At 70.0% G+C, this 57,671-nt stretch carries 43 protein-coding genes, 1 other RNA gene and 1 pseudogene (1 of these 45 running past the window's edge); 10 read left to right on the forward strand and 35 right to left on the reverse strand.

What is annotated here, in order from left to right:
- Positions 1 to 383, reverse strand: a pseudogene (locus VGD32_RS04875) (DNA polymerase III subunit gamma/tau); the annotation flags it as partial.
- 133 nt (positions 384 to 516) lie between these two features.
- Here VGD32_RS04875 and VGD32_RS04880 point away from each other — a divergent pair.
- The gene (locus VGD32_RS04880) at positions 517 to 1,122 is read left to right on the forward strand and encodes a hypothetical protein (protein WP_331030780.1); all 606 of its coding nucleotides are present in this window, start codon (positions 517 to 519) and stop codon (positions 1,120 to 1,122) included.
- 28 nt (positions 1,123 to 1,150) lie between these two features.
- Here VGD32_RS04880 and ffs read toward each other — a convergent pair.
- An RNA gene (gene ffs / locus VGD32_RS04885) (signal recognition particle sRNA small type) lies at positions 1,151 to 1,244 on the reverse strand.
- A gap of 57 nt (positions 1,245 to 1,301) precedes the next feature.
- Here ffs and nudC point away from each other — a divergent pair.
- On the forward strand, positions 1,302 to 2,231 hold the full coding sequence (gene nudC, locus VGD32_RS04890; RefSeq protein ID WP_331030781.1) for an NAD(+) diphosphatase: 930 nt from the start codon (positions 1,302 to 1,304) through the stop codon (positions 2,229 to 2,231).
- 65 nt (positions 2,232 to 2,296) lie between these two features.
- On the opposite strand, the gene VGD32_RS04895 is transcribed toward nudC, so the two are convergent.
- Positions 2,297 to 3,037, reverse strand: a complete 741-nt coding sequence (locus VGD32_RS04895; RefSeq protein ID WP_331030782.1) for a 3-deoxy-manno-octulosonate cytidylyltransferase — start codon at positions 3,035 to 3,037, stop codon at positions 2,297 to 2,299.
- Positions 3,038 to 3,217: 180 nt separating this feature from the next.
- Here VGD32_RS04895 and VGD32_RS04900 point away from each other — a divergent pair, with 180 nt between their 5' ends.
- The gene (locus tag VGD32_RS04900; protein ID WP_331030783.1) at positions 3,218 to 3,934 is read left to right on the forward strand and encodes a cytochrome c family protein; all 717 of its coding nucleotides are present in this window, start codon (positions 3,218 to 3,220) and stop codon (positions 3,932 to 3,934) included.
- A gap of 65 nt (positions 3,935 to 3,999) precedes the next feature.
- Here the strand turns inward: VGD32_RS04900 and VGD32_RS04905 are convergent, their stop codons facing one another.
- Positions 4,000 to 5,253 (reverse strand): ammonium transporter, encoded by a 1,254-nt coding sequence (locus tag VGD32_RS04905; protein WP_331030784.1) that lies wholly within the window; start codon positions 5,251 to 5,253, stop codon positions 4,000 to 4,002.
- A 315-nt stretch (positions 5,254 to 5,568) separates the two neighbouring features.
- On the opposite strand from VGD32_RS04905, the gene VGD32_RS04910 reads away from it, so the two are divergent.
- A complete protein-coding gene (locus VGD32_RS04910) occupies positions 5,569 to 8,391 on the forward strand; it encodes a pitrilysin family protein (RefSeq protein WP_331030785.1) in 2,823 nt (940 codons plus the stop codon).
- A 57-nt stretch (positions 8,392 to 8,448) separates the two neighbouring features.
- Here the strand turns inward: VGD32_RS04910 and VGD32_RS04915 are convergent, their stop codons facing one another.
- The 5 genes from VGD32_RS04915 to VGD32_RS04935 all read right to left on the reverse strand — a co-directional run bounded on the left by VGD32_RS04915 (position 8,449) and on the right by VGD32_RS04935 (position 16,514).
- Positions 8,449 to 9,468: an NAD-dependent epimerase/dehydratase family protein gene (locus VGD32_RS04915; protein ID WP_331030786.1), complete on the reverse strand. Its 1,020-nt coding sequence runs from the start codon at positions 9,466 to 9,468 to the stop codon at positions 8,449 to 8,451.
- A 38-nt stretch (positions 9,469 to 9,506) separates the two neighbouring features.
- Positions 9,507 to 11,948, reverse strand: a complete 2,442-nt coding sequence (locus tag VGD32_RS04920) for a glucan 1,4-alpha-glucosidase (RefSeq protein ID WP_331030787.1) — start codon at positions 11,946 to 11,948, stop codon at positions 9,507 to 9,509.
- An 8-nt stretch (positions 11,949 to 11,956) separates the two neighbouring features.
- Positions 11,957 to 12,910, reverse strand: coding sequence for an alpha/beta hydrolase (locus VGD32_RS04925; protein ID WP_331030788.1), 954 nt, complete (start codon positions 12,908 to 12,910; stop codon positions 11,957 to 11,959).
- On the reverse strand, positions 12,907 to 14,361 hold the full coding sequence (locus tag VGD32_RS04930; RefSeq protein ID WP_331030821.1) for an MFS transporter: 1,455 nt from the start codon (positions 14,359 to 14,361) through the stop codon (positions 12,907 to 12,909). The genes VGD32_RS04925 and VGD32_RS04930 overlap by 4 nt, the downstream gene beginning before the upstream one ends.
- Before the next feature lie 74 nt (positions 14,362 to 14,435).
- The gene (locus VGD32_RS04935) at positions 14,436 to 16,514 is read right to left on the reverse strand and encodes a glycoside hydrolase family 97 protein (RefSeq protein ID WP_331030789.1); all 2,079 of its coding nucleotides are present in this window, start codon (positions 16,512 to 16,514) and stop codon (positions 14,436 to 14,438) included.
- 74 nt (positions 16,515 to 16,588) lie between these two features.
- Between VGD32_RS04935 and VGD32_RS04940 the strand changes: the two genes are divergently transcribed.
- Positions 16,589 to 17,635 carry a LacI family DNA-binding transcriptional regulator gene (locus VGD32_RS04940; RefSeq protein ID WP_331030822.1) on the forward strand — a complete coding sequence of 349 codons (1,047 nt, stop codon included), beginning with the start codon at positions 16,589 to 16,591 and terminating at the stop codon, positions 17,633 to 17,635.
- A 2-nt stretch (positions 17,636 to 17,637) separates the two neighbouring features.
- Here the strand turns inward: VGD32_RS04940 and VGD32_RS04945 are convergent, their stop codons facing one another.
- Both VGD32_RS04945 and VGD32_RS04950 read right to left on the reverse strand, forming a co-directional pair.
- Positions 17,638 to 19,269, reverse strand: coding sequence for an alpha-glucosidase family protein (locus tag VGD32_RS04945; protein ID WP_331030790.1), 1,632 nt, complete (start codon positions 19,267 to 19,269; stop codon positions 17,638 to 17,640).
- A gap of 2 nt (positions 19,270 to 19,271) precedes the next feature.
- On the reverse strand, positions 19,272 to 21,092 hold the full coding sequence (locus VGD32_RS04950; protein WP_414644344.1) for an alpha-amylase family glycosyl hydrolase: 1,821 nt from the start codon (positions 21,090 to 21,092) through the stop codon (positions 19,272 to 19,274).
- A gap of 291 nt (positions 21,093 to 21,383) precedes the next feature.
- On the opposite strand from VGD32_RS04950, the gene VGD32_RS04955 reads away from it, so the two are divergent.
- The 3 genes from VGD32_RS04955 (at position 21,384) to VGD32_RS04965 (ending at position 26,342) form a co-directional block, all read left to right on the forward strand.
- Positions 21,384 to 24,170 carry a TonB-dependent receptor gene (locus tag VGD32_RS04955; protein WP_331030792.1) on the forward strand — a complete coding sequence of 929 codons (2,787 nt, stop codon included), beginning with the start codon at positions 21,384 to 21,386 and terminating at the stop codon, positions 24,168 to 24,170.
- Positions 24,171 to 24,361: 191 nt separating this feature from the next.
- Positions 24,362 to 25,651, forward strand: coding sequence for a sugar MFS transporter (locus tag VGD32_RS04960; RefSeq protein ID WP_331030793.1), 1,290 nt, complete (start codon positions 24,362 to 24,364; stop codon positions 25,649 to 25,651).
- 100 nt (positions 25,652 to 25,751) lie between these two features.
- The gene (locus tag VGD32_RS04965) at positions 25,752 to 26,342 is read left to right on the forward strand and encodes a hypothetical protein (protein ID WP_331030794.1); all 591 of its coding nucleotides are present in this window, start codon (positions 25,752 to 25,754) and stop codon (positions 26,340 to 26,342) included.
- Here VGD32_RS04965 and VGD32_RS04970 read toward each other — a convergent pair.
- The 5 genes from VGD32_RS04970 to VGD32_RS04990 form a co-directional block, all read right to left on the reverse strand.
- Positions 26,339 to 27,850 (reverse strand): tryptophan halogenase family protein, encoded by a 1,512-nt coding sequence (locus VGD32_RS04970; protein ID WP_331030795.1) that lies wholly within the window; start codon positions 27,848 to 27,850, stop codon positions 26,339 to 26,341. The two genes, VGD32_RS04965 and VGD32_RS04970, sit on opposite strands and share 4 nt — an antisense overlap.
- Complete coding sequence (locus VGD32_RS04975; RefSeq protein WP_331030796.1) at positions 27,850 to 29,205, reverse strand: O-antigen ligase family protein; 1,356 nt, start codon at positions 29,203 to 29,205, stop codon at positions 27,850 to 27,852. The genes VGD32_RS04970 and VGD32_RS04975 overlap by 1 nt, the downstream gene beginning before the upstream one ends.
- A gap of 45 nt (positions 29,206 to 29,250) precedes the next feature.
- Positions 29,251 to 29,475: a hypothetical protein gene (locus VGD32_RS04980; RefSeq protein ID WP_331030797.1), complete on the reverse strand. Its 225-nt coding sequence runs from the start codon at positions 29,473 to 29,475 to the stop codon at positions 29,251 to 29,253.
- Between the two features lie 132 nt (positions 29,476 to 29,607).
- A complete protein-coding gene (locus tag VGD32_RS04985; RefSeq protein ID WP_331030798.1) occupies positions 29,608 to 30,882 on the reverse strand; it encodes a hypothetical protein in 1,275 nt (424 codons plus the stop codon).
- On the reverse strand, positions 30,879 to 33,149 hold the full coding sequence (locus tag VGD32_RS04990) for a polysaccharide biosynthesis tyrosine autokinase (protein WP_331030799.1): 2,271 nt from the start codon (positions 33,147 to 33,149) through the stop codon (positions 30,879 to 30,881). The genes VGD32_RS04985 and VGD32_RS04990 overlap by 4 nt, the downstream gene beginning before the upstream one ends.
- Positions 33,150 to 33,540: 391 nt before the next feature.
- Between VGD32_RS04990 and VGD32_RS04995 the strand changes: the two genes are divergently transcribed.
- On the forward strand, positions 33,541 to 33,945 hold the full coding sequence (locus VGD32_RS04995) for a hypothetical protein (RefSeq protein WP_331030800.1): 405 nt from the start codon (positions 33,541 to 33,543) through the stop codon (positions 33,943 to 33,945).
- Here the strand turns inward: VGD32_RS04995 and VGD32_RS05000 are convergent.
- From VGD32_RS05000 to VGD32_RS05015, 4 genes are all read right to left on the reverse strand, one after another.
- A complete protein-coding gene (locus VGD32_RS05000; RefSeq protein WP_331030801.1) occupies positions 33,935 to 34,951 on the reverse strand; it encodes a M48 family metallopeptidase in 1,017 nt (338 codons plus the stop codon). The two genes, VGD32_RS04995 and VGD32_RS05000, sit on opposite strands and share 11 nt — an antisense overlap.
- Before the next feature lie 10 nt (positions 34,952 to 34,961).
- A complete protein-coding gene (locus VGD32_RS05005) occupies positions 34,962 to 35,660 on the reverse strand; it encodes a polysaccharide biosynthesis/export family protein (RefSeq protein WP_331030802.1) in 699 nt (232 codons plus the stop codon).
- Between the two features lie 20 nt (positions 35,661 to 35,680).
- Positions 35,681 to 36,475, reverse strand: coding sequence for a tyrosine-protein phosphatase (locus VGD32_RS05010; protein WP_331030803.1), 795 nt, complete (start codon positions 36,473 to 36,475; stop codon positions 35,681 to 35,683).
- A 116-nt stretch (positions 36,476 to 36,591) separates the two neighbouring features.
- Entirely contained in the window at positions 36,592 to 38,793 is a 2,202-nt protein-coding gene (locus VGD32_RS05015) for an AGE family epimerase/isomerase (protein WP_331030804.1), read from the reverse strand.
- A 452-nt stretch (positions 38,794 to 39,245) separates the two neighbouring features.
- On the opposite strand from VGD32_RS05015, the gene VGD32_RS05020 reads away from it, so the two are divergent.
- Positions 39,246 to 41,144, forward strand: coding sequence for a nucleoside-diphosphate sugar epimerase/dehydratase (locus VGD32_RS05020; protein ID WP_331030805.1), 1,899 nt, complete (start codon positions 39,246 to 39,248; stop codon positions 41,142 to 41,144).
- A gap of 30 nt (positions 41,145 to 41,174) precedes the next feature.
- Here VGD32_RS05020 and VGD32_RS05025 read toward each other — a convergent pair whose 3' ends face one another.
- The 15 genes from VGD32_RS05025 to VGD32_RS05095 form a co-directional block, all read right to left on the reverse strand.
- A complete protein-coding gene (locus VGD32_RS05025; protein ID WP_331030806.1) occupies positions 41,175 to 41,735 on the reverse strand; it encodes a sugar transferase in 561 nt (186 codons plus the stop codon).
- A gap of 4 nt (positions 41,736 to 41,739) precedes the next feature.
- Positions 41,740 to 43,215: an aminotransferase class I/II-fold pyridoxal phosphate-dependent enzyme gene (locus tag VGD32_RS05030; protein ID WP_331030807.1), complete on the reverse strand. Its 1,476-nt coding sequence runs from the start codon at positions 43,213 to 43,215 to the stop codon at positions 41,740 to 41,742.
- Positions 43,212 to 43,832 (reverse strand): acetyltransferase, encoded by a 621-nt coding sequence (locus tag VGD32_RS05035; RefSeq protein WP_331030808.1) that lies wholly within the window; start codon positions 43,830 to 43,832, stop codon positions 43,212 to 43,214. Before VGD32_RS05035 ends, VGD32_RS05030 begins: the two co-directional genes overlap by 4 nt.
- 1 nt (position 43,833) lies before the next feature.
- Positions 43,834 to 44,964, reverse strand: a complete 1,131-nt coding sequence (neuC, locus tag VGD32_RS05040) for a UDP-N-acetylglucosamine 2-epimerase (protein WP_331030809.1) — start codon at positions 44,962 to 44,964, stop codon at positions 43,834 to 43,836.
- A 2-nt stretch (positions 44,965 to 44,966) separates the two neighbouring features.
- Positions 44,967 to 46,013 carry an N-acetylneuraminate synthase gene (neuB, locus tag VGD32_RS05045; protein WP_331030810.1) on the reverse strand — a complete coding sequence of 349 codons (1,047 nt, stop codon included), beginning with the start codon at positions 46,011 to 46,013 and terminating at the stop codon, positions 44,967 to 44,969.
- 57 nt (positions 46,014 to 46,070) lie between these two features.
- Positions 46,071 to 46,997: an NAD-dependent epimerase/dehydratase family protein gene (locus tag VGD32_RS05050; RefSeq protein ID WP_331030811.1), complete on the reverse strand. Its 927-nt coding sequence runs from the start codon at positions 46,995 to 46,997 to the stop codon at positions 46,071 to 46,073.
- A complete protein-coding gene (locus VGD32_RS05055) occupies positions 46,987 to 48,990 on the reverse strand; it encodes an acyltransferase family protein (protein ID WP_331030812.1) in 2,004 nt (667 codons plus the stop codon). Before VGD32_RS05055 ends, VGD32_RS05050 begins: the two co-directional genes overlap by 11 nt.
- Complete coding sequence (locus VGD32_RS05060; protein WP_331030813.1) at positions 48,990 to 50,321, reverse strand: oligosaccharide repeat unit polymerase; 1,332 nt, start codon at positions 50,319 to 50,321, stop codon at positions 48,990 to 48,992. The genes VGD32_RS05055 and VGD32_RS05060 overlap by 1 nt, the downstream gene beginning before the upstream one ends.
- 40 nt (positions 50,322 to 50,361) lie before the next feature.
- Complete coding sequence (locus VGD32_RS05065; protein WP_331030814.1) at positions 50,362 to 51,474, reverse strand: hypothetical protein; 1,113 nt, start codon at positions 51,472 to 51,474, stop codon at positions 50,362 to 50,364.
- 243 nt (positions 51,475 to 51,717) lie between these two features.
- Positions 51,718 to 53,157 (reverse strand): hypothetical protein, encoded by a 1,440-nt coding sequence (locus VGD32_RS05070; protein ID WP_331030815.1) that lies wholly within the window; start codon positions 53,155 to 53,157, stop codon positions 51,718 to 51,720.
- Positions 53,154 to 54,392 carry a hypothetical protein gene (locus tag VGD32_RS05075; RefSeq protein WP_331030816.1) on the reverse strand — a complete coding sequence of 413 codons (1,239 nt, stop codon included), beginning with the start codon at positions 54,390 to 54,392 and terminating at the stop codon, positions 53,154 to 53,156. Before VGD32_RS05075 ends, VGD32_RS05070 begins: the two co-directional genes overlap by 4 nt.
- Complete coding sequence (locus tag VGD32_RS05080; protein ID WP_331030817.1) at positions 54,389 to 55,189, reverse strand: SDR family oxidoreductase; 801 nt, start codon at positions 55,187 to 55,189, stop codon at positions 54,389 to 54,391. Before VGD32_RS05080 ends, VGD32_RS05075 begins: the two co-directional genes overlap by 4 nt.
- Positions 55,189 to 56,601, reverse strand: coding sequence for a glutamate-1-semialdehyde 2,1-aminomutase (locus VGD32_RS05085; RefSeq protein WP_331030818.1), 1,413 nt, complete (start codon positions 56,599 to 56,601; stop codon positions 55,189 to 55,191). The genes VGD32_RS05080 and VGD32_RS05085 overlap by 1 nt, the downstream gene beginning before the upstream one ends.
- A 13-nt stretch (positions 56,602 to 56,614) precedes the next feature.
- The gene (locus VGD32_RS05090) at positions 56,615 to 57,280 is read right to left on the reverse strand and encodes a hypothetical protein (RefSeq protein WP_331030819.1); all 666 of its coding nucleotides are present in this window, start codon (positions 57,278 to 57,280) and stop codon (positions 56,615 to 56,617) included.
- Positions 57,277 to 57,671 carry part of the coding region annotated (locus tag VGD32_RS05095) for a sterol desaturase family protein (RefSeq protein ID WP_331030820.1) on the reverse strand (this coding region is incomplete at its 5' end). Its footprint extends 18 nt past the window's final position, so 395 of the 413 annotated nt are shown. The genes VGD32_RS05095 and VGD32_RS05090, both read right to left, overlap by 4 nt.

The following is a 57,671-nucleotide window of genomic DNA, read 5'->3' on the forward strand; positions in this document are numbered from 1 at the left end:
CCGGTGAGCATGAAGGCGTGGGCGATGCGGCCGGTGGCGAAGGCGTTGGTCAGGGTGCGGACCATGGCCTCCTGGCCGATCAGGTCCTCGAAGGTGCGCGGCCGGTATTTGCGGGCCAGGACGGTGTAGGCCTCGCCGTCGGAGCCGGTCCCGGGGGCGTCCGCAGCGGGGCCGTCGTCGGCGGCGGGCGTCTTCTTCGGGGCCTTGGGGGCGGGCGTTTCGGCCACGGGCGCGGGTTCGGGCGCGGAGGCCGCCTCCGCCTCGCGCATGCCGGCCGGCTCAGGGGCGCCGAACATGTCGTCGGTGTTGGGATCGCGCTCCTCGACGTCAGGCGCGTCCTCCTCCCACGGAGGCCCTTCGAGACTCGGTTCCACGTCGCTCATGGACCCGTCTTAGCGCGAGAGGGCGCGCCCGCGCACCCCCTGCCGCGAGACGGCGGTGGATCACTCCGTTGCAGCGGATGCGGGGACCTGTCAGGGTTGCATGACGCCCCCGGAGGGCGCGGGGGAGTTGCTCATGTCTCGACTGACCTTGGCCGGCGCGGCCTGCGCCGCGTGGCTCGCGGCTTCGCCGGTGGCGGCCGAGCCGTTCCAGAACTTCATCGACATGTGCCTCGACACCGATGCGGACCGGCAGGCGGCCATCGCCGTGGCCAAGGCGGCGGGATGGCATCCGATGACGCCGGACGTGCTGGACATGGACCCGGCGGAACTGCAGGAGCCCACCCTGCATCTGAGCGTCGATCCGGCCCAGATGAGCGACAAGGGTCCGCCGGCCGACGTCGAAATGCTGGTCACCGGCTGGGCCGGCCAGGAGTGGGATATCGGCGTTGACGGGGTCCGGATGGACGCCTGCGCGATCGGCACTCCCTTCGGCGACGCAGCGGAGCTGGAGGCGCGGCTGGAACAGCGGCTGGGGGTGCCTTCGGTCGAAATGGACGGCCAGCGCGCCTGGGCCTTCACGCGGGAAGGGGAGCAGTTCCGGTCCCAGGCCGACTTCTTCAAGCTGGAGGACGACGAGGCCCTGCGAATCCTCGCCGGGGGCAAGCTCTATATGGCGGTGGTCCTGCCGGAAGACGATGTGGTGGTGATCATGCTGGCCACCTTCCGCCCCGGCGAGTAGCCGGGCGGCGCCGCTCATCGGACAGGGGAGAGGTGGAGACCGCGACCCGAAGGGGAATTCGTTGTGGCTGCTGCCTTCCGGCCCTGACCAGGTTGGCGAAGCCTTCGCCCGCGATCTCCGCGACGGGATATGACGATTCCGGCTCGCCGATGCAAGCGGCGTCTTGCTAGAGAGCCGTCATGCCTCTCGCCGCCCTGAACACCTTCGCCGGCAATCCGCTCGACCGGGCGGGCGACCGCAGGAACGAACCGGACTGGCTGGCGGAGCAGGGGGCGAACCCCGAGGCGCTGGCGCTGGTGCTGTGGGAGGGCCGGCCGCTGCTGGAGGCGGGGGGCGAGCCGCGGCTGGCCTGGCTGCCGATGGCGCAGGCGCGGGCGGTGGCGCCCGACCGGGAGCTGTTCCTCGGCCTGTGGGGGGGGGCGCCGGTGTTCGCGGTGGAGGTCGAGGGCTCGGTGGATCCGACGGCGGGGCCGCTGGGCGGGGTCGGCCTTTTCCACGAGATGCGCGAGGCGGCGGCGCTGCTGCCGGGGCCGGACGCGGCCATGGCGGGGACGGCCAAGTCGCTGTTCGACTGGCGGAGGCGGCACGGCTTCTGCGCCGCGTGCGGGGTCCAGACCGTCGATGCCTGCGGCGGCTGGAAGCGGGTCTGCCCGGCCTGTTCGACCGAGCATTTCCCGCCGGTGGATCCGGTCACGATCATGCTGGCGGTGTATCGCGGCGGGGACGAACCGAAGTGCCTGCTGGGGCGGCAGGCGAGCTGGCCCGAGGGGCGGATGTCGGCGCTGGCGGGGTTCCTGGAGCCGGGCGAGACCATCGAGGAGGCCTGCGCCCGCGAGATCGAGGAGGAGGCGGGGCTGACGGTGACCGCGGTGCGCTATCACTCCAGCCAGCCGTGGCCGTTCCCGTCGCAGCTGATGATCGGCCTGGTCTGCGAGGTCGATTCGGAGGATGCGGCGCCGGACCAGACCGAGCTGGAGGCGGTGGCCTGGCTGACGCGGGACGAGGCGCGGGCCTGCCTGGCGGGGACCCATCCGGCGATCAAGGCCCCGCCTCGGATCGCCATCGCCCGGACGCTGATGCAGGCGTGGGTGGACGGGTTCGAGGTCTAGGCAGCAGGCGACAGGCATCAGGCGCCAGGGAGGATCGCGGCGCGGCCGGCCGCTTCGGACCCGACCTATCGCGGCCTGTTGCCTGTCGCCTGATGCCTCGCTTCAGCCAAATCGGCCGGACTGTCCACCGACAGAGGCGCCTCGTCGATGACGGCGGCCCAGATCTGGAGGCCCATTTCGAGGGCGCGGAGTTGTTCCAGCTTCTCGCGCTTCTCCAGCGGCGAGGGCGGAGCGGCGCAGAAGCGCTCGAGGGCGGCGCGGCGGTAGCCGTACAGGCCCACGTGGCGCCAGACGGGGCCGTCGCCGTACAGGGTCGAGCGAGTGAAATAGAGGGCGCGGCCGTGGCGGGCGTCCTCGGCCAGGGCGAGCACCGCCTTGACCACGTCCGGGTTGCTCCGGTCCGACGGGTCGGCCTCGGGCGCGACGAGGGTGGCGATGTCGCAGGCCGGCTCGGCCTCGAGCAGGTTGGCGCAGGCGACCGCGAGGCCGGGGTCGGCGAAGGGCATGTCGCCCTGCAGGTTGATCACCGCGTCGTGCCGGCCATCGGGATCGAGGGCGTCGAGGGCGGCGCGGATGCGGTCCGAGCCGGACGGCAGGTCCGGGTCGGTGAGGACGGCGACGCCGCCGGCCGCCCCGACGGCCTCGACGATCTCCGGATCGCCGGCGGCGACCGCGACGGGCAGGCCGGAGGCCGTGGCCTGCCGCCAGGCGCGCACGATCATGGGGACGCCGCCGATATCGGCCAGCGGCTTGCCGGGCAGGCGGGTCGCGGCCATGCGCGCCGGGATCAGAACGAGGGGGTTCACCGTTGTTTTCCTGCCTGCGACGCCCCGACGCCGCCGGGGACGCCCGGGGCCGGTTGCGAAGGTCGCGCTAGCGTGTAAGAGACGCCCACGCAAGAATTCGCCCGACCGCTGCTTGTGGCCGGGCCTCAGGAACGGGATGCGACGACGCGGATGAGCGGCGATCTGAAGTTGAACAAAATCATGGGCGCCGTTCTGGCGACCGCCTTTGTCGTCGTCGGCGTGCAGCAGGTCACGGGCGCGATCTACCACACTGAGGCCCCTGAAAAGATGGGCTATTTCGTCGACGCGCCGGAAGAGGCCGCCGGCGGGGCCGCCGAGGCCGTGCTGCCGCCCGACTGGGGCACGGTGCTGCCGACCGCCGACCTCGGCGCCGGCGAGGCCGCCTTCGCGCGCTGCCAGGCCTGCCACACCGTCACCGCCGGCGGCGCCAACGGCACCGGACCGAACCTGTATGGCGTGCTGGGCCGCCCGGTCGCCGGCCACGCGGGCTTCGCCTATTCCGAGGCCATGGTGGCGCACAAGGCCGCGGCGCCGACCTGGACCTATGACGAGCTGGACCAGTTCCTGACCGCTCCGGGCCGCCACGTGCCCGGCACCAAGATGTCGTTCGCGGGCATCCGCGACACCCAGACCCGCGTCAACCTGATCGCCTGGCTGCGTTCGCAGGGCTCGGGCGGCGTGGCCGTCCCGGCCCCCGATCCGGCCCGTCAGCCGGGCGCCGCGGCCCCGGCCGAAGGCGCGGCCGAAACCCCGGCCCCCGGCGGCGAGGAAGCGGCGGCCCAGGCGGGCGGCGCGGCCGGCGGCGCTCCGGACACCGGTCCGGCGGCCCAGCCGACCACCCAGACGACCCCGGCGGCCCCTTCGGCCGCCACGAGCGGAGACGCCAGCCCGCGCTGAGCCGACCGGCCTGAAAACCTCGACGGGCGCCCGTGACCGCGGGCGCCCGTTTTCGTTTGCGGCGGCTACGGGTGGAGGGTCTCGCCGTGCTGGGCGTAGTCGAGCCCCTCGATCTCGTCTTCCTTCGCGACGCGCAGCCCGGTGGTGAACCGGCAAATCATCAGGACCAGGAAGGTGCCGACGCCGCTCCAGGCCACGACGGCGGCGAGGCCGACGGCCTGTCTGACCAGGCTGGCGTTCGCACCCGCCGGATTGATGGCGGCGGTGGCGAAGACGCCGGTGAGCAGGGCCCCGACGATGCCGCCGACGCCATGCAGGCCGAAGGCGTCGAGGCTGTCGTCGTACTTGAGGGCCCGCTTGAGCCAGACTGCACCGGCGTAGCAGGCCGGACCCGAGAGCAGGCCGATGACGAAGGCGCCCCTGGCGTCGACCAGACCGGCGGCCGGCGTGATCCCGACCAGTCCGGCGACGAGGCCGGACAGCAGGCCGAGCAAGGTCGGGCGTCTGTGGTCGATCCACTCGACGACGGTCCAGCCGATCGCGGCCGCGGCGGCGGCGAGCAGGGTGTTGAAGGCGGCGACGGCGGCGATCCCGTCAGCGGCCCAGGCGGACCCGGCGTTGAAGCCCAGCCATCCGACCAGCAGCAGCCCGGCGCCGATGGCGGTCAGGGCAAGGTTGTGCGGGGCCAAGTTGTCGCGGCCGAAGCCATGGCGGGGACCGATCACCAGGGCCGCGACCAGACCCGCGACCCCGGCGCTAACGTGCACCACGGCGCCCCCGGCGAAGTCCAGAACGCCCAGCGACCCCATCCAGCCGCCGCCCCATACCTGATGGCAGATCGGAACGTAGACCAGCAGGTGCCAGAGGCAGACGAACAGGACGGCAGCCGGGAATTTGACCCGCTCGGCGAAGGCGCCCGCGATCAGGGCCGGGGTTATGACGGCGAAGGTCAGCTGGTAGGCGATCCACAGGAACTCGGGCAGGCCGGGGGCGAGCCTGTGCGCCGTGGCCGGAGTGACGCCGTTCAGGAAGGCCGCCTCAAGCCCGCCGACGACGCTGTCCGCTACGCCGCCGGAGCCGAACGCCAGGCTGTAGCCGACCACGAACCACAGCACGGTGACGATGGCGAAGGCGGCGACGGCCTGGGCGATGGTGGCGATCACGTTCTTGCGCCGGACCATGCCGCCGTAGAACAGGGCCAGCCCCGGCAGGGTCATCAGCAGCACCAGCGCCGTCGAGGTCAGGATCCAGGCGGTCGAGGCCTCGTTCAGGTCGAGCGGCGCCTGATGCGACAGAAGGGCGGCGGGAAGTGGGGTCATGCTCGGCGTCCGGGCTGCGGGGATCACAGGTCTCGGCCCGAACCGCGTTCGACGCCGCGGATACACACAGGAGCCTATTGCAGCGCAGCAGGCAATTCATTTCGTGTGCGGTGCAATAACTTGCTGTGACGCTGCGCCCCTTGGGGCTCCATTGGCGCCGTGCCGCACGATCCCGCCCCAGCCTTTTCGCGCTCGCGAGATGAGCATGGTCCGCATTACAGAACCGCAATGATTCGCCGCCTTGCCAGCAGGGAACGGGTGCGTACCACTGTCATCCGGCGCGGGAGCGCGCCAAGGTCCTCAGGGGGTTATTCCATGCGCACAGCCCGTTTCGCCTTGCTCGGAGGAGTGGCTTCGGCCGTCCTGCTGACCACCGCTGCCCAGGCCCAGAGTCCGGCTGCAGCCGTCGACAGCGCCGCCGCGCCCGCCGCGGCCGCCGTCCAGTCGCGCGAGCAACTCGCCCCGCTGCCGGACGTCGACATACCCTTCACCAAATTCACGCTCGACAACGGCCTGACGGTGATCGTCCACGAGGATCACAAGGCCCCGATCGTGGCGGTGAACATCTGGTACCACGTCGGCTCGAAGAACGAGCCGGAGGGCCGGTCCGGCTTCGCCCACCTGTTCGAGCACCTGATGTTCAACGGGTCGGAGAACTACAACACCGACTTCTTCAAGGGCACCGAGCTGCTGGGCGCCACCGATCAGAACGGCACCACCAACACCGACCGCACCAACTATTTCCAGAACGTCCCGACCACGGCGCTGGATTCGATCCTGTGGCTGGAGAGCGACCGGATGGGCCACCTGCTGGGGGCCATCGACCAGGCGCGCCTCGACGAGCAGCGCGGCGTCGTTCAGAACGAGAAGCGGCAGGGCGAGAACCAGCCGTACGGCCGCGTCTTCAACGCCATCACCGCCGCGACCTGGCCGGACGAGCATCCCTACGGCCACACCGTCATCGGCTCGATGGACGACCTCAACGCGGCCGATCTGGCGACGGTGCAGCAGTGGTTCCGCGACTACTATGGCGCGGCCAATGCGGTGATCGTGCTGGCCGGCGACATCACGCCGGAGCAGGCGCGCGAAAAGGTCCAGCGCTACTTCGGCGACATTCCCTCCGGCCCGCCGGTGACCCAGCCGCGCCGCATGGTGGCGCCGATGGTCGGCGCGCAACGCGAGGTCATGTACGACCGCGTCGGGCAGCCGCGCCTGTACAAGGCGTGGAACATCACCCCGACCGGTGAGGCGGACACCGACTACCTCGCCATGCTGGCGGACGTGCTGTCCTCCGGCCGTTCGTCGCGCCTCTACAAGCGGCTGGTCATCGACGACCAGCTGGCCACCGCCGTCCAGGCCAACGCCGGCGGCCGCGAGATCGCCGGGCAGTTCATCGTCGTCGTCTCGGCGAAAGCGGGTGGCGACCTCGGACGGATCGAGGCCATCGTCGACGAGGAGATGGCCCGCCTGCTGCGCGACGGTCCCACCGCCACCGAACTGGAGCGGGTGCGCACCCAGACCGCAGCGGGCTACATCCGCGGACTGGAGCGGATCGGCGGCTTTGGCGGCAAGTCCGATCGTCTGGCCCAGTCCGAGGTCTTCCTCGGCGATCCCGGCGCCTGGCGCCAAAGCTATCAGCGGGTGGTCGACGCCACGCCGCGCAACCTGACCGACGCCGGACGCCGCTGGCTGACCGACGGCAGCTACAGCCTCGAGGTGCTGCCCTTCCCGGACTATCGGGCCGCGGCCACCGGCGTCGACCGCAGCGCCGGCCTGCCGCCGGCGGGGGCGGCGCCGCAGGCCGAGTTTCCGGCGGTCCAGACCGGGACGCTGTCCAACGGCATGAAGGTGATGCTGGTCGAGCGCGAGAGCGTGCCGACGGTCAGCATGAACCTGATCCTCGACGCGGGCGCCGTGGTCGACCCCAACGACAAGGCCGGCATCGGGCAGCTGGCGCCGCAGGTGATGACCAACGGCACGGACGAGCTGACCGCGCTCGAGATCAGCGACCGGCTGCAGCTGCTGGGCGCCACCCTCGGCGCCGGCTCGGGGACCAATTCGACCAATGTGTCGATGACCGCCCTGACGGCCCGGCTGGACCCGTCGCTGGACCTCTACGCCGACGTGATCCTGAACCCCGCCTTCCGCGAGGAGGATTTCCGGCGGGTGCAGGCGCAGCAGATCGCCGGCATCCAGCAGGCCCGGCGCAACCCCGGGGTCATCGCCCAGACCGTGCTGAGACGTGAACTCTACGGGCCGGACAGCCCCTACGGCCGCCCGACGTCGGGCACCGAAGCCACGGTGGCCTCGATCACGCCCGCCGACGCCGACGCCTGGCACAGCACCTGGTTCCGGCCGGACAACGCCACCCTGGTGGTGGTCGGGGATGTCAGCCTGGCCGAGCTGACGCCGAAGCTGGAGCGGGCCTTCTCGCGCTGGCAGGCGCCGGCCGCCCCGATGCCGGCCAGGCCGGGCCCGGCCGACGCGCCGGACGTGGCCGGACCGCCCCGCATCCTGATCGTCGACCGTGCCGGCCCGCAGTCGACCATCCTCGGCGGCCGCGTGGTCGGGGCTTTCGATCCGGCCACCGAGCCGGCCATCGAGACCATGAACACGGCCCTCGGCGGCGCCTTCACGAGCCGCATCAACATGAATCTGCGGGAGGACAAGGGCTGGTCCTACGGCGCCGGCGGCGGCGTGCCCTACGGCCGCGGCGAGCGGATCTATTCCGTCAGCGCCGGGGTCCAGTCGGACAAGACCGCCGAAAGCCTGGCCGAGCTGCGCCGCGAGCTGACCGAGGTGGTCGGATCGCGTCCGCTGACCGAGGCCGAGATCGCGGCGGCCCGGGCCAATATGGTGCAGGGCATGGCGGGCAACTGGGAGACCAACGCCGCCATCGCCGGCGAGCTTCAGAACATGGTCGTCTGGGGCGTGCCGGAAAATTATTACGACACCTACGCCCAGCGGGTGGCCGCCATGGACGCCCGGCGGGCGACCGAGGCGGCGCGCGAGGTCGTGGGCGAAGGACCGACCACCTGGGTGATCGTCGGCGATCGCGCCTCGATCGAACCGAAGCTCCGGGCGCTCGGCTACGGCGAGGTGCAGGTCGTCGACGTGGACGGAAACCCGGTTCCCTAGGCGGCCGGGCGGGACAGCAGAGGGCGGGGCCGGCGACGGCTCCGCCCTTTCGCTTGTCTAGACGTGGTAGAAGTCCCGGTACCAGTCGACGAAGCGGCGCACGCCGACGTCGATCGGGGTCGACTGGCTGTAGCCCAGCGCCGCCTGGGTCTCGGTGATGTCCGCCTCGGTGCGGGCCACGTCGCCGTCCTGGACCGGCATCATGTTCAGCTCGGCCTTGCGGTCCAGCGCCTCCTCCAGCACCCGGATGTAGCGCATCAGCGGCTCGCGGCGGCCCGCGCCGAGGTTGAGGATGCGCCACGGGGCGACGCCCGAGGTCGAGGGGTCGGGGCGCAGCGCGTCCCACGTCGGGTCGACCTGCGCCGGCGTGTCCAGGGCGGCGACGACGCCGCCGACGATGTCGTCGATGTAGGTGAAGTCGCGCTCCATCTCGCCGTGGCCGTAGACGTCGATGGGGCGGCCTTCGAGGATGGCCCTGGTGAATTTGAACAGGGCCATGTCAGGCCGGCCCCACGGTCCGTAGACGGTGAAGAAGCGCAGGCCGGTCGAGGGGAAGCCGAACAGGTGGGAATAGGAGTGCGCCATCGCCTCGTTGGCGATCTTGGTGGCGGCGTAGACAGTCAGCGGATGGGCCACGCCCTGCTTGACCGAGAAGGGCAGGGCGCCGTTGGCGCCGAAGGCGGAACTGGTGGAGGCGAAGACCAGATGCTCGGCCTGGACCGCCCGGGCGCCTTCGAGAATGGTCAGGAAGCCGACGACGTTGGAGTCGATGTAGCTCTCGGGGTGTTCGAGGCTGTAGCGGACGCCGGCCTGGGCGCCGAGGTGGACGATGCGGCGCGGCGCGTGCCGGGCGAACAGCGCCGCCATGCCCGGACGATCGGCGAGGTCGAGGGTGTGATGGACGTAGCCGGGCTGGGCCAGCAGGCCTTCGAGGCGCGCCTGTTTCAGGGCCGGGTCGTAGTAGCTGTTCAGATTGTCGACGCCGACCACCGTCTCGCCGCGCGCCAGCAGACGCCGGGCGGTGTGGAAGCCGATGAAGCCGGCCGAACCGGTGACGAGGACGGGGCCCTTGCTCATCCGCCCTCGTTACCGTCCGCCGCGCCCGACCGCCAGCGTCAGCGCGCGTAGCGCTCCTCAACCGGCGGATACCGGTCCCAGACGGCGCGGTCGGCGAGGGAGCGGAGCAGCTTGATGTATTCGGCGTGGGTCCAGGCCAGCGGGGTGGCGGAGTTGGTGCCCTCGCCGGGCTGATAGCTATGGGCGGTGGGGTGGCCGACGCCGTCCCAGGCCTGTTCCGGCAGCAGCAGGCCGCCGTTGGCGAAGGACTCCATGCCGCGGACGTAGACGTCGCGGATGGGAGTCAGGTCGGTCTCGCCGCGGGCGAGACGGGCGGAGAGCTCGTAGTGACCGCGCTCGCCGGTGAAGAAGGGCCAGAGCCGGCCGCGCTGGCCGGGGTGCATCTGGCCGCCGACGCCGTAGTTGCCGCCGGTGTCGGTCTGTTCGCCGTAGCCGTCGTTGCCGTAGCGGCGGAAGGCGGGGACGCCGTCGATGTCGTAGCGGACGCGGAAGCGGTCCTCGCGGGTCTGGTCGTCGTATTCGGGCAGGGTGGCCAGGATGGAGGGGGCGTCGGGGGCGCGGACGCCGTAGCGGACCAGTTCGAGGAAGCCGCCGTCGACGATGCGGTCCTCGGCATGGGCGGGCTGGCCGTTGTTCTCGCCGATCGGGGCCTTGTCGTTGGGATCCTCGTTGCGCGTGATGCGGACGAAATAGTCGCCGTCGCCCCATTCGCCGCTGGTGGTGAACATGCGGGCCTCGACCCTGGCCGCATAGTCGTCGGCGGCGGCCTGGTAGCGGACGGCGGAGGCCGGGTCGCCCGAGGCGCGGGCGATCTCGGCGGCCACGGTCAGGCCGGCGATGACCGCGGCGGTGGTCGAGGGGGAATAGCCCTCCTGCTCCTCCCAGCGCTCCTGCTGGGTCCAGGGCGGGGTGATCCGGCGGTCGTTCCACAGCAGGCCGATGGTCCCGCCGTCGACGAGGAAGTCGGCGGCCGGCTTGATCATCCGGCCGTACATGGCGCGCATCTCGGCGTCGGAGACGAGTCCGGCCTTCCACAGCTTCCAGCCGAGCATGATCGGCATGGCGGTCTGGTCGAGCTGGACCCCGACCCATTCGATCTCGCCGTCGACGTGGGTCTTCTGCAGGAACCAGCCGGTGGCGCCGCTGTTGCCGGGCGTCTCCGCATCGACCTGCACCTGCGGCAGATAGCGGAAGGCGGCCAGCGGGGTCTCCTCGTCGCCGAGCGCCAGAAGGGCCATGGCGACCTGGTAGAAGTCGCGCGGCCAGACGGCCTTGTAGCCGGTCGAGGGGTTGGTGGCGTCGACCGTGTCGCCCCACGGATTGGACAGGGAGGCGATCAGGGCGCCGGCGTGGGTGCGGTCCTCCTGCACCTTGAGCATCAGGGCCGAGGCGAAGGCCAGCCTGCCGCCGTCGGTGGGCTGTCCGGCGAGGCGGGGCAGCTGGTCGAGGGAGGCGATGTAGTCCTCCCAGCCGACGCGGTCGCCCTCGCCGTTGAAGCGGCGGAGGACTTCGTCGAGGCCGGTCACGAAGGGTCGGGTCGCCTCGCGCACCGCGCCGGGCTCGCTGTCGCCGAAGCCGATGACGAAGTCCCGCGACAGGGTTTGCCCCGCCCGAAGCTTCGGCAGGCCTCCGGTCAGCATGATGTTTCCGCCTTCGGGGCCGGTGGAGGCGTAGGCGTGGTCCAGCCGACCGTCGGCGAGATCGGTCAGGCCGTCGGAGACGCCGACGAAGCCGACGCTCTGGGCCTCGAAGGCCGTGTTGGCCCACAGGGCAAGGTGAACGTCGCCCTCCGCCGCGTGGAGCACGCTGTAGCTTGTCGAGCCGTCCGGTGTCGGCTGGCTGAGGGGGGCGGTCGAATGCCAGCCGCGATCCCCGACGCCCGTGTTCGCCATGTGCGGTTCAAGCAGGAGGTAGGGGGTGATGTCGCCGCGCAGGGCCCGGATGGACGCGCGCACCACCAGCGCCTGATCGTCAGGACTGACGTAGATGCGCTTCTCGATTTCGTAGCGGCCCTGCTTGTCGGTGGTGATCACGCGATACGCCGGAGACAGCGGACGACCCTCAGCGTCCGTATGCAGATATTCGGTGCGGTGGGTGGTGTCGGTCCCCTCGACGGACAGGCCGGTGGCGGTGACCACGGCGAAGCGCATCTGCTTGATCTGGGCCTCGTGGATCAGGCCGTACATGGTCTCGGTCAGGACGCCGTCGGCGATGGAGAACCAGACGCGGGAGACGTCGCCAGTGGGTCCGCCGTCGCGATAGCGGCCGTCGACATAGGCTTCGTACGACGCGCCGGCGCCGGTCTTGGCGGCGTTGACCCAGGTCGGCGTCTCGCCGGGCGCGCCGGGGGCGATGGCGACGATCTCCGGAGCCGGCGCCGCCGCGGCCGGGTCGTCGGAGGCCGGAATCAGGCCCTGCAGGGTCGAGCAGCCGCCGAGGGCGATCAGGGCGGCTCCGGCGAGGAGGCTGGAAAGGCGCATGGCGGGACTCATCGGGGCAAGGGCGGAAGCAGGAAGGTGAGGGGCACGTCGAGGCGGGCGTTCCAGCTCTTCTCGTTGTGCTCGGCGCCGGGGAAGACCAGCGAGCGGAAGCGGTCGGGGGGCCAGCCGGCGGCGCGCACCGTGGCGTCGATACGGCCCTGGAACTCGGCGTAGAAGGCGTCGAGGGATTCGTCGCCGCGGTCGAAATAGAGGCGGTTGAGCACCGGGTCGGGCAGGCCTTCGCGCACCACCCGGGTCCATGCGTCCGTCAGGCGATCACGCCAGGCGGCGAGCGCCGCCGGGTCGGTCATTTGCTCAATGCGGAGGGGCCAGTGGGTCGAGACGCAGCCTGCGTTTCCGAAGACGTCCGGGCGCTTCATCAGGGCGTAAAGCGAGATCAGCCCGCCCATGCTTGAGCCCATGATGACACGGTCCCGGGGCCTGATCCGGGCCCTGTAGGTCCGCTCGATGAAGGGGGCCAGTTCGTCGGCCAGGAAGCGGACATAGCCGTCGGAAAGGGGGTCGCCCCCATAAATGGCCTGGACGTCGGCGCGCATGTCGTCGGGCAGGGCGCGGATCAGGTCGCCGGGCACATACTCGCGCAGCCGCAGCGGCGTGTTGTGGACGCCGACCACGATCGGCGTGCGGATCTGGCCGTTGGCGGAAAGCCGGGCGATATGTTCGTCGACGCCCCATTCCGAGCCGTAGGCGGCGCGCGACCCGTCGAACAGGTTCTGGCCGTCGTGCATGTAGAGAGTCGGCCAGTAATGGGTCGGGTTCTCGTCGTAGCCGGGCGGCAACCAGACCGTGACGTCGCGCGGCTGGACGTGGGCCGAGGGCATGGCCGGGTGTTCGACGAGGCGGCCCTGCGCCGGGGCGTCGGCGCGGGCCGGAGCGGCGAAGGCGGGCGACAGCGGTAGCGCCGAGAGCCCGGCCAGCAGGGCGCGGCGGTGGAGCCTCATGCCGCCTCCGTCGCGGTTTTCGGAACCAGCAGGCTGGCGCCGGCGGCGATCAGGAAGCTGACGGCGCCGAGCACCAGGGCCCAGATCGGCTGGCCGCCGAAAAAGCCGTTGAGCACGGCCCCGAGGAGGGTGGCGGCGACCAGCTGGGGCACGACGATGAAGATGTTGAAGACCCCCATGTAGACGCCCATTTTCCGGCCCGGCACGGCGTTCGCGAGGATGGCGTAGGGCATCGACACGATCGAGGCCCAGGCGAAGCCGACGCCGATCATCGGCAGCCACAGCCACTGCGGATCACGGATCAGGAAGACGCCGAGAAATCCGGCGGCGCCGAGGGTCAGATTGACGGCGTGGGCGCCGCGTAGCCCCGTGCGGCTCGCCAGCACCGGGATCAGGAAGGCGGCGAGGGCGGCGACGCCGTTGTAGATCCCCATCAGTACCCCGACCCAGTTGGCGCCCTCGCCGTAGCCGGCCGAGGTCGGGTCGGGCGAGGCGTAGTGGACGGCGGTGACCGCGGGGGTGAGGTAGATCCACATAGCGAAGAGGGCGAACCAGCTGAAGAACTGGACGACCGCCAGCCCCTGCATCGTCTTCGGCATGGCGAAGATGTCGCCCATGATCTCGGTCAGGGCGTTGGAGCGCCCGGCCGCCGCCAGCGCCCCGACGGCCATCTGCATCAGGCCAAAGGCGACGAGGAAGCCGGCGAGGACATAGAGCTCCTTCTGCAGGCCGAGCAGGTTGACCGCGCTCACGCCGAGCACGCCGGCCAGCGCCCAGATCAGTCCGCCCGTGTACCAGGCGGTCCGGGAACGGGCCGCGGCGGGCGCGTGGCCGGCGTCGCGCGCGGCTTCGAACGCCTCGATCTGTTCGGGGCTGTATTCGCGGGTGGTGAAGACGGTCCAGAGGACGGCGGCCAGCAGGGCGGCGGCGCCGACGTAGAAGGAGATGCGCACCGCCATCGGCACCACGCCCTCGGGGGCGGTCGAGGCGACGTCGAACCATTCGGTGAGAATCCACGGCAGGCAGGAGGCGAACACCGCCCCGGCGCCGATGAAGAAGCTCTGCATCGCATAGCCGGTGGTGCGCTGCTCCTCCGGCAGGTTGTCGCCGACGAAGGCGCGGAACGGCTCCATGGTGATGTTGATCGAGGCGTCCATGATCCAGAGCATGGAGGCCGCCATCCAGAGCCACGGGCTGTGAGGCATGACCACCAGCGCCAGGGTGGTCAGGATGGCGCCGACGAGGAAATACGGCCGACGCCGCCCCAGCGGACCCCAGGTCCGGTCGCTGAAATGGCCGACGATGGGCTGGACCAGGAGGCCGGTCAGGGGGGCGGCGATCCACAGGATGGCGAGGCTGTCGACCTCGGCGCCCAGGGTCTGGAAGATGCGGCTGGTGTTGGCGTTCTGCAGGCCGAAGCCGATCTGGATGCCGAAGAAGCCGACGCACATATTCCAGATGGCCCAGCCGCTGAGGCGGGGCCGGACCGAGGCGACGGCGTTCACGGCGTCGGGCGTGACGGTGGTCAACGGCGGGTCCTCCCCAGAGGCACGAAGCGGATGGCCTGGCCGCCGCCGGGGGCGAGGCGCAGGTCCAGGGTGTCGGCCGCGGTGACCTCGCGCTGCTCGATGACGATGGCCTCGCGATTGGTCTTCCAGTGGGCGTCGGGCGCGTCGCGGTAGATCTCGGCGCGGTAGCGGCGGCCGGCGTCGAGGAAGGTCAGCGGCTCGGAGAAGACCCGGGGCGACTCGTCGGTGATCGCGCCGAGGAACCATTCGTCGGAGTGGCGGTCCTTGCGCACGATGGTGACATAGTCGCCGACCTCGCCGTTCAGCACGCGCGTCTCGGCCCAGTCGACGGCCACGTCCTTGATGAACTGGAACGGGCCGGGGTTGCGCTCGTAGTTCTCGAGCAGGTCGGCGGCCATCTGGATCGGGCTGTAGATCGTCACATAGAGGGCCAGCTGCTTGGCCCAGGTGGTGGCGATGCCGTCGGGGCTGCGGGTGGTCATGCCGAAGATGCCCGGCGTGTAGTCCATCGGCCCGGCCAGCAGGCGGGTGAAGACCAGATTGACCTCGTGCTCCGGCGGATTGCCGGGCTGGCCCCAGGCGCTGAACTCCGTGCCGCGCGCGCCCTCGCGGCTGATCATGTTCGGATACGTCCGGCGCAGGCCGGTGTCCTTGAACGGCTCGTGGGCGTTGACCGCGACCTGGTATTTCGCCGCCGTCTCGATCACCCGCATGTGGTGGCGGGCCATCTCCTGGCTCTCGTGCCAGGCCAGGTGCGCCTGGCCGTCGGGGCCGGTGACCCGGGCGCCCCCGGCGTCGGCGACATAGCCGGTCTTCACCGAATGCCAGCCGAAGCGCTGCATCTGGGCGAAGGCGGCGTCGAGTTGCTTCTCGTAGTGGAAGCCGTTGCCGCCGGTCTCGTGGTGGCCGATGATCTCGACGCCCTTGCTGCGGGCGTAGGCGGCGATCCGCTCGATGTCATAGTCGGGATAGGGCTGGGTGAAGCTGTAGTTCCAGCCGGTCCCGAACCACTCGCCGTCCCAGCCGACGTTCCAGCCCTCGACCAGCACCCCGCCGAAGCCGTGCTCGGCCGCGAAATCGATGTGCTTGAGGGTGTTTTCGGTGGTCGCGCCGTGCTTGGGACCGGAGTTCCAGCTCTTCAGGTCGAGGTGCATTTCCCACCAGATCCCGACGTATTTCATCGGCTTGAACCAGCTGACGTCGCCGAGCGTGTTGGGCTCGTTGAGGTTCAGAATCACGCTGGATTCGACCAGGTCGCCGGCCCTGTCGGCGATCTGGATGGTGCGCCAGGGCGTCGTGAACGGGGCCTCGCGCACGACGGCGGCGTTGGTCAGGCCGGGGGTCAGCATGGCGGTGAAGCGGCCGCCTTCGGCGCGGCGCAGGTTCATGCCGGAATAGTCGACCAGGGCCGCCTCGTGGATCGACAGGTGCAGACCGTCGTCCAGCTTCATCGTCAGCGGCGTCTGGGCCACGCCGACCGCCGAGATCGGGGTGCGGTTGTAGAGGTATTCCTCGCGGTTCCACTCGAAGGCCGGGATCCACCAGGCCGTGCCCGGCGAGGCGACGGTGAACTCGGTCAGTTCGGCGCCGATGTTGAGCGTCTTCAGATTGGGCTGGTCGGGGAATTCGTAGCGGAAGCCGAGGCCGTCGTCATACAGGCGGAACACCACGTCCATGCGGCGCTCGAGGCCCCATTTCTCGGCCAGGTGGACGCGGAACTCGGTGTAGCGGTTGCCGATGAAGCGGCGCTCGCCCCACGGCTGCTCCCAGGTGTCGTCATGCTGCGTCGGGGCGTCGGCGGCGACGGCGAAATTGCGCTCCAGCTTGGCGGCGTCGGTGAGCAGGAAGCCGAGCCGCGAGGGCGCGATGACCAGCCGGCCGAGCCGGGAGACGCTGTATTCCGGGCGACCCTCGCCGGTGACGCCGACCTCGACCGTGATCACCCCGCCGGGCGATGAGGCGCGGACCTTGCCGTCCGATCCGGCCGGCGCCTGGGCCACGTCCTGCGCCCTGGCGGCGACCGGCAGGGCGGACAGCAGGGCCGTGGTGGAGACGAGGGAACGGCGGGTCAGCATCGGGATACGCTCCGGAGAACAGGGCTTGCCAAGCACGGCGGGCGAGGCGCAGATAACGCAAGGTTTGCAGCAAAATTTGCAGCAGGGCCATCAGCAGGAAACCAGACGTGAGCCGCCGCAACACCCGCCTTGAGGATCTCGCCACGCTGGCGGGGGTCTCGATCTCCACCGCGTCGCGGGCCCTGAACGACAGCCCGGCGGTGAACGCGCGGACCAAGCAGCTGATCTGGAAGCTGGCGCGCGAACACGACTATCCGTTCCGGCGCTACATGCCGGCCGGGCCGATCGGCGCCGACGGCGTCATCGCCCTGGTGACGCCGCGTCCGCAGGGGCGGGAGGGGCGGCTGAGCGACCCCTTCTTCCTCGAACTGCTGGCCGGGGTCGGCGAGGCGGCGCGGGAGCGCGGCTGCGACGTCATCATGAGCCATTTCTCGCCGACCAGTTACGACGACCTGTCGGCGGCGATGAACACGAGCCGCGCCGACGGCGTCATCTTCCTCGGCCAGAGCACCCTGCACCAGAGCCTGAACCGGCTGGCCGAGACCGAGGGCCGGTTCGTGGTCTGGGGCGCGCAGATGCCGGATCAGGCCTATTGCTCGGTCGGCTCCGACAACCTGGCCGGCGGCCGGCGCGCGACCCTGCATCTGGCGCGGCTGGGACGAAAGCGCATCGTCTTTCTCGGCGATCTCGAGCCCCCCGAGGCCATGCAGCGCCACCGCGGCTATCTGGAAGCCTTGGCCAAGTCCGGCATCGAGGTCGATCCCGACCTGATCATGGAGGCCCATGTCGAGGTCGAATCCGCCGAAGCCTCGGTCGACAGCCTGATCCGTCGCGGCGTCAGCTTCGACGGCGTGGTGTGCGCCTCGGACCAGATCGCCCTGGGCGCGGTGCGCGCCCTGCTGCACGCCGGGCTGCGTGTGCCGGAGGACGTCTCGGTGATCGGCTTCGACAATGTGCCGTTCAGCCGCTACGCGCGGCCGGCCCTCAGCACCATCGCCCAGGATACGATGAAGGCCGGGCGGCTGCTGGTGTCCAAGCTGCTCGACAACCCCGGAGACTCCGTCGGCCGGTCGGAGAGAATCCCCACCGACCTGATCGTGCGCGAGAGCTGCGGCGGCTGAGGTCATCCGGTTGCGTCGGCGAGGACCAGACCGGCCATCGGCTGCAGGACGCCGCCGGAGCCCGAATCGAGATTGACGGCCTCGACGACGCGCCACCCGGCCGGCGCCGTCCAGTCCACCGCCCGCTCTCCCAGATTGAACACGCACAACAGACGTTCGCCGGCCAGCGTGCGTTCGAAGGCCAGCAGGCCCGGGGCGCTGTCGACCAGCCGCATGTCGCCGCGGGTCAGGGCCGGGTGCGCCTTGCGCAGGGCGACCAGCCGCCGCGTCAGGTTCAGCATCGATCCGGGATCGTGTTCCTGACGGTCGACGGCGAGCATGAAGTGGCGCGGATCGACGGGCAGCCAGGGTTCGGCGGTCGAGAAGCCGGCGTGGGGCCGGTCGCCGACCCACGGCATCGGCGTGCGGGCGCCGTCGCGGCCGAGCGTCTGCGGCCAGTTGGCGATGGCCTCCGGATCGACCAGACGGTCGAAGGGGACATCGGCCTGCGGCAGGGCTAGCTCCTCGCCCTGGTAGATGAAGACGTTGCCCCGCAGGCACATGAGTAGCAGCATGGCCATGCCGGCGAAGGCGGTCAGGTCGCGGCCGCCCGCCCAGCGCGAGATGGCCCGCGGCGCGTCGTGGTTGGAAAAGGTCCAGGACGGCCAGCCCTGGCCGTCGCGCCCGTGCCAGGCCTCGGCGCCCTCGCGCACCAGCTGGTCGTTCAGGGCCGGGGCGTAGAGGTAGAGGAAGCCGTAGGCGCTGTTCAGGTGGTCCTCGCCGGCCGTGAAGGCCTGCATCTCGCGCTCGGCGTGGTCGCCGCCGACCTCGGCCACGGTGAAGCGGCCGCCGTAGCTGTCGGTCAGGGCCCGGACGCGCTTGAGGAAGTCGGCGATCTGCGGCTGCGACTGGTTGTGGACCTTGTCCTGGAAATCGAACGGCCGGGTGCGCTTGCCGCCGGGAGGGAGGGGCGGATTGTCCCGCAGCAGCGGGTCGTGCATCGAGAAATTGATGGCGTCGAAGCGGAAGCCGTCCACGCCCCGGTCGAGCCAGAAGCGGGCCACGTCCAGCAGGGCGTCCTGCACCGCGGGCAGATGCAGGTTCAGCTGCGGCTGCTCGGGCAGGAAATTGTGCATGTAGTACTGGCCGCGCCGGGCGTCCCAGGTCCAGGCCGGGCCGCCGAACACCGACTGCCAGTTCGAGGGCGGCGTGCCGTCCGGCCTGGCGTCGGCCCAGACGTACCAGTCGGCCTTGGGATTGGTGCGCGACTGGCGGCTCTCGCGGAACCAGGCGTGCTGGTCCGAGGTGTGGGCGAAGACCAGGTCGGTGATGATCCGCAGGCCCAGCCGGTGCGCCTTGTCGATCAGGGCGTCGAAATCGGCCAGGTCGCCGAAGATCGGATCGACGTCGCAATAGTCGGCCACGTCGTAGCCGAAATCCCTCATCGGCGAGGTGAAGAAGGGCGACAGCCAGACCGCGTCGACGCCCAGCGAGGCGATGTGGTCGAGGTGGTCGGTGATCCCCTTCAGGTCGCCGACCCCGTCGCCGTTCGAGTCGGCGAAGCTGCGAGGATAGACCTGATAGACGGCCGCGCCGCGCCACCAGTCGGCGGCGTCGGTCCGGGCAAGCGGGGACTCGAGGATCTGGACGGACAAGCTCAACCTTCGGATACGCAGACAAGATAGCCCAGGGCGGGCACGGAGACGGAAACGGCGCCGGGCGCGGCGGCGCGGGTCGGGCACTGGCCGAGCAGGGCGCGCCAGTCGGACGATCCGGTCTCGACCGGAATGTTGACCTCGCGCGCCTCGGTGGAGGTGTTGAACACCACCAGCGTCTCGCCGTCATCATCGAGGCGGGAAATGGCGAGGACGCCGGGGGTCTGATCGGCGAGGCGGACCGCGACCCGGCCGCGGCGCAGCCGGACATCGGCGGCGCGGACGCGCGTCATCTCCGCGATCCGGCGGTACATGTCGGCCTCGGTGTCGAAGGGGCCGGAGGCGCGCCCGATGCGCCGGTCGTCGGCATAGGCGGGGACCCGGGTCTCGAACATGTCCTGACGCGAGCGGCGATCGTCGCCGTCGCCGGTGAAGCCCTGTTCGTCGCCATAGTAGATCACCGGCACGCCACGGCCGAGCAGGACCAGGGCGTGGGCGAGGGCCGAGCGATCCAGCAGTTCGGCGTCGGAGATGTCGGGCCTGGCGTGCAGGATCAGGTGGCCGATCCGGCCCATGTCGTGATTGCCGGTGAAGGTCGGCAGCCGCCGGGCCGTATCCACGCCGCCGGCGTAGATGGCGTCCTCCATCAGCAGATAACCCCTGGCGTCCGGGTGCTGGACGCCCGTGACCATGTTCTGGACCACCCGCTGATAGGCGAAGTCGAGCACCGCCGGCAGGCCGTCGACGACGGTGTGCATGGCGGCGGTGCCGCTCTGGAAGTCGTAGGTTTCCCCGAAGATGTGGAAGTTGGGGATGCCCCGGGCGCGGGCGCGCTCGAGGATGGCGGGGACGAAGGCCTGCCAGAACTCCGGATTGACGTGCCGCGCCGTATCGATGCGGAAGCCATCGACGCCGTAGTCGTCGATCCAGCCGCCGTAGATGTCGATGAAGCCCTGCACCACGCGCGGGTGCTCGGTGAACAGGTCGTCGAGGCCGGAGAAGTCCCCGTCCATCCGCGCCTCGCTGTACCAGGCGCTGTTGCCGCGGTTGTGATAGAGGCCGACATCATTGAGCCAGGCCGGGACCTTGACCGTCTCCTCGCCCGCAGGAGCGTATGGCGTGTACGCATAGTCCGGTCGGGTCAGGGTCGAGAAGTCGCCCCCCGGCGCGCCGGTGAAGCCCGCGTTGATCGCCTCGCCGTCAAGCCCGCCGCGCCGCTGGTACGGATAATCGCCCTTCCAGCGGTAGCCGCAGTCGTTGGCCGGGCACTCGCGGTAGCGGATGACGTCGGCGGTGTGGTTGATGACGATGTCCAGATAGACCTTGATCCCGCGCGCGTGGGCGGCGTCGACGAGGGCGCGGAAGTCGGCGTTGGTCCCGAAATGCGGATCGATGCGGGTGAAGTCGGTGATCCAGTAGCCGTGGTAGGCGGCGCTCTCGTGGCCCGGAGGCCCCTGCACCGGCTTGTTGACGAACGGCGGCGCGATCCACAGCGCGGTGACGCCGAGGCCCTGCAAATAGTCGAGCCGCTGCGTCAGGCCACGCAGGTCGCCGCCGTGGTAGAAGCCGGGATCGGTCGGGTCGTAGCCGGTCCGCAGCCGGTCGCCTTCGAGCCCGCCCCGGTCGTTGGCGGGATCGCCGTTGGCGAAGCGGTCCGGCAGCAGGAAATAGATCACCTCGTCCTCGGCCGGGCGTTCGCGAACCGCGGCGGCCGGATCCTGAAGGGTGGCGGCCGGCGCCGGCGCGGGGCCGGTCAGGGCGGCGAGGCCGGCGTACAGCGCGGCCGCGCACACGTGATCCAGCCGCCTCCAGCGTCCCACCATCGTCTCCGTCCCTTCGGATCGTCCGCGAACAGCATGGTCCGGCGGATCGGTTTGCAAGATTTTGCAGCGGACGGGGCGCATGTCAACCGGCTCAGGTAACAGGCCAAAATTGCGGCGGTGCAAGGAGAAACCCTTTGTGCAGTGCGAAACGGTCAAGCCTGTCCGTCACATTTCAGCCACGGACTCCCGGTCGTCGAAGAGAGGGCGCTTGCATCCTTTCCATAAGTTTGCATAACTTTGCGGTGACACCGGACGCTTCGACAGAAATGCGACGGCCTTAGGGAGAATGAGATGCGAACCCAAGTCACTCGCCGTGCCCGTCTGCTCGGGGGCGCCGCCCTCGGCGCCGTCGCCACCTTCGCCTTCGCCGGAGCCGCTTCGGCGCAGGACACCTCGCAGGAGGATCCTACCCAGGTCGAGGAGGTGATCGTCACCGGCATCCGCGGCTCGATCGAGAGCTCGATCGCCAGCAAGCGCGAGAACTCCTCGATCGTCGAGGTCGTGACGGCCGAGGACATCGGCAAGCTGCCCGACGTGTCCATCGCCGAATCCCTGGCCCGCCTGCCCGGCCTGACCGCGCAGCGCCTCGACGGACGCGGACAGGTCATTTCGATCCGCGGCCTCGCGCCCGACTTCACCACCGCCCTGCTGAACGGCCGCGAACAGGTCTCCGCCGGTGACAACCGCGGCGTCGAGTTCGACCAGTATCCGTCGGAACTGCTGGGCAGCGTGCTGGTCTACAAGACCCCGGACGCGGCGCTGATCGGCCAGGGCCTGGCCGGCACCGCCGATCTGCGCACCATCCGCCCGCTGGAATACGGCCGTCAGGCCATCGCCCTGAACGCCCGCTACGAGTGGAACGACTACGGCGCGCTGAACTCGGGTACCGAGGACACCGGCCAGCGCTTCAGCGTCAGCTACATCGACCAGTTCCTGGACGACACCCTGGGCGTGGTGCTGGGCTACGCCCACATGTCGACGCCCTACCAGGCCGAGCGCTTCAATGCCTGGGGCTATCCGACCTATTCGGACGGCAACCTGCTGATCGGCGGCGCCAAGCCCTATGTGCAGTCCAGCGAACTGGTCCGCGACGGCTATATCGCCACCGTGGAGTTCCGCCCGAACGACCGCTGGCACTCGACCTTCGACGCCTTCTATTCCGAGTTCGACAACACCCAGATCCTGCGCGGCATCGAGTTCCCCCTGGCCTGGGGCGGCAGCGCCGGGGCCTGCCCCGGACCGGCCGCCACCTGCCGCCCCGCGCCGGCCCTGCGCCCCGGCTACACGGTCGAGGACGGGGTGATCGTCGCCGGCACCTTCGACAATGTGAAGGGCGTGGTCCGCAACGACGGCAACCGCCGCACGGCCGAACTGACCTCTGTGGGCTGGAACAACGAGTTCCAGCTGAACGACGACTGGATGGCCTCGTTCGACATCAGCTATTCGAAGGCCGACCGCACCGACGTGGTGCTCGAGACCAACGCCGGCACCGGCCGCAACATCGACGGCGCGCTGGACACCCTCAGCTTCGTGACGACGCCGGAAGGCACGACCTTCACCAGCACCCTCGACTATTCGGACCCCAGCCTGATCCTGCTGACCAGTTCGCAGGGCTGGGGCGGCGGCGTCTTCCCCGCCGGCATCCCGGGCGGCCAGGACGGCTTCATCAACAGCCCGTCCATCGTGGATGAGCTGCAGTCGATCCGCGGCGAGGTCGGCCGCGACTACGACGAAGGTCCGTTCAGCCATTTCGAGTTCGGTTTCAACGTCACGAGCCGCGACAAGGAGCTGACGCTCGAGCGCTACTATCTGGTGCTCGCCGCCAACGCCGCCGACCCGCTGCACAACACCAGCGTGCCGGTGCCGAGCCAGTTCCTGCTGGAGCCGACGCAGCTCAGCTACCTCGGCCTCGGCGGGATGATCAGCTACGATCCGTTCGCCCTGGTGGAGAGCGGCATCTACGACCTGGTGGCGCCGCAGGACGATAACCTGCTGGCGTTCGGCTGGGCCGTCTCCGAAGAGGTCTTCACCGGCTACTGGAAGGCCGACATCGAGTCCGAGATGTTCGGCATGCCGCTGACCGGCAACATGGGCTTCCAGGTCGTCCACACCGACCAGAGCTCCGACGGCACGGCGGCCTCGGGCAACCCGGCCACGCCGGTGCCGGTCTCGGGCGGCGACGACTACAGCTACATCCTGCCCAGCGCCAACCTGGCCTTCGAGGTCCGCGACGACCTGTTCGTTCGCTTCGGCATCGCCCGCGAACTGGCCCGTCCGCGGATGGACCAGATGCGCGCCTCGATCAACATCGACTACAACGCGGGCCTCGCCGCCAGCACCGACGTCAACCAGTCGCCGTGGGGCGGCAGCGGCGGCAATCCCGAGCTGCGTCCGTGGATCGCCAATGCGCTCGACCTGTCGATCGAGAAGTATTTCGGACGGCGCGGCTACGTCTCGCTGGCGGGCTTCTACAAGGACCTGCAGAGCTACATCTACGACCAGCAGCAGCTGACGGACTTCACCGGCTATCCGATCACCGGGCCCCAGCCCGTCCTGCGCCAGGGCTTCATCTCGACGCCGCAGAACGGCGAGGGCGGGGTCATCCAGGGCGTCGAGTTCGCCGTGTCGGTGCCGTTCGACCTGTTCTGGGAGCCGCTGGAAGGCTTCGGCGTCAACTTCAGCGCCTCGTGGACCGACAGCGACATCACCCCGAACCCCGGCAACCCGTCGCAGCCGCTGCCCGGCCTGTCCGAGAAGGTCAGCAACCTGACGGTCTATTACGAGCGTGACGGCTTCCAGGCCCGGATCAGCAACCGCTACCGCTCCGAGTTCCTCGGCGAGCTGTCCGGCGTCGGCACCGACCGCATCCAGCGGATGGTCGACGCGGAATCCGTGGTCGACGCCCAGATCGGCTACGAGTTCCAGTCCGGTCCGCTGGAGGGTCTCTCGGCCCTGTTCCAGGTCAACAACCTGACCGACGAGCAGTTCAAGACGTTCGAGAACAACGATCCGCGCCGCGTGATCGACTTCCAGCAGTATGGCCGGACCTATCTGGTCGGGATCAACTACCGCTACTGATCGGCCCAACCGATCAGCAAGACTGGGCCGTCGCCGGGAAGCCGGGACGGCCCTTTTTGCGTCCGGCGTCAGCTGGAGCGGCCACTTTTGGTTACGGCCCCGGTAAAACGGCTGGACGCAGCCGTTCGACGATGAAACCGTTTACGCCAACGCCGCGCGCGCCAGACGAGCGGCCACCCCCGGGGAGAGAGATGACCGATACGCAAACGCCGGCGCGGCAGGGCACGTCCCTGGCCTTCGCCTATGTGACCACCCTGTTCTTCGCCTGGGGCTTCGCCACCTCGCTGATCGACCCGCTGATCGCGGCGGTCCGCAGGGTGTTCGACCTGAGCACGGCCGAGGCCATGCTGACAGCCTCGGCCTGGTTCATCGCCTACGCCGTCGTCTCGGTGCCGGCTGCGGCGGTGCTGAGCAAGCTCGGCTACAGCCGCTCGATCATCTCGGCCTTGGCCGTGATGGTGCTGGGCTGCCTGATCGTGCCGGTCGCCACCATCATGGACTGGTATCCGGGCGTGCTGATCGCCCTGTTCGTGATCGCCTCGGGCGTAACCCTGCTGCAGGTGGCCGCCAACCCGCTGGTCGCCGCGCTCGGCTCGAAGAAGAGCTCGCACGCGCGTCTCAACTTCTCGCAGTTCTTCAACTCGCTGGGCACCACGGTCGGTCCGTACCTCGGTTCGACCGTCCTGCTGACCGGCGGCGTGTTCGCCGCCGGCGCCGTCGTGACGGCCGCCACGCGCGACGAGTCGCTGCGCAGCATCGACTTCGCCTTCCTGGCGCTGGGGGCCTTCTTCGCCGTCGTGGCCTTCTTCATCTTCACCGCGCGGAAGAAGATCAACGCCGCCGCGGCCGGCGCCGAGGAGGCGGGCGGCGTGTCCTCGCCGTTCCGGGCCTTCAGCTCGCCCTGGGCCCTGTTCGGGGCGCTCGCCATCTTCATCTACGTCGGATCGGAAGTGGCGATCGGCGGCATCCTGACCAACTTCCTCGCCAGCCCGACGATCCTGAATCTCCCCGAGGCAGACGCGGGCCGGATGGTCAGCCTGTACTGGGGCGGCGCCATGGTGGGACGCTTCATCGGGGCCCTACTGCTGACCAAGGTCCGCGCCGGCGTGCTGCTGACGGTCAACACCGCGGTAGCGGCCCTGCTGTGCCTGGTCGTCACCCAGACGTCCGGCGAGACTGCGGCCTACGCCGCCATCGCGGTGGGCTTCTTCAACTCGATCATGTTCCCGACCATCTTCACCCTGACGCTGGAACGGTCGAACGCGCCCGCCTCGGCGACGTCGGGCCTGCTTTGCACCGCCATCGTCGGCGGGGCGGTGCTGCCCTATATCGGCGGCCAGATCGCGGACGCCTCGACGACCTTCAATCCGGTCTTCTACGTCCCGCTCGCCGGCTATCTGCTGCTGACGGTGTTCGCCGTCGCGGCGGCCCGGACGCGGGTCAAGGACGCCGACGTCGTGGCGGCGCCCGCCTCGCACTGAGCCGCGCCACGCGCAAACGTGAGGGCCGCCGGGCATCCCCCGGCGGCCCTTGTGCGTTTCCGCCTGCGCCACGGTGGCGGAGCGGCAGCGAGCGGGAACAGTGCGCATATGGATTCTCGGCTTCGCCCTGGCGCTGATCGCCGGCCAAGCCTGGGCCGAGGTGACGGTGACCTTCTACGCCCATCCCGGGGCGCGGGTTCGCGGCGGCTACCTGCTGTTCCCCCACGCCTATGTGCACGCGACCGGGACGGTCGACGCCACCGGAGAAACGGTCGACTGGTCCGCGGGCTTCACCGCCCAAAGCCCGGGGCCGCAGCTGCTGTTCGCCCGCGGCGGCGGGGTGGTGACCGCGCCGGACGCCCGCTACGTCGACGAGGGGCGGCCGTTCCTCAGCCTGGCGGTCGACGACGCCACCTGGCATGCGCTGAAGGCGCGGGCGGAGTGGTGGAACAGTCCCGAGGGCTCGGTCTACGACCTGAGACGGCGCAACTGCATCACCTTCATCGCCGACCTGGCGCGGGTGGCCGGCCTGCGAACCGCGCCCGAGCCGTCGATGAAGCCGGGGACATTCCTGGAGGCGACGGCGGCGCTGAATCCCGAGGCGGCGTGGCGCGGGGCGCCCCCGGCTCCGGCCGTTCCCGCACCGCCTCCGGTGGTGGCGCTCGCCCCGGCGAGGGAGCCGGTCCGCTAGGCGTCGCCGGACCACATGTTGCTGGCCTTGAGAAAGGCCTCGTGTTCCGGCAGCGCCTCGACCGTCCGCGCGAAGACGTCCGAAACGTTGCGGAGACCGGCCGCGGCCCGGTCCTGGTCCGAATAGCCGTACAGGGGATTGAACATCCGCGGCCTGATCCCCTGGCCGTACATCACCGCCAGCCATGAGGCCTGGCTGAAATACTCGTCCGCCCCGACCTGGTACAGCAGGGCGCGGTCGCGGAAGGCCTCGACGCGTTCGGCCAGGCTGTCGGGGATCGGCATGGCCGCGACCTGCCGCCAGAACGGCGTGTCGTCCCGTTGGGACGCATGATAGTGCAGGATGACGAAGTCGCGGATCAGCTCGACCTCGCGTCCCAGTCGCCGGTTGTAGGCGGCGATGTTGACCGGGCTGAACGACCGGTCCGGGAAATGCTGCAGCAGCCGCACCAGCCCGGCCTGAACGAGGTGAATGCTGGTCGACTCGAGCGGTTCGATGAAGCCGCTCGACAGGCCGAGGCTGACGACATTGCGATCCCAGTACGTCTTGCGGCGGCCCGTCACGAAGCGGAGCAGGCGTGGCTCGGCCAGCGGCTCTCCGTCCAGATTGGCGAGGAGGGTCTCGCGCGCCGCGTCGTCGGCGATGTGGTCGGAACAGTAGACGTAGCCGTTGCCGGTGCGGTGCTGCAGGGCGATGCGCCACTGCCAGCCGGCCTCACGGGCCGTGGACAGGGTGTAGGGGGTGAGCGGTTCGGTCCGGGCGCAGGGGACGGCCACGGCGCGGTCGACCGGCAGCCAGTGCGACCAGTCCTCGTATCCCGTCTTGAGGGCCCCCTCGATCAGCAGGCCGCGGAAACCGGTGCAGTCTATGTAGAGGTCGGCCGACAGGCTGCGGCCGTCCTCGAGCGTGATGCTGTCGACGAAGCCATCGTCCGGGCGCTGGACGACCTCGACCACCTTGCCCTCGACCCGTTCGACACCGCGGCCTTCGCAGACCCTGCGCAGGTAGCGGGCGTAGAGGGTGGCGTCGAAATGGTAGGCGGTGAACAGGCCATGGCGCGGCGAGCGGGGATCGGCGTCCCGGGGCCCGACCTTGCCGGCGTCGGCGGCGCGCCAGCAGATGGAATAGTCGCCGAGCGGGCCCACCCGGCCTTTCGACTGCAGCGCCAGCCAGGTCTGCTGAAAGTCGCCCAGGGTCGGCCCCGGCCCGAAGGTGCCGAACGGGTGGGTGTAGCGGGCGCCGATCCGGCCCCAGTCCTGGAAGACGATGGCCACCTTGAGCGTGGCCTTGGTCTCGCGCATGAACTCGGCCTCATCGAGCCCGATCATGACGTTGAAGTCCCGGATGGGCGGGACCGTGGCCTCGCCGACGCCGACGATGCCGATCTCCTCGGACTCCACCAGGGTGACCTTGGCGTGCGGGCCCAGGGTTCGCTGCAGCGCCGCCGCCGCCATCCATCCCGCCGTTCCGCCCCCGACGATCAGGATGCTGCGGATCGGCCCGGCCATCAGGCCAGTTCCCGGTCGGTCGGCCGGCCCGCCTTCTCAAGAATGGCGGCGCACAGGGCGAACAGGCAGGCCAGGGTGGCGGTGCGCAGCGGATAGTCGACGGCGGAATGGGCCAGCATGACCAGCAGGGCGATGCTGGCGGCGCGCTGCAGATCGCGTTCGCGCGACGGGCCCGCCCGCCACGCGCTCCACAGGCGGCGGCCGTACCAGACGAGAAAGGCGAGGATCAGGATCGCGCCCGGCCAGCCGGCCTCAAGCCACGTCTCGAGGTATTCGTTGTGGGCGTGGTTGAAGAAGGTCGGGTCCAGTTGCTCCAGCGGCTCGACCGAGCGGAACACCGCGTCGAAGCTGCCGACCCCGGAGCCGAGCGGCAGGTGGGTCTCGGCGGCGGCGGCGACGATGGGCCAGCCCTCGAAACGGCCCTCGGGCGCGGACTGGACGTCGAACCGGGCGAGGATGGGCGGCAGGGCGAACAGGGCCACGGCGCCGACGGCGGCGGCGACGCCCCCCGCCAGGCCGATCAGCGCCGGCCCGGGGCGTCCCCGTCCAGCGGCGACCCAGGCGGCCAGCAGGCTGGCGATCGCGGCCGGGCCGAACAGGATCACGCCGGCCCGGGAGCGGATCGCGGCCAGCCCGATCACGACCAGGCCCATGAACAGGGCGCCGAACCACAGCGCCAGCCGGCGGTCATCGGCGCGATGGCGCAGGGTGGCGGCTCCGAACACCGCGGCGAACGGCAGACAGGCCAGCAGCAAGGTGGCGAGATGGTTGCGGTTGGCGAAGAAGCCGGTGACGGACCCGGCGCTGGTGGTTTCCCACGGGTAGAGGCGCTCGCCGCCGCTGGCCAGCTGGGCCGCGCCCAGCAGGACGCCCACCACGGCCGCGATCATGTAGACGCCGACCAGGCGGCTGCTCAGCGTATGCGACGCGGACAGCACAAGCAGGAAGACGGCGGCTGGAGGAATGAGGGCGAGGGCCGAGCCCCAGGTCAGATCCGGCGTAAGGCTCAACGGGGCCCAGCCGGGCTGCAGGCCGGCCAGTTCGAGCGCCAGGACCAGTTCGTCGCGGCCCGGCAGTCCGGTCCACACGGCGGGGGGAAGGGGAATCAGCTGCACCAGCGGGATGGCGGCAACAGCGGCCAGCAGACCCAGGGCGAACCGGTGCTGGCGCCACAGGCCCGACCGGATCAGCCGGCTCGCGCCGATCACCAGAACGGGCAGGGCGGCCAGTTCGACGATGGCCAGTCGCAGGGCGTGTTCGCGGCTGGCGCCCCCCAGAACAACAGAAAGGGCCAGCAGGATGATCGCCACGATCGCGGCGATATCCCACTGGCCCTTCGAAACCTTGCTTGGCACGCGTTACGTCAGCGCAAAGGCGGGCGTGTCGCGGACCAGATCGGCTTAGTCGCTTTCCGAGTCGTCTTCGTTGATCACGACGATCGTGGCGATGATCACCGCGGTGCCGATCAGCAGAACCGGAAGCGGGATGCCGGCGAACTCCGACGAAGCGTCGGCGCGAGCGCCCACGCGGTCGCCGACGCGAGCGACGGCCGAATCGTTGGCGGCGGCGGCTTGGCCAGCCACGAGCAGCAGGCCCGCCGTGACAGCGGCGATGGTCTTACGCATGCTTTAATCCCCTTCTGAACAGGTCTTTGGTACGGGCTGGCCCGCGACGTATCGACAATGGGTATAGGCGGCGAAGGTTTCAAAAGCAATACGATTCAACGAAACTGTGGCGCCGATACCGTACATTGGCCGTCAGTCGGCAGGGGACCCAAGCCGGGCGATGGCCACCCGGTCGATCCAGGCGATGGTCGGCGTGCGCCGGTCGCCGCCTCGGCTTTCGATCCGCAGCCACTGGCCCGGACAGGCTCCAGGCACGGTGAACTCCGCCGTCACCGGGGTCCAGACGGGAGCGGAGCGGGCGACCGCCGGAGCGGCGAGGACGCGCAGATCCCCCGGCGAGCAGGTCAGCGACCAGATCAGACGCGCGCCCGGTTCGCCGGCTTCGGCCCGGGCCTCCGCCGTGAGCCGGTAGCGTCCGGGCGTCAGGAACAGCAGCTGTTCGGCGAACAGCACGGTCGAATAGCCGTCATAGTCGATGCGCAGCGCCGGGTCGGCGGGCCTGACCTCGTCGGGCACGATCTCGACGACGGCTCCGGCTTCCTGGCCCAGCCGCCACTGGAAGGGCTGGGGGGCCGCGGCGTCGCCGAAGCCGCCGTTCGAGACGGCGGCGACCGGCGGGCGGTTCAGGCGCGCGCGGATCGTGCGAACGGCGTCGATCTGGCCCTTCTCAAGCAGGTGAAAGTAAACCTGGGCGAGTTCCTGATTGGTCAGCGGAGCCTTGCCGCGCTGCAGCAGGACGGCGAGATTGGCCGCGACCTGCAGGCCCTCGACCGTGCCGAACAGGCTGTCGAGATAGGCCTGCCGCCAAGGAGGGCGGGCGTCGATCAGCCGGGCGATCTCGGGCAGGGCGCGGGCGGCGTCCTGGGTCGCCGCGACGGTGAACAGCCGGAACACCTGCGGCCGGATATCCTCACGGCGCCGCACCAGGGTGTCGGCGTGGGCGAAGGACGAGGCGTAGTCGCCTCGCTTCAGCCGGTGCTCGACCAGCCAGGCGTGGGCGGGATCGTCGCGCAGGCTCCAGTTGCCGGCCAGGGTCAGGATGTCGTCGGCGGCGGCGTCGCGTCCCGCGCGGGCCTCGGTCAGACCCACGACCCGCAGCGCGCGGACGTTGAAGGGCGCCCGGACGAGGGCCTCGCGCGCCAGGGACGCGGCGTTGCCGTAGCGGCGGGCGTCGTTGTCGGCCTGGCCCGCGGCGAACTCGGCCTCGGCGGCGCGGCGCAGCACGAGGGGCGATCCGGGGGCTGCGCGGACGGCGATCTCGGGCGGCGCGCGCTGCGTGACCGGCTGGAGCAGGATCTGCCAGCCCAGCCATACGGCGCCCACCGTCAGGGCGTAGGGGGCGTAGTCCGTCAGCAGGCCGCGACCGCGAGCGCGGGGGCCGGCGGCGGCGTCCGCCTGATCTCTCAAGCCTTCTTGCCCTTCTTGGCCTGCGGCTCGCCTTCCGCGCCATAGGCGTAGTCGTAGGCGTAGTCATACCCGCCGTAGGACGTGGACTTGGCGTTGAACTTGGTCAGCACCGCGCCCAGCAGACGGGCCCGGCCCACCTTCAGCCGCCGCAGGGCCCCGCGCGCCTGGCCCCGACGGGTGCCGCGCGATTCCAGCACGAACAGGACGCCCCCGACGCTGGCGGCCAGCAGCGGCGAATCCGCGAAGCCGAGCACCGGCGGGCCGTCGACGATGACGTGGTCGAAGCTGTTGCGCGACTCGGCGAGGAACTGGCGCAGGCGGTCGCTGCCCCACAGTTCGGCCGGGTTGGGCGGCAGCGGGCCGCAGGGGATGAAGAACAGATTGTCCTGACGCGTGCGCTGGACGACGCTCTGCAGGTCCGACGATCCGGAGAGCAGATTGCTCATGCCTCGCTCGTTCTCGACCCCCACCACGCGGTGCATGGACGGGTTGCGCAGGTCCCCGTCGATCAGCAGCACCCGCTTGCCGACGCGGGCAAGGTTGAGGGCCACGGCATAGGCGGTGGTCGACTTGCCCTCGGCCGGGCGGGCGCTGGAGACCAGCAGGCTGGCTGGCGCGCCGTCCGGCGTAGAGAACTGCAGGGCCGTTCGCAGGGAGTAGTAGGCCTCGGAGAATCCGGACCGGATGTCGGCCAGGGCCGCGGCGGTGGTCTGACCCTTGTCGAGCAGGGGCACGACGCCGAGCACCGGCACGCCCAGCTTCTTCTCGACGTCGTCCGGGGTGGCGACCGTCTCGTCGAGGGCCTCGAGCACCAAGGCGGCGACGATCCCGAGGCCGAGGCCGAACAGGGCCGCGAGCGCCAGGTTGATCAGCATGTTCGGCTTGGACGGCGAGGCGGGCGGACGGGCGCTGTCGACGATCGAGATGTTGTTGGCGGTGACGTCGCCGGTGACGGCGATCTCCTTGTAGCGCTGGAGCAGGCTCTCGTAGAGCGTCCGCGTGGTGTCCAGCTCGCGCTGCAGGATGTTGTACTGGATCGACCGGTCGCGCAGGTCGAGCACGTCGCCCTTCAGACCGTTGACCTGGGCCTGCAGCGACCGCTCCTGGTTGGCGGCGATGACGTACTGGTTCTGGATCGAGCTGCGGATGTTCGCCGCCAGCGACTGGATCTGGCCGTCGACCTCGTTGATCTGGGCGCGCAGGCGGACCATCTCGGGATAGTCTTCCTGATAGACGCTCAGCTTTTGCTGGTACTCGGAATCGAGTTGCGCCCGCTGTTCGGTGAGGCGCTGGATCGACGGGTTCTGCAGCACCTCCGGCAGGGTCATCAGCTGGTTGCTGCGGGCCGAGCGCCACTTTTCCTCGGCGGCCACGCGGGCGGCGCGGGCGGAAGCCAGGGCGCTGTTCAGGGCCACGAGGTTGTTGGAAGCCAGGGACTGGGTCGCCCCGCCGTTGGCGTCGCCCTCGTCGGACTCGCCGACGTTGATGATCTGCTGATTGGCGGCGTAGGCGACCAGCTGACGCTCGGCCTCCTCGAGCCGGCCCTTGGTCTGGGCGATCCGCTCCTCGAGGAACTCGCGGGCGTAGGCCGAACTCTCGTATTTGCGGTCGAGGTTCGACTGGATGAAATTCTCGGCGTAGGCGTTGGCGATCCGGGCGGCGACCACCGGGTCCGGGTTGTCGAAACTGACGGCGACGAGGCGCGAGCCGCGCACGGGGGTGACGCCCAGCCCCTCCTGCACCACGGACAGGGCGACGGCGCGGCGGCGCTCGGCCTGGGCGGCGGCGGTGCCCGTGCGGGCCGGCGGTTCGACGCCGATGGCGGCCAGGGCCTGGTCGGAACTGGCGAGGCCGAGGCTTTCGACGACCCGTTCCGCCAGCGACCGGCTGCGCAGCAGACCGTACTGGGTCTGGAAGAACTCCTCGCCCTGGCTCATGCTCTCGCGCGGCGTGACGTCCTCGGAGGTGACGACCCGGGCCGCCTCCCGATCGATCTGCAGCGTGGCGGTGGCGGTGTAGATCGGCGTCATCAGCAGCGTCAGGGCGGCGCCGATGGCGAGCGCGCCGAGGAAGCAGCCGAGGATCAGGATCCGGTGCTTGAGGGCGAGGCGCCAATAGACGGCGAGATCGAACGCCGGCGCCTCCTGCGGCTCGTCCGCCCAGACGCCAGCCTGATCGTCATCGAATACGGCATCGCCGAATCCGCCAGCCGCGCGGCCGGCCCGGGGATTACGATCGTCGGCGGAGGAGGGGTCGCCCAGCATCATCAAGTCACTCACACGTTAGCGGCCCGGGCCGCCGGTCACGTCAGGTTCGAGGCTGATATCGCAAAGCCTCGGCGGGCGCACACGAATTCCGCCTGAGACGGGTCGTCCACGTCCGCGCCCGTTCTTGTCGGCGGGGGGCGCCCGGAGGTCAAGCCGGGGGTCAGTCGACCGTCGAGGCGGGCCGATCGGTGTCGGCGGCGACGGCCCGGGTCCTCGGCGAAGGCGTAGTCCAGCTTCGATCCCAGACGACTTCGCTGTATAGGCCGGCGGCGCGCGCGGTGAAGGGCGACGGCTCGAGGCCCCGACGACGTGGGAGCCGGGGCCGGTCCAGTCCGTCCGTGCTTTGTATCGACATCGTCCCTTCCCTCCCCGGAGACGTTAACCCAGTTCCATGAGACGTGCGAATCACCCCGACCGCCCCGACCCAGAACCGGCAAACGGGCCCGGCCTGCGACTGTTCCGTACGGCTACGCTGGTCTGGGTGGTCGTCATCGGCTGGCTGGCTTTCCGGCCTTCGACGGGGCTCGAGGGCGGGCTGCCGTGGGACAAGGCCAACCATGCCGTAGCCTTCGTGGTACTGACGGCGCTGACCGGCCGGGGCTGGCCGGTCCTGTCCCGGACCCTGCTGGTCCTGACCATGCTGGCGGCCGGAGTGGGCATCGAACTGGTGCAGGGCCTGCCGTCGATCGGGCGGGACGCGGACGTCTGGGATGTCGTCGCGGACGGCGTCGGCGTCGCCGCCGGTCTGGTCCTGCTGGCCTGGCTGCGCCGGCGGCCCGCCGGGCTCAGGGAATGAGGGCGCGTCCGGCGGCCTTGCGGGCGGCGATGTCCTCGAGCACCGGCCGCAGCGCCCGGCGGCGGCCGGCGGCGGAGTCGTAGATCCCGCCGGTGTTGATCTGGGGGCCGCGCGCGCCTTCGTCGACCGCTTCCCAGCGGCCGAGGAACTCGACGGCGCGATACGGATCGAAGCCCGCCCTGGCCACGAGGAACAGCCCCATGCGGTCGGCGTCCGCCTCGGACGAGAGCGACAGGCCGCGCCGCATGGATATGGCCCAGTTAAGCCCGCCGCGCAGCCCGGTCACGTCCGGCTGGCTGCGGTGCTCCAGCACGGCATGGGCCAGTTCGTGGGCGAGGACGAAGGCCAGTTCGTCGTCGTTCTGCGCCAGATTGGCCATCCCGTCGGAGATGAAGACGTGCCGCCCGTCGGTGCGGCTGCGGAAGGTGCCTGTGACCTCCACCTGGGTCGGGTAGGCGCAGGCGGAGACGGGGCGGACCGTGATCTCCCGTTCCCGTCCCTCGCGCCGCACAGTCAGCCCGACCGGGCCCAGGGCCAGCGCGGCGTCGAGAACCGCGCTGTTGGCCTGGAGCCCGTCGTAGGATTCCGAGGCGGTGGAATCCCCTTGGCGGAGGGCCTGACCGTTGACCGAAAGGATCAGGTCGCCCGGCGCGAGACCCGCCATGGCGGCCGGGCTTCCGGGGGGCGCCGCCAGCACGCCCGGAAGATCACCGGCGAGGCCGTAGCGCGCCTCGGCCAGCGGTCTCAGCTCCGGCCCGTACTGACTGGCCGATTGCAGGGTCCAGCCCGCGCGCGGACGGTTGACGGGGCACAGGTCGGCGTTGGCGAGGGCGAGGGTCCAGGCCACGTTGGCGACCCGCACATCCTGTTGCGTCAGCCGCTCCAGCCGCACGGCGGGCGCATCCTGAAGCGTCGCGGCGCCGGCGTCGGGCGCGGGGTGGCTGCAGCCGCCGGCGGTCAGCGCCAGGGCCAGCGCCCCGGCGGCGGCGACCAGGCGTGCGGGCACCCGCACGGGATCAGAACGGACGGAAGATCGACAGGGCCGGCAGGGCGCCGATGATCTCGCGCATGGCGGAGCTCATCCGGGAGGTGTCGACCACGATGATGTCATCGCCCAGCACCCTCGGATCCTCCGCCCGGCCCTGACGGATCGCGGCCAGGTCGAACAGGGCCACCGAACGCTGCCCGTCGATGGTGCGGAAGACCGCCACCTTGGTCAGGTCCGCGACGCGGCTGGGGCCCTCGGCCATGGCCACAGCCTGCAGCAACGAGGTCGTGCCGCGCATGGTGTAGACGCCCGGCTTGGTCACCGCCCCGTCGACGGTGATCTTCTGGCTGGCGGCCTCGGTCACGGTGACGGTGACCTGCGGGTTGCGCAGATACTGGGTGCTGAGGCGCTCGGCCACGGCGGTGGACAGCTCGCCCGAGGTCAGGCCGGCCGCGCGCACGGCGCCGATCAGGGGCATCTGGATATTGCCCGAGGTGTCGACGGTCAGGCTGTCGAACGACAGGTCCGGCACCTGGAAGACCCGCAGGCTGAGCTTGTCGCCGACCCCGATCTGATACTCGGTCTGGGGCGCCGCCGAGACCTGGCCGGCCGTCTGCAGATCGACCGGCTGGGCCGCCGTCATCTGGCCGACGTCCATCTTCGGACCCCCGCAGGCGGCGAGGAGGGTGGCCGAGGCGATAAGGACCAGCGAAAGGGTGCGCATCATGGTCGACAGTACCTTGAAACTCAGGCGGCCTTGAAGAGCCGTTTGAAGAAACCGGGCCGGGAAGCCTGGCGCGGGGCGCCGACCGCGGCGGGAGCCGAGGCGGGCGTAGCGTTTTCGAGCACGGCGAGGGGTCGGGTCAACACCATGTCCTTCGCCGCCTGATCGCCGAGCCTGAGCGCGACCGCCTCGACGGCCTCGGACAGCACCGGCGAGCGGCTGCGAAGATTGTGCGCGTCGGTGGCGAGAATGTGGACGATGCCTTCGTCCAGCATGCGCTCGGCCCAGTACTGGGTCCGCTTCCCGAACCGGCCGGTGACGGAACCGGCGGTGATCTGCATCCATGCCCCGGCCTCGGCCAGCTGGACCATGACCTCGTAGTGGTCCTCGATCCAGCGCAGGCGTTCGGGATGGGTGATCAGCGGATGGAAGCCGGCGGCCATGCAGTCGAACACGGCCTCGGCCATGCGGGGCGGCGCGGTCGTGTGCGGCGGTTCGAACAGGAAATAGCGGGTGTCGGCCAGCGTCAGCTTCGAGCCGTCGCGCAGGCCCGAGGCCAGCCCGGGCACCAGATGCACGTCGGCGCCGGTGACGAGGCGCAGCGGGATGCCGGCGTCGTCGAGCCGGACCTGGAGGGCCGCCACCGCCGCGCGCACCCCGTCCGAGGTGTTGTCATAGTAGCCGGGCATCATGTGCGGCGTGCAGGCCGTGACGGTGATGCCGTCGGCGACGGCCATCCGCGCCATCTGCAGCGAGGTTTCGAGGTCCGGCGCCCCGTCGTCTATGCCGGGCAGGATATGGCAGTGCAGATCGATCACGTCAGTCTCGCATCCGGAGCCGTGTCTAGAGGACAGCGTCGCCGGTGAACAGGGGATGAAGCCCGGCCCCCCGGCCGGTGATGCTGAACGCGAACCGTGACGGTTCGTTCAGTCTGTCAGGCCAGATCGCGCGGCGCGTCGGCGAGAAGGCCCGACCGGGCCGCCTCGCAGACCTGATCGAAGGCCCCGGCGATATGATACAGCGAGCTGGCCGGCGCGGGCTCGTCAACGAAGCTCCCGTCGACCTGGAGCCGGTCCCGCCAGGCGCCGTTCGGGCGCAGATAGCGGTTGAGGCCGCGCATGGCCTTGCCGGCCTCAATCAGCCGTTCCCCCCGCTCGCCGCCCTCGTCCAGGGCGGCCATGGCCAGTGCGGCGCGCAGCCATTCGGTCTGCGGCCAGAGGCGGGCGTCGCCGCTGCGCACCTTCAACCGGTCGTCCAGCTGGTCCACGGCCACGCCGCGGCGCGGATCGATCCCGCGCAGGCCGTGGCGATACAGTCGGCGGGCCGCGGCCATGGCGCGTTCGTCGTCACGGGCGAGCGCGTGGCGCGACAGCAGCCAGCTCCATTCGAACTGGTGCCCCGGCTCGACCAGCCGGCCGTCCTCGCCGCGCGCCGGGCGCCAGTCGGCATCGAAGAATTCGCGCAGGAAGCCGCCCTCGCCATCGATCAGGCGGGTCAGGGCGAGGTCGGCGATGGCGTCGGCGACGGCGTCCCAGCGACGGTCGACGCCGCGCGCGCTCCAAGCCTGGGCGGCCTCGAACAAATGCATGTTGGCGTTGGCCTGGAACGGGTGGTCGCCGGTTTCGCGCCAGCCGCCCGCCGGAAGGCGATCCGCCGCCAGCCGGTCCAGCAGGACCCGCGCCCGGGCTTCGCACCGCTCCGTCTGAACGCCCGCAGCGTGCGCCGCCGCCAAGGCCAGCAGGGCGAAGGCCTGCTCGTACAGCACGGCCGTGTCGTCCAGCACCGCGCCGTCCGGGCTCAGTGCGTTGCGGATGGCGCCGTCGGACCGGACGTAGCCGTCCAGGAACCGGTCCAACCCCGCTTCGGCCTTCTCGCGCCACGGACCCCGCCAGCCCAGCGCCCCGGCGCGGCACAGCACGAAGATCTGCCGGCTCTGCACCCGGGCCCGGCGACGCGTCTCCCGCGGCCGGCCCTCCAGCGTCAGCGCCTCGACAAAGGCGCCGTCGGCATGAACGCCGAGCGTGGTCCACAGGGGGAGGGCGGCGGTTCGCATCCAGTCGCCGAAGCGGGCGAACGGGGCCGGCTCGCGCCGGTCCGGAATGTCGGCGTGCCCGGGCGCCTCGACCTTGACGCGGTCGACGACGGCCTTGACCTCCTGGGCGCGGTCGAGGGCGCAGACGAGGACGGCGTCAGGCTCCACGATCACCGCGAGGTTCGAGACCCCCAGCGTGGCCACCACCATGCCTTCGGGGGCCCGCACCAGGTTGTCAGCGCTGTCGACGCCGACGTGAATTCCGGCCTGGCCCTGACCGGTGTCCATCACCGAATCCCAGGCGCCGACGTCCGACCAGGCGAAGGCGACAGGCAGAACCGACGTCCGGTCGCTCTTCTCCATCACCGCATAGTCGATCGAGATCTTCGGCGCCGCCCGGAAGGCGTCGCCCAGCCGGACGACCGGACCGGTCTCGCCGGCCGCGGGAAGCGAGGCGCGGACGTGGACGCCGATGGCCGGCGCGTGAACCGCCAGCTCGTCCATCAGGGTGCGGGCGGCGACGATGAAATTGCCGCTGTTCCACAGATAGCCTTCGGCGACATAGCCCGCCGCCGTGGCGGCGTCGGGCTTTTCGACGAACCGGCTGACCGGCGCGAGCCCCGGTCCGGCGGGGCAGATGTAGCCATAGGCCGAGGAGGGGGAGGTCGGCGTGACCCCGAGGGTGACGATCCGCCCGTTCATCGCTTCGGCCGCCGCCGTCCGGACGGCCTTGCGGAAGGCTTCGGCGTCCGGGATGTGGTGATCGGACGCCACGACGGCCGCGACGCCGGCCGGGTCGAGGGCCTCGATGAAGGCCGCGGCCGCCGCCATGGCCGGCCCGGAGTCGCGCGCCTCCGGCTCCAGAAGGACCACGGCCTCCGTGCCGATGTCCGCCAGCTGGGCGGCCACGGCATCGGCGTGGCCCGCCCCGGCCACGACGATGACGCGGCCATCGGCGGCCAGCGGCGCGACCCTCAGCACCGTGCTCTGAAACAGGGACTGTTCGCCGGTGAGGGCGAGGAATTGCTTGGGCCGGCCGGGACGGGAGGCGGGCCACAGGCGCGATCCGGCCCCGCCGCACATGATCACCGGATAGATCGTCATCGTTCCCCCGCGGCCGCTCGGTCAGCGGCTGTTCTAGCGACTCGACGGCGCGGCGTCTCGCCCCGGCCTCGCTGCAAAACCGGTAACCGGTTTCCCGCCGCCGGCGCGCGCTAAAGAAATCGCGCTTTCCCGTCTGGTTGTCGCTCCGAGGTATACTTTTTGCCGACCGTTGTTACGCTCATCCGGTGCAGGCAGGTGACAGCTTGGCGGGAACCGTCTAAGAGGCCGGAACTTTTTCGGCTTTCGACGATTGGAGGCCGTTCGGGGAATGCCGCGGGGGGAGCCGCGGCTGTTTTCGTCCGATCGGCATTGAAGTGAAGGGACCGTCTGTTTTCGTCACCCTACTGTGATGTCGTGCCGCTATACTGTGGCATGCGCGGGGGCAGGAGGGCGGACTCAGCGGCAGGACTGACTTGGGTATTGCAAACACGCTGACTATTCGCGGTCTGAAGGTGACGGCGCGTGCCGGCATCCGCGTCGCGGCGGTGATCGGAGCCTATCTGCTGGTCGCCGGCTCGGGCATGACGCCCGACGGGGTGCTGCGGGCGGCCGAGGCGGCGTGGCCCCACGCTGTGGCCTTCGCCGTGCTGGGGCTGGCGCTGGATCTGGCTTTCCGCACCGACCGCGCGCTGTGGCGCTATGTGTCGATCGTCGACATCGGACCGATCGTGCGCAATTCCGTGCTGTCGGCCTTCATCTTCCTGGCCTTCAACTTCTTCCTCGAGCGCGGCGCATCCCTGCCGCGCACCACCCTGCTCATCCTGCCGGTGCTGGACGTCGTCATGACCCTGGCGCTGGTGCTGGCGCGGCGGATCGCCCACGACAAGGCCGCCCTGCGCAGCCTGGTGCCCATCCTCGGCAAGCAGGACGATCGCACGCCCCTGGTCCTCGTGGGGCGCATGGACCGGGCCGACACCTTCCTGCGCGAACTGTCGCGCGGCGACGAGGAGTACCGTCCGGCCGGCATCGTCACCGACGCGGCCGGCGCGGAGGCCCGCGAGCTGCGGGGGGTGAAGGTGCTCGCCAACGTCCGACACGCCGCGGACATGCTGGAGGACTTCGCCGGACGCGGGGCCGAGCCGGCCATCGTCTTCCTCGACGACTCCATCACCCCCGCGGACTTCGGCGTCGAGCGCCTCGGCCAGTTGCGCACCCGTGGCGTGAAGCTGCTCCGCACTCCCAGCCTGGTCGAGGTCGGCGGCGCCGGCGACGACCGCGCCATGCGCGAGTTCAAGCTGGAGGAACTGCTGGCCCGTCCGCCGGTCCGGCTGGACGACGCGCCGCTCAGGGCCCTGGTCGCCGGCCGCCGGGTGCTGGTCACCGGCGCGGGCGGTTCGATCGGCTCGGAGATCTGCCGCCAGGTCGCCAGCCTCGGCTGCGGCCACCTGGCCATGCTCGACAACTCGGAATTCGGCCTGTTCAAGATCGATCAGGAGATCGGCGACCGCTGGCCGACCCTGTCGCGCCGCGAATATCTGCACGACGTCCGCAACAAGGCCCTGCTGAACGACAGCTTCAACGACGTGCGGCCGGACGTGGTCTTCCACGCCGCCGCCCTGAAGCATGTGCCGCTGATGGAGAAGCATCCGTGCGAGAGCGTGCTGACCAATGTCGTCGGCACCTGGAACGTGGCCGAGGCCGCCAACGCCGCCGGCGTCAAGCACATGGTCTTCATCTCGACCGACAAGGCCGTCGATCCGCCGAACGTCATGGGGGCCACCAAGCGGCTGGCCGAGGCCGTCGTGCGGGCCCAGCAGACCGGCGCCGGCGACACCCGCTTCAGCGTCGTCCGCTTCGGCAATGTGCTGGGTTCGGCCGGATCCGTGGTGCCGACCTTCCGCGCCCAGATCGAGCGCGGCGGTCCGGTGACCGTGACCCATCCGGACATCGAGCGCTATTTCATGACCATCCCGGAGGCGGTGCAGCTGGTGCTTCACGCCACGGCCCACTCCGCGCGTCAGCCGGATGCGCCGCTGGGCGTCTTCGTGCTCGACATGGGCAAGCCGGTGAAGATCATGGACCTCGCCCGCCAGCTGATCGAACTGTCCGGCAAGACCCCGGGCCGCGACATCGAGATCGAGGTCACCGGCCTGCGCCCCGGCGAGAAGCTGTTCGAGGAGCTGGTCGATTCCAGCGAGATCTCGGAAATGTGCGGCCAGAGCCTGATGTGCGTCACCGACCGTATCCAGGGCGCGCGGATGACCGAGCATACGGTGCACAAGCTGGAGAAGGTCGCCCGTTCCGGCGACGCCGCGGAGACGCGGGCCCTGATCTTCGAAACCCTGGCCAAGGTGCGGGCGGTGTCGTCGGACGAGATGTCGGGGGCGGTCCTGCCGATGCGCCGGGCCTGATCGCGGCCCGCTCTCGTCTCAGCCCCGGGGCTAGTGCGAGATGTCCTTGGCGCGGATGACCTTGCCGACGGTCATCCAGATCGTCCTCAGATCCATCGCGAAGCCCTGTTTCTGCAGATATTCGACGTCCAGCTTGACCTTCTCCGGAATGGGCAGCTCGTCGCGGCCGTTGACCTGGGCCCAGCCGGTCAGGCCGGGGCGCAGCCGGTGCACCCCGTGCTCGGTGCGCAGGGCGATCAGGTCGTCCTGGTTGAACAGGGCGGGGCGCGGCCCGACAATCGACATGTCGCCGACCAGGATGCTCCACAGCTGCGGCAGTTCGTCGAGGCTGCTCTTGCGCAGGAAACCGCCGATCGGGGTCAGCCAGGCGGTCGTGTCGCTCAGCAGATGGGTCGCCACGGCCGGCGTCTCGATCCGCATCGAGCGAAATTTCGGCATCCGGAACAGTTTGTTGTCACGGCCGACCCGGTCCGACCAGTAGATGGCCGGTCCCTTCGAGGTCGCCCGCACGGCGATGGCGACCGCCAGCATCGGCACGGCGAAGACGGTCAGGGCCCCCAAGGCCATGACGAAGTCGAAGGCGCGCTTCATCCGCTCAGCGGCCCTTCAGGATGGCGCGCATGGCCTCGACCACGCGCGCGATCTCGGCCGCGCTCATGTTCGATCCCGACGGCATGCACAGCCCCTGATCGAAGATGCGGTCCGACACGGGCTCGTTGCCGTGGGCGAAGTGGCGGCAGTGGGCGAAGACCGGCTGCAGGTGCATCGGCTTCCACACCGGGCGGGCCTCGATCATCTCCTCGGCCAGGCGGCGGATCACCTCCGAGGCTGTGAAGCCGGTGATCCCGGGGTCGATCGTCAGGGCCGAGAGCCAGCGGTTCGAATAGCTCCAGTCCGGCTCCGGCTGCCATTCCAGCCCCTCGATATCGGCCAGACCGTCGCGGTAGGCCTCGTACACCGCGCGGCGCGCCACGACACGCTGCTCCAGCACCTGCAGCTGGCCCCGGCCCACCCCGGCCAGGATGTTCGACATGCGATAGTTGAAGCCGATCTGGCTGTGCTGGTAGTGCGGCGCCGGATCGCGGGCCTGGGTGGCGAGGAAGCGGGCCTGTTTGATCAGGTCCTCATCATCCGACACCAGCATGCCGCCGCCCGAGGTGGTGATGATCTTGTTGCCGTTGAAAGAGTAGACGCCCATCAGGCCGAAGACGCCCGAGGGCTTGCCCTTGTAGCGGGCGCCGAGGCTCTCGGCCGCGTCCTCGATGACCGGCACGCCGTGGCGTTCGCAGATGGCGTTGAGCGCGTCCATGTCGGCGCTCTGGCCATAAAGGTTGACCACAATCACCGCCTTCGGCAGCCAGCCCTCGGCCGTCGCCGCGTCGAAGGCCCGCTCAAGCGCCTGGGGCGACATGTTCCAGCTGCCCGGCTCGCTGTCGATGAAGACGGGTTCGCCGCCCTCGTAGACGATCGGATTGGCCGAGGCCGCGAACGTCAGCGTCGAGCAGAACACCCGGTCGCCGGGCTTCACGCCCAGGATGCGCACGGCCAGGTGGATCGCCGCGGTTCCGGACGAGACGGCGGCGGCGTGGCCGGCCCCGACCAGGTCGGCGATCTCGCGTTCGAAGGCGTCGACATTCGGACCGAGCGGCGCGATCCAGTTGGTGCGGAACGCCTCCTCGACATAGTGCAGCTCGGCCTCGCCCATGTGCGGCGTGGACAGCAGGATCGGCGCGCCGATGTCGCGACGGGCCAGCACCCGCACCACCCGGCCCTCGGCGTCGATCAGCGGCAGGTGGTTGATCTCGTGGCTGTCCATCAGGGCCAGGGCCGCCTTGCGGCTGACCTCCTCGGGAGCGGTGACCGAGTCCAGCGGCGGCAGGCTCTCCAGGGTGTCGCCCATCTCGGCCCCGGCCAGCAGCAGGCGGCGCAGGTCGCCGTCGGTCACCGTGCGCATCAGCCGGCCGGCGTCGTCCAGCAGCAACAGCATCTGCATGCCCGAGGCGTTGATGATCGCCATGGCGTCGCGGATGGTGCTGCCGGCCTTGGCGCTGAAGGTTTCGATATCGGTCATTCAGAGCCTCTCGGGACGGCGGGGACGCCGGTCCAGGTCTGGTGGGCGGCGACGTCGCGGGTCACGACCGCGCCGGCGCCGATGGTCACGCCGTCGCCGATGGAGAGGCCGGGAAGCACCACCGCGCCGGCGCCGATCAGGCACCGCTCGCCGACACGGACCCCGCCGCCCAGGCTGCAACCCGGCGCCAGATGGGTGAAGTCGCCGACCTCGCAGTCATGGTCGACGACCGCGCCGTGGTTGACGATCACGCCGCGCCCGATCCGCGCCGACGGCCCGACGACGGCCAGCGCGGCGACAAAGCTTCCCTCCGCGATCGAGGCGAACCGGGACACCTGGGCCGAGGGGTGGCGCACCGTCAGGGGCCGCCCGCCCGCCGCCCCGGCTTCGGCGTGCAGCCGGGCCCGGGCCCCGATGGCGCCGATGGCGATATGGAAGTCCTGCCCGGCGAGGGCCCCGACGATCTCCGGCGTCTCCACCCGCGCGCCCAGCAGGTCGCCGCCGGCTCGATCCGCGCGGCCGTCGCGGATGCGGATCGCGGACAGATCCTCGCCGCCCTCGAGCAGGGCGTCCAGCACGACCTTGCAGTGGCCCCCGGCCCCGATCAGGTGGATCATCTCAATACCCGTTGACCTTCATCAGAAGGGCCGCGTCGAGCGGCTCCGTCGCCAGCAGCCGGGCGATGCGCTCCCCGGCCCGGCCGTCGCCGTAGACGTTCTGCAACGGATAGCGGCCGTGGGCCAGCAACCGCGCGATCCCTTCCGAGATCGCCGCCGCCCCGGCCGGGACGTCGACCACATTGGCGTTGCGCTCGCGCAGATTCTGGCGCGGGCCGACGTTCAGCACCGGCGTGCCGAAGCTGGCCGCCTCGATGATCCCGGCGCTGGAGTTGCCGGCCATGAGGTCCGCCCGCGCCATGGCGGCGATGAAGGCGGGCCGGGCGAGGTGGGTGCGGACGGTCAGGCCGGGCGCGCCCTTCGCGTCCGACAGGGCGGCGCGCACGCCGTCGCTGCCGGCGTCTGCGTTGGGCATCAGGGCCAGCACCTGCATGCCCGCTCCGGTAAGGGCGGCGAGCAGGGCGCGCGCATCGTCAGCGGCCGTCGCCGCCTCCTGCAGCACCGGATGGTAGACCATCAGGGCGAACGGCCGCGCCGGGTCGAGGCCGTGCAGGCGCGCCACCTCCTCACGGTCGGGAAGGTCGCCGTCGGTCAGGCCGTCCAGCCCCGGGGCGCCTGTCACATGGATGCGGGTTGAATCCTCGCCCATGCGGATCAGCCGCTCGCGGGCCTCCGCCGTGGCCGCGAAATGCAGGTGGCTGAGCTTGGAGATGGCGTGGCGCACCGGCTCGTCGACGGTGCCCGAGCGCTCGCCGCCGTGGATGTGGGCGACAGGGATGTTGAGGTGGATGCCCGCCAGCGCCCCGGCCAGCATCTCGCCCCGGTCGCCCAGCAACAGGACCGCGTCGGGCCGCTCGCTTTCCAGCGTGTCGGTGAAGGCCCCCAGCATCGCGCCGATGTTGCGGACCATGGTCGCGCCGGTGGCCGGCTCGAGCGGCACGGGCACGCGGGCGGCGATCCTCAGCCCGCCGCCCGCGATCTCCTCGACCGTGTTGCCGTAGAAGGGCGACAGATGCATGCCCGTGGCGATCACCGACAGGTCCAGTTCCACATGGTCGCGGATCAGCTGGAGCGTCGACCGCATCAGGCCGAAGTCGGCCCGGGTGCCGCTGATGTAGCAGACCCGCCGCATGGTCAGGGCATCGCCTCGCCGGACAGGATGTCCCAGCTGAGCGGCTGGCCCGCTTCGACGTCGGCCTGCAGGGCGCGGCCGGGCAGGGTGTGGAAGAAGCGCGGCGCGATGCCGCTGGCCGGACGCAGCAGGATCAGGTCGCCCTCGGTCAGAATGTGTCCGGCCGGCAGGGCTCGCCGCGCCATCACCGACCGCCGGGCCACGGCGCGTACCGGGATTTCGGCCGCGGTCGGGGCCTTCACGGAAGATCCGAGCGCCGCCTCGACGTCGCGGATCTGGCGCACGAGATCGGTCAGCTGGGGCACGGTCAGCGAGGCGCGATGGTCGGGGCCGGGCAGGGTGGCGTCGAGGGTGAAATGCTTCTCGATCACCGTCGCGCCAAGGGCGACCGCCGCGGTCGACACCGCCAGCCCCAGGGTGTGGTCCGAATAGCCGATGGGCAGGCCGGTGACCTCGCCGATGGTTTTCATGGCGCGCAGGTTCACGTCGGACGGCGCGGCCGGATAGTTGGAGGTGCAGTGCAGGATGGTGACGACCTGCTCCAGCGGCGCGGTCAGGCCCTGCTTCGTCCGTGTATCCGCGATCACGGCGACGGCGTCGGTGATTTCCTCCATCGTGGCCATGCCGGTGGAGACGATCATCGGCCGGTCCAGCGCCGCGAGGTGGCGCAGGAAGGGATGGTTGACGATCTCGCCCGACGGCACCTTGATCCGCCGCATGCCGGCGCCGACCAGGAAGTCCGCGGCCTCCTCGTCGAAGGGGGTGGACATGAACTCCACGCCGACCTCGGCGCAGTGCGCGATCAGCCGGTGGTGCAGGTCCTCCGACATCTCCAGCGCCTTCAGCATCCCGTGCTGGTCGCCGTCGCCGGTCTCGCGCTTCTGGTAGTCGGCCTTCTCGGCCCCGGGAGCGGCGAGCTTGTCGGCCGAGAAGGTCTGGAATTTGACCGCGTCGGCGCCGGCGGCCTTCGCCGCATCGACCATGGCCAGCGCGCGGTCGGCGTCGCCGTTATGGTTCACGCCCGCCTCGGCGATGATGAAGACGCTCAAACCGACCCTCCGACGCGCGACCGCGGCGCTCCCGTTTCCTAGCCCATCCGCCCCGGCTCAGGTAGCCGCAGTTTGCCCCGGCGGCGTCCAGTCCAGCGTTCGCCGGGTGTGGTCGATGTCGACCTCGAGATCGCCGAACAGCTGGGCGGCCATGGCGCTCCTGCCGGCCAGCTTAAGCGGCAGGGCCAGCAGCGCCGGCGGGACCGGCAACAGGGCGATCGGGCGGCCTCTCGCCGTCGCCATCCGTTCCAGCAGGGTCCGCGTCGAGATCGGGTCGCCGTCGCTGACGAGGAAGGTCTCGCCCGCCGCCGCGGGATGATCCAGCACCACGTCGATCAGGTCGCACAGGGTCGGCAGCGAGACGAGGTCGCGCCGGTTCCGCGTCACCATCCCGAACGGCAGCGGCAGCCCCTTGCCGATGATCCGTTCCAGCGTCGCCAGATTGCCCTTGGGGTCCGGTCCGATGATCAGCGGCGGCCGGACGACGACCACCTCGAGCCCGGTCTCCGCCGAGATGGCGCGCAGCCCCTGTTCCGCCTCATGCTTGGACACGGCGTAGGGCGAATGCGGATGCGGCGGGTCGTCGTGCCGGAAGGGCGTTCCCCTCGTCTCCGCGCCGTTGACACCGATGCTGGAGATGAAGACGAACCGGCGCACGCCCGCCGCGGCGGCCTGCCTGGCGAGGGCCAGGGTCGCTTCGGTGTTGACGGCGCGGAACTCTGCCAGCGGATCGGTCGCCGTCTCCTTCAGCACATGGGCGCGGGCGGCGCAGTGGACGACGGCGCCAACGTCCCGGAGAGCCTGCGACCAGTCGGTTGCGTCGGACAGGTCGCCGACGAGGCCCGGCTCCACGCCGGCGGGCCAGCGGGCGGTCTCGCGACGGACGGCGGCGCGGACCTTGCGGCCGCGCGCGGCCAGATGCTCGACCACGGCCCGGCCAAGGAAGCCCGTCGCCCCCGTGACGAGAACGGGATCAGCCGGCATCGTCACGATCCGGCCCGGTCAGCGTCAGGCGTCCGGAGCGGATCTCCCTGTCGATGAAGCGCCGGGCTCCCGCGACGCTGAAGTGGTTGTCGTCGAAATACATGGAGGCCCCGTCGATCAGGGAAGCGCAGCGGACCCCGGTGCAGACCGCGTCCGCCGGATCGATCACGTCGACGCCCGGCATGCGGTCCAGCCGGTCCATCACCGAGCGGATGAAGGCGTTGCGTTGACGATGGAACTGCAGGGTCACGCCGGTCACCCGGTCGGGGTCGGTGGGATCGCCCTTGAAGGTGTAGCGCTCCACGTGGGTCGGCAGATCCGGGAAGGGGGCGACGATGTGGACCCGCTTTCCGGACGCGGTCAGCCGTTCGACGATGGCGGTCAGGCTCCGGGCGTAGCGGTCGCGCGCCTCGTCGGCCGGGAGGTCGGTGAGGAAGTTGGGCCGGGCGGACGGGAGGTGCGGATAGGATTTTGTCTGATCCCCGAACAGATAGAGGCTGTGTCGGTAGACGAGGATCACATCCGTGATGCTCTGGTCGCGGCTGAGCCAGTCCACCGCCTCGCGGGTCCAGCTGCTGCAGCCGGGAATGTCCGATTCGAATGTCAGCGCGGGTTGGCAGGCGCTGGAGGTCAGGTGCAGGACGCCCTGTCCGGCAGGGCGCAGCCGTTCGGCCAGGGCATAGGCGATCTCCACGCCGTGGCTGTCGCCCAACACCGCCCAGCGGACGTCGTCGTTGAAATAGCGGCAGGCCTTGTCCGGACTGGTGGCCTGGACCTCCCCGACGTGGCAGGCGCTGCGCAGGGGGCTCGGCGCCCCGGTGGCGGCCACGGCCAGGGTTTCCGCGCTGAACCGCCCGGGAAAGCCTTGCCGCACGTGCGCAGCCAGCCCGATCGCGATGAGCAGGGCCGAGCCGACGAAGAAGCCGGCGTACACCTGGCGGCGGGTGAAGCGGCGCCGATCACGGAACGGCGCCTCGACGAACCTGAGCGACAGCCAGGCGAGAACGAAGGTGAGGGCGATCAGCGCCGCATAGGCCGGCCAGCCGGTCTCCGTCAGCCCCTGCATCCGCGACAGGGCGTAGAGCGGCTGGTGCCAGAGATAGGCGCTGTAAGACATCAGGCCGACAAGCACGAAGCCGCGGCTGGCCAGTACCACGCCGGCGGGGGTGTCCGGCCGGGTCATCAGGATCAGCAGGGCCGTGCCCAGGACCGGGGGAATGGCGCTGACGCCCGGAAACAGGGTGGTGCTGTCGTAAACGAGGATCGGGACGACGATCATTGCCACCGCCGCCAGCTCGATCACCGGCGTGGCGAAGCGGATCCGGGCCAGGGCCGGCCGCCAGCTAGTCTCGTGAAGCGCGATGAAGACCCCGAACATCAGTTCCCAGGCCCGCATCGGCGTCATGAAGAAGGTCAGCATCTGGTCGCGCGGGGCGAAGTAGAGGCAGAGAGCCAGCGAAAGCAGCAGCGCGGCGCCCATCAGGCCGTTGAGCAGCTTCGGCCGCTTCCAGCCGGCGATCAGGGCCAGGAAGGGGAAGAAGACGTAGTACTGCTCCTCGACCGACAGGCTCCACATATGGGTGAGCGGGAACAGTTCGGCGTCGCCGCCGAAGTAGCCGCTCTTCAGCCAGAAGAAGACATTGGACGCGAAGGCGGTGGTGGCGACCAGGCTCTGGCCGTAGGTCTGCATGTGCTGCGGCGGCAGGATCGCCCAGGCCGCCGCTGTGGTGGCGATCAGGACGACGAACAGGGCCGGAAAGATTCGCCTGATCCGGCGCTCGTAGAAGCCGAGGAAGGAGAACCGCCTCTCCCGGACCTCTCTCAGGATGATCGACGAGATCAGATAGCCGCTGATGACGAAGAAGACGTCGACGCCGACATAGCCGCCGGTCGCCACCCCGAGATTGGTGTGGAACAGGATGACGGCGACCACCGCGATCGCGCGCAGCCCGTCGATTTCGGGTCGATACTGGCTTGCCGTTGTGCTTCCCATCAGGCGGGCCGGGCCCGCCTGTGAACGGGCGGCTGGACGGGAGCGCGAATGCGCACCTTCGCCGCAAGAAACGCCACGACCAACCAGAGATGGGTGACGAAGCCGTTCGAGAATCCGATCGGGGTGTTGATCAGGCTGAAGAAGATGCCGAGCGTGATGAACGGTCCCACCATCAGCCATCGGGGGTCCTTGCCCCGCTTGATCTCGCCGTAGACCTTCCCGGCGAGCCAACCCCAGATCAGGCAGGGAATGAGGCCGAAGAACTTGAAATCGACGAACAGCGAGCCAAAGGCCGAAGGCAGAAAGCCGTAGGTGTTCATGTGCAGGAGGACGGCGAAGCCATCGGCGATGAACTCGCCATTGATCCGGCGCATGAGCGCTGAGACCAGGTCCACGCCGTAGGCGCCCAACATCATCGGGCCGTCGTAGTCGGAGAACAGCGCGTTCGACATGACCAGGCCCTGGACCATGTACCAGGCGAAGATGAACACGAGATAGGTTCCGTCGGCCCCCAGCAGCCCGTAGTAGAGATCCGACATATGGCCGTTGAAGCTGACCCCCCAGGTCAGCTCCGCCACGCCGAACATGCCCTCGACGCCGCCCACGATGTCGGCGCGGGCGAAGAACACCTGAACGAAGTAGATCGCGGCGAGCACGCCGACCAGGGCGATGCCGGCCTTGCTGGCGGGGCCGAGCTTGAAGGCGCGCTGAGGCCGCCTCTGGCGGGCCGGCCGCCGGCCGTCCGGGAACACATGCCGCCGGATCAGATAGCCGAAGACCAGCATGAGGAAGGCGTAGAACAGCGGCGCCCGTCCGCCCATCGCAAGGGAGGTCAGGACCACGGGAAGCAACCCGAACGCACCCACCCGCCACAGAACCGGCTTGGGCCGGAAGCCGATCTCCCTGATGAGGTAGATATACCCCGCCGGGTAGGTGAGAAACGCGATCTGGAACCAGATGGTGCTTTCGGACTCGCCGCCCGCCAGCAGCGCCCCGGCGCGATCGGACCGCACCTGATAGGCCTCGGCGAGGTCAAACAGATTGCTCCCCTGAACGTCGAGGATCGACGCCAGTCCCGCGATCGCGGCCGCGGTGATCAGCACCCGGTCGGTCAGCCTCCAGTCGATGGCGATCGCCAGCGATCGCGGTTGTTGGAGTTGCGGACGCGAGGCGGCCAGGGCGCCGACGCAGAAGGTCCCGATGAACACCGCCAGGATCAGGAATCCGTAGAGCGTGAGGACACGGCCCTCCAGACGGAAAGGCAGGATGAGGAACACCGCGATGCAGACGATCCAGGTCAGCAGCATCAGGGCCGCAGGATGAAACTTCATGCCGGGCTTCCGATACGCGGCGAGGCGGCGAAGACGACCCTCATCCGATCACGCAGGTGATGACCCGGCGTTCTCCGGCCTCGACCATGCCGCCGCGGTGGATGCCCTTGGTGTCGAACAGGACGATCGAGCCGCGGCCGGCGGTGACCGCCCACAGGCCCTGGCCGATCTCCCGGCCCAGCGCCGAGTCGGGCGTCAGGTCGTTGCCGAAGGATCCCTTCTGACGAAGCTTGCGCGGCAGGGCGGCGAACCGGGCCCGCGCCCTGGCGTCGGTCCCGGCCAGGCCGTTCGAGTCGTTGGCTTCGCAGATCAGGTCGTCGAGCCGCCGGATCTTCATCCGGTTGGACCCGACGACATAGCTGAACGGGCCGTTCCGATCGCCGACGTCGGTCATGTAGATGATCGCCTTCAGGTCGCCGCCCGAAGCGTCGCGGTGGCAGTAGGCGGTGGGCGGCAGGGTCTTCAGCTCCGCGTCGGGGAAGATGTCGCGCCAGAAGGTGTCGGTGGTGTCGTTGATCTGCGGGTTGACGTCGACCAGCGTCGCCTTGCGTCCCAGATAGGCCGAGGCGACGTCGAAGATGCCCGCCTCCCTGAGCGTGGTTTCGATGGCGTCGAACAGCTCGCGCTGTTCCGCCCGGCTCGCCTGGCCGCGCGACTCCTCGAACTGGCGCTTGCCGTTCGAGCGGCCCCGACGGGCGGCCAGACGGTCGAACTCCACACGCGCCGCCTGTTCCAGCACGGCGAAACGGTCGCGGGGCATGGTGACGACGTGGATGCCGTGTTCGGCCATCTTGCCGGCGTCCGCCTCGGCGGCCGAGAGCTTGCGGCTGCGGGCGTCGCCGCTGACGATGTTGCGCAGCGCCGTCCCGGCGAAGCGCAGCCGCCCGGCCACCGACCTGTCGGCGCGGACGTCGTAGGGAATGAACTCGTATTTGATGGTCCGCTTGACCAGCAGCTTGGCCATGCTGATCGCGAAGATCAGGCCGGCTTCCAGCCGCGTCGCCAGCGACGCCCGGTCGATCAGCTCGCGATAGGCGTCATGGCGTTCGTACTCCACCAGCGCCGGTGTCCAGCCGATGTCCGCCACCGGCTGCACGCCGGATTCGGGTTCGACGGTCAGATAGCCGGAGGCTGCCATGGTGCGGATCCTCATCCCGGGTCCGACCCCGACGCGGCGGTCGTCCGGGGCCATCCCGGCGGCCCCGATCCGCGCGGCGAAATCGCGTGTTCACTAGCCAAATCGGCCTTCAAAGGTCAAGCAATCCGGCGCGGTCGCCCCGGCCCGGCAGCGGACGTCGAATCCCGTACCGGCATCCGTCGCAGGAGCGGCCGGTCGGCGGGGTGAACGCGAGCTGCTCGCCGGAGGTGACGGTGCGGCTGTTCATCCGTCGGGCTCTCAGTTCAGCGGCGATCCGTCATGCCGGCCGCCTCCGGGAGGCATGAACCGGCCGTGCCAGTCCTCGCCGTCCGGTCCCAGCGCGCGGATGCGCTCGCCGAGCCGGCGGCCCAGCTTGGCGGCGGCCGGGTTCGGCTGCGCCGGGTCGAAGCCACGGAACGAGAAGAAGTCGGCGTCGAAGCTGCCGCGCAGCAGATTGGCGATGATCCGGGCCTGGCGGTCGTGCAGGGAGGCGGGCGGCTTGCGCCCGGCCACCGTGGCCGCCAGCCGCTCCAGATCGGCCGTGTTGCGCAGCACCACGAAGTCCCCTCCGGTGACATAGTAGGCCTCGCCGCAGACCGAGACATTGCCGAGCAGTCCCGCCTGCAGCCCCAGCGTGCCCGTCGCCGTGACATTGACCCCGCAGCGCGCCAGCAGGGCGTTGCCGCTGACCTCGTAGGGGACGATGACGACATTGGGAAAGGCCTTGAGCCGGTCAAGCAATTCAGTCTGGCGGAAGCCGAACTGCAGCGGGTGATCCTTGACGATGATCTGGTAGCCGGCGGCCGTCAGCGCGCGGGCCGCCTCGACCAGCATGTCCTCGTGCCGCAGCAGGTCGAGGTCCTCGATCCAGTAGTCGATGGCGGCTTCGGGGAAGAGCTGCAGGCCGAACAGCACCCGGCGCTCCATCGGGAAGGCCTCCAGCTTCGCCTCCCAGTCCGGCTCGACCAGGCGGGTGATCCGCACGTCGCGCCATTTCGCCTTGTGTCCGAGGACGGGCTGGGCGTCGAGGTAGTGCAGGTTCAGCGGGTCGCGCCGCCACCACGAATACAGTTTGAAGAAGGCCGCCCGGGTGCGGAAATAGGCCAGTGTCCCCAGGAAGCGCGCCGGGGTGTAGGCGGCCTGGCCCTGGACATAGGCGGGGGTGAACAGCGGGTCGGCGATCTCATGGATCTTGGCCTCGACCAGGGCCGGCTCCGGGTCGGCCGCGGCGGTGATCAGCCGCCCGCGGTGCATCAGCATGCACATGTCGGGCAGGGCGCTGGCGGTGACCTCGAAATGCGGCACGCCGCGCTTGCGGGCGAGCCGGGCCAGGACGTCCTGGACGTAGCTGTCGATCGGGAAGCTGACCAGATAGTCCGGCGCCAGCGCCTCAAGCTGGGCTTCCATGGCGTCGGCGACCGCCAGCGCCATGGCGGCGGCCTTGCGCTTCGGCAGCCAGCGCAGCACGCGGCAGCGGGCGATGACGTCGTCGACCTCGGCCGCGGTCAGCAGCGGCGAGGCCTCATCTCTCGCCCCGTTGCGGGCCTTGAAGGCGGCGTAATAGTCGTCGGTGATCCAGCGGTCGCCCTCGCCGCGACGGTCGGTGAGCACCGTCACCCGGTCGAAGCCGAGGTTCCGGCCGACATGACGCCACCAGTCGTGGGTCCGGTGGATGGCGTAGATCAGGGCTGTCGTCATGCTTCCAGTCTTCGGACGGCCCGGCTGACCAGCAGCAGATAGAGGACCGAGGTGGTGATCGCGGCGTAAGCGGCGCCGTATACCCCGAACAGGCTGGTCAGGAGAACAAGCAGAACCGCCCCGACGGCGAAGGCGGCGCCCTGCGAGGTCAGGATATGCCGCTCGTCATGGCGGGCGTTGAGGATCAGGGCGTGGAAGTCCGCCGCCGCCCGCACCACGAATCCTACCAGCAGCAGCCCCATCAGCACGAGGCTCAGCTGGAATCGCCCGGACCACACCCCCTGCGTCAGCCGGTCCGCGGCCCAGGCCCCGAGCAGCAGCAGCGGCACTCCGACCAGGGTCTTTCCATACTCGCGCAGCACCCGCCGGCGCAGGTGCGGCACGCCCTCGACCCGCGCCTCGGCGAAGATGGCGGGGGTGATGCGGTTGAACGAGGCGATATTGAAGGCCTGGTAGGCGAAGGCGACCAGCAGCGTGTGGCGGAAATACAGGCCGGTCTGTTCGAAGCTCATCAGGCCGCCGACCGCGAGCCGGTCGAACTGCAGGATCAGGATGGCGATCAGGCCGATCAGGAAATGGGTCAGCGAAGCCTTGTGCTGCCCGAGGATGTCGGTGCGGAAGCTGAACGGCGCGCCCTTCCTGGTCGAGGCGTTCAGCCGGGCGAACTGCAGCGCCAGCCCCGCTGTGCAGGCGATGGCCCCGGAGGCCCACAGCTGCATCACGAAGGTCAGGTGGAAGGCCTCGCGGGCGAACAGCGCGTAGTACAGCACCACCGCCGCCAGCACGCTGTTCTTGACCGCCACCACGACCAGCATCGGATAGTAGCGGTGGTTGATCAGGGCGTACTGGTAGGCCTGGTTCGACAGGTGTTCGCCCAGCACGATGACCACGGCGAAGGCCAGGACGGCCCACCCCGGCTGGGCCCAGAGCGCCACGGCCGCCACGAACAGCGGGACCATCAGCATCCAGTTGAAGGCGAAGAATTTCAGCGCCTGGATGACATGGCGGTCGAACACCTCGTGCGGCTCGCCGGCCGAGCGGCGCTGGATGTCGATGTGGCGCTCGAAATTGAAGGCGAAGGCGAACAGGCCCACCAGGGTGGCGATCAGGCCGAACCGCCCCGCCTGGGCGATCTCCAGACCATAGGTCGCGGTCAGGACGAAGCCGGCGCGCGTCGCTACGTCGACCAGCTTCACCCCCACGAGGAAGAGGTCGCGGGTCCTCTGACTGGTCACCAGGCCGTCCACCCGCCGTCGACGGCCAGCACCTGGCCGGTGACATAGGACGAGGCGTCGCTGGCCAGGAACAGCAGCGGCGGGGCCATCTCCTCCGCCCGGGCCATGCGGCCCATGGGCGTGCGGGCGGAGTATTTCTGGTCGAACACGCCGTTCTGGCCGCTGGAGACGCCGCCCGGCACGAGGCAGTTCACCCGGATGCCCTTGTCGGCCCAGTGGGTCGCCAGCCATTTCGTCAGGCCGACGACGGCCGCCTTCGACGCGGAATAGACCGCCGGCGTGTTGATCGGTCCGCCCAGATAGTCCGAGCCTTCGTAGATGCGGTCGTCGGGTCCGACGAGGCCATAGATCGAGGCGGTCTGGATGATCCGGCCCGAGCCCGCCTTCAGCATCTCGCGCCCGACGGCCTGGGCCATCAGGAACATGCCGTCGATGTTGACCCCCATGACCTCGCGCCAGGTTTCGAGGCTGTAGGTCTCGAACGGTTCGAAGAAGGCCCGCACGTCGGCGGTCTTGGTGGCGGCGTTGTTGACCAGCACGTCGATCCGCCCGAACCGGGCCATGACGGCCTCGACGGCGGCCGTCACCGAGGCCGGATCGGAAACGTCGCAGCCGAAGCCCGCGGCCGCCTCGCCGATTTCAGCCGCGGCCGCCCCGGCGTCGCTCTCGCGCAGGTCCAGCACGGCGACCCGCGCCCCCGCGTCGACCAGCGCCCGGCAGAACACCCGGCCGAGAATGCCGGCGCCGCCGGTCACGACGGCGACCTGCCCGTCCAGTCGGGTGGGGGTGCGGTTCATCAGTTGTGGGTCCGGAAGACGGGCTTGATCGCCGGGCCGTTCAGCTGCGTCTCGACGCCGCTGTCGAGCGCCTGCCGGTAGACCGCCAGGGCGCCGTCGAAGGCCTCCAGCGTCATGGCCAGTTCCGGCTCGCCGTGGGCCTGCGAGATCGCCAGCCACGGCATCATCACCCCGCGCTTCAGCATCTCCTGCGCGAACAGGGTGCGCATCGGCAGGGAGGGCGCGCCCCCGGCGTCGCGGGTGACATAGTTGAGGGCGACGGCCGGGCCTTCCATGAACACATGGTCCTGCAGGCCGTGCCGCCCCGCCGCCTCGGCCAGCCCGGCCTTCAGCCTTGCGCCATAGGCCCACAGGTGGGCCGGCACGTCCTCGGCGGCGTTGATCCGCGTGGCTTCGACGAAGGCCCCCAGGGCCGGCATCTCGGCCCCGTGGGTCGAGGACAGCAGGAAGGTCCGCTCCATGCCCGGCTGGTCGATCGAGCCGACCTGCATGAACTCGCGCTTGCCGACCACCGCCGCCAGCGAGAAGCCGTTGGCCATGGCCTTTCCGTAGGTGGCCAGGTCCGCCTCGATCCCGAAGGTCGCCTGCGCCCCGCGCAGGTTCCAGCGGAAGCCGGTGATCATCTCGTCGAGGATGAACAGGGCCCCGTGGGCATGGGCCAGGTCGCGCACCTGGTGCAGGAAGCCGCCGGCGTAATGCTCCGGTCCGTGGTGCGGCTCGGGCGACAGGCCGGGCGTCCCGTCGGCCATATGCGGCCAGATATGCGTCGCCGGTTCCAGCATCACCGCAGCGATCTGGTCGGGATACTGGTCGAAGAGGGCCTTCAGCGACGCCATGTCATTGTAGTCGAACACCAGCGTGGTCGCCGCCTGATCGGCCAGGGTGCCGCGCTTGATGGCGGTCACGCCGATGAACCAGTCGTCAAACGAGAAGAACGGATGCTGGCGCGGCACGCAGACGTAGCGCCGTCCGGTATAGGCGCGGGCGATCTTGACCGCCGCGGTGGTCACGTTGGAGCCGTTCTTGCCGAACTTGACCATCTCCGCGCAGGGGATCAGGTCGCAGATCAGTTCGGCCGCCTCGAGTTCGATCTCGGTGGCGCGCGTCAGGTTCACGCCGTTCTCGATCTGGCGGATGGCGGCGGCGTTCACCCGGTCGTCGGCATAGCCGATGGTCACCGCCCTCAGCGCCATGCCGTAGTCGAGGTAGCGGTTGCCGTGGGTGTCCCAGACATAGGCGCCCTTGCCGCGGGCCAGCACCGGCGGCGCGATCGACGGGAACTGGTCGTCGCCGCGCGAATAGGTGTGGGCCCCGCCGGGGATCACCCGGTGCAGCCGGGCGCGCAGGGCCGCGAAATCGGCTTCCTCGTTGCTTGGGCGGGCATCGGTCGGCATCAGCGGTTCGGTCGTCATCGGGAGAGGGTCCTCACACCCGCCACAGCGGGTAGGGCTTGTCCTGGCGTTTCAGCGTCGCGGTCTTCGGGCCGCCTATGTAGAGCGTATGGTCAGGCAGGTCGCGGTCCAGCACCAGAGACTCCGTGGCGATCTGGCAATGATCGCCGATGGTGCAGGCGCCGAGCACGGCGCTGCCGGGTCTGAGCGTCACGTGCCGGCCGAAGGTGGGGTAGACGTCGTTGTTGGAGCCGACGCCGCAGCGCTGATAGGCCACGAAGAAGTCGCTGTAGTTTCCGCGCCCCAGCACCGTGCCGAGCGGATGAACCAGCAGGAAGACCGACGGCAGCTCGACCTCGTAGAAGGCGTCGACCCCGTGCAGCGCCTTGTTCAGCAGGAACAGCTTTGAGCAGGTCCCGGCGGGGCCGCCCTGCCGGTGCAGCTCGTTCGCCAGCAGGTACAGCCACATGGCGTACTGGTCGCCGTGCAGGTGGCTGAACACCGCCTGCTCCCCGTCGAAGAAATACTTGTTGGCCACATGGCTGAAGCAGTGTTCGAGCCGGGGCAGGGCCGCCCCTACGGCGGGCCGCAGATCGCCCCCGGCGACCGGGTCCGGGTCGGGGAACATGGCGTTGACCTGGGCCGCGGCGTAGGCGGCGAGTCCCGGAGCGTCGAGGCTGGAACGCAGGCGCAGGGTCATGCCGCAATCTCCACCTTGGTCGCCGGCCCGGCCTGACGCCTGCCCCGCGCGAGCTTCCAGAGGCCGTGGATCGGGGCGATCTGGCCGTAGAGGAAACCTTGCGGAATGGCCTCGTGCGCGAGGCCGTAGCTGAGCGGCCCGTCGCCCCGGCGGGCGTAGGTCCCGAACAGGTGGTCCCAGAAGGCGAACGCCGCGGCAAAATTTCGATCGATATGTTCGGGGGCGTTCGAGTGGTGGGTTCCGTGGAAGCTGGGCGACACGATCAGCCAGCCCAGGGGACCGTAGCTCCAGTTCAATCCTGAGTGCTCGAGGCACGAACGCAGCACCACGATCAGGTAGAGCACCAGAGGCAGGGCTGCCGAACCGGCGATGACGCCGATCGGAAACAGCA

The sequence above is a fragment of the Brevundimonas sp. genome, from assembly GCF_036402095.1.
Classification (GTDB): Bacteria; Pseudomonadota; Alphaproteobacteria; order Caulobacterales; family Caulobacteraceae; genus Brevundimonas.

Coding starts and splice junctions, on each gene's coding strand:
- VGD32_RS04915 (WP_331030786.1), bottom strand. CDS start 9,468: ATGAGCAAGGGCCCCGTCCTCGTCACCGGTTCGGCCGGCTTCATCGGC.
- nudC (WP_331030781.1), top strand. CDS start 1,302: ATGCCTCTCGCCGCCCTGAACACCTTCGCCGGCAATCCGCTCGACCGG.
- VGD32_RS05050 (WP_331030811.1), bottom strand. CDS start 46,997: ATGCCGGCTGATCCCGTTCTCGTCACGGGGGCGACGGGCTTCCTTGGC.
- VGD32_RS04925 (WP_331030788.1), bottom strand. CDS start 12,910: ATGAGGCTCCACCGCCGCGCCCTGCTGGCCGGGCTCTCGGCGCTACCG.
- VGD32_RS04990 (WP_331030799.1), bottom strand. CDS start 33,149: ATGATGCTGGGCGACCCCTCCTCCGCCGACGATCGTAATCCCCGGGCC.
- VGD32_RS05080 (WP_331030817.1), bottom strand. CDS start 55,189: ATGAACCGCACCCCCACCCGACTGGACGGGCAGGTCGCCGTCGTGACC.
- VGD32_RS05070 (WP_331030815.1), bottom strand. CDS start 53,157: ATGACGACAGCCCTGATCTACGCCATCCACCGGACCCACGACTGGTGG.
- VGD32_RS05005 (WP_331030802.1), bottom strand. CDS start 35,660: ATGATGCGCACCCTTTCGCTGGTCCTTATCGCCTCGGCCACCCTCCTC.
- VGD32_RS05065 (WP_331030814.1), bottom strand. CDS start 51,474: ATGAGGATCCGCACCATGGCAGCCTCCGGCTATCTGACCGTCGAACCC.
- VGD32_RS05090 (WP_331030819.1), bottom strand. CDS start 57,280: ATGACCCTGCGCCTGCGTTCCAGCCTCGACGCTCCGGGACTCGCCGCC.
- VGD32_RS04910 (WP_331030785.1), top strand. CDS start 5,569: ATGCGCACAGCCCGTTTCGCCTTGCTCGGAGGAGTGGCTTCGGCCGTC.
- VGD32_RS04920 (WP_331030787.1), bottom strand. CDS start 11,948: ATGCGCCTTTCCAGCCTCCTCGCCGGAGCCGCCCTGATCGCCCTCGGC.
- VGD32_RS04980 (WP_331030797.1), bottom strand. CDS start 29,475: ATGCGTAAGACCATCGCCGCTGTCACGGCGGGCCTGCTGCTCGTGGCT.
- VGD32_RS05035 (WP_331030808.1), bottom strand. CDS start 43,832: ATGATCCACCTGATCGGGGCCGGGGGCCACTGCAAGGTCGTGCTGGAC.
- VGD32_RS04880 (WP_331030780.1), top strand. CDS start 517: ATGTCTCGACTGACCTTGGCCGGCGCGGCCTGCGCCGCGTGGCTCGCG.
- VGD32_RS04970 (WP_331030795.1), bottom strand. CDS start 27,850: ATGGCCGGGCCGATCCGCAGCATCCTGATCGTCGGGGGCGGAACGGCG.
- VGD32_RS05030 (WP_331030807.1), bottom strand. CDS start 43,215: ATGACCGATATCGAAACCTTCAGCGCCAAGGCCGGCAGCACCATCCGC.
- VGD32_RS05015 (WP_331030804.1), bottom strand. CDS start 38,793: ATGACGATCTATCCGGTGATCATGTGCGGCGGGGCCGGATCGCGCCTG.
- VGD32_RS05085 (WP_331030818.1), bottom strand. CDS start 56,601: ATGACGACCGAACCGCTGATGCCGACCGATGCCCGCCCAAGCAACGAG.
- VGD32_RS05025 (WP_331030806.1), bottom strand. CDS start 41,735: ATGAAGCGCGCCTTCGACTTCGTCATGGCCTTGGGGGCCCTGACCGTC.
- VGD32_RS04930 (WP_331030821.1), bottom strand. CDS start 14,361: ATGTGCGTCGGCTTCTTCGGCATCCAGATCGGCTTCGGCCTGCAGAAC.
- VGD32_RS04955 (WP_331030792.1), top strand. CDS start 21,384: ATGCGAACCCAAGTCACTCGCCGTGCCCGTCTGCTCGGGGGCGCCGCC.
- VGD32_RS05060 (WP_331030813.1), bottom strand. CDS start 50,321: ATGAAGTTTCATCCTGCGGCCCTGATGCTGCTGACCTGGATCGTCTGC.
- VGD32_RS04960 (WP_331030793.1), top strand. CDS start 24,362: ATGACCGATACGCAAACGCCGGCGCGGCAGGGCACGTCCCTGGCCTTC.
- VGD32_RS04935 (WP_331030789.1), bottom strand. CDS start 16,514: ATGCTGACCCGCCGTTCCCTCGTCTCCACCACGGCCCTGCTGTCCGCC.
- VGD32_RS04900 (WP_331030783.1), top strand. CDS start 3,218: ATGGGCGCCGTTCTGGCGACCGCCTTTGTCGTCGTCGGCGTGCAGCAG.
- neuC (WP_331030809.1), bottom strand. CDS start 44,964: ATGCGGCGGGTCTGCTACATCAGCGGCACCCGGGCCGACTTCGGCCTG.
- VGD32_RS05055 (WP_331030812.1), bottom strand. CDS start 48,990: ATGGGAAGCACAACGGCAAGCCAGTATCGACCCGAAATCGACGGGCTG.
- VGD32_RS04995 (WP_331030800.1), top strand. CDS start 33,541: ATGAGACGTGCGAATCACCCCGACCGCCCCGACCCAGAACCGGCAAAC.
- VGD32_RS04950 (WP_414644344.1), bottom strand. CDS start 21,092: ATGGTGGGACGCTGGAGGCGGCTGGATCACGTGTGCGCGGCCGCGCTG.
- VGD32_RS04905 (WP_331030784.1), bottom strand. CDS start 5,253: ATGACCCCACTTCCCGCCGCCCTTCTGTCGCATCAGGCGCCGCTCGAC.